This is a genomic window from Streptomyces sp. NPDC006529, assembly GCF_040611795.1.
Lineage (GTDB): Bacteria > Actinomycetota > Actinomycetes > Streptomycetales > Streptomycetaceae > Streptomyces.
The window spans coordinates 1-55,198 of record NZ_JBEXPB010000025.1; the positions used below are offsets into that span (position 1 = coordinate 1).

Annotated in this window: 54 protein-coding genes and 1 pseudogene (1 of these 55 cut by a window edge); 26 read left to right on the forward strand and 29 right to left on the reverse strand. The window is 72.7% G+C overall.

The window, feature by feature from the left end; genetic code table 11:
- Positions 1-345 (reverse strand): annotated as a pseudogene (locus ABZY31_RS18550) (arginine--tRNA ligase); the annotation flags it as partial.
- A gap of 180 nt (positions 346-525) precedes the next feature.
- Here ABZY31_RS18550 and lysS point away from each other — a divergent pair.
- Positions 526-2,256: a lysine--tRNA ligase gene (gene lysS / locus ABZY31_RS18555; protein ID WP_356411524.1), complete on the forward strand. Its 1,731-nt coding sequence runs from the start codon at positions 526-528 to the stop codon at positions 2,254-2,256.
- An 81-nt stretch (positions 2,257-2,337) separates the two neighbouring features.
- Here lysS and ABZY31_RS18560 read toward each other — a convergent pair whose 3' ends face one another.
- The 3 genes from ABZY31_RS18560 to ABZY31_RS18570 all read right to left on the reverse strand — a co-directional run bounded on the left by ABZY31_RS18560 (position 2,338) and on the right by ABZY31_RS18570 (position 5,624).
- Positions 2,338-3,675: a DUF2637 domain-containing protein gene (locus ABZY31_RS18560; RefSeq protein ID WP_356411527.1), complete on the reverse strand. Its 1,338-nt coding sequence runs from the start codon at positions 3,673-3,675 to the stop codon at positions 2,338-2,340.
- 104 nt (positions 3,676-3,779) lie between these two features.
- Positions 3,780-4,574, reverse strand: a complete 795-nt coding sequence (locus tag ABZY31_RS18565) for a DUF3558 family protein (protein WP_356411529.1) — start codon at positions 4,572-4,574, stop codon at positions 3,780-3,782.
- Between the two features lie 156 nt (positions 4,575-4,730).
- On the reverse strand, positions 4,731-5,624 hold the full coding sequence (locus ABZY31_RS18570) for a DUF3558 domain-containing protein (protein ID WP_356411532.1): 894 nt from the start codon (positions 5,622-5,624) through the stop codon (positions 4,731-4,733).
- A gap of 174 nt (positions 5,625-5,798) precedes the next feature.
- Here ABZY31_RS18570 and ABZY31_RS18575 point away from each other — a divergent pair, with 174 nt between their 5' ends.
- Positions 5,799-6,992, forward strand: a complete 1,194-nt coding sequence (locus ABZY31_RS18575; protein WP_356411535.1) for an RtcB family protein — start codon at positions 5,799-5,801, stop codon at positions 6,990-6,992.
- Between the two features lie 103 nt (positions 6,993-7,095).
- On the opposite strand, the gene ABZY31_RS18580 is transcribed toward ABZY31_RS18575, so the two are convergent.
- Positions 7,096-7,716, reverse strand: coding sequence for a Uma2 family endonuclease (locus ABZY31_RS18580; protein ID WP_356411538.1), 621 nt, complete (start codon positions 7,714-7,716; stop codon positions 7,096-7,098).
- Between the two features lie 135 nt (positions 7,717-7,851).
- Between ABZY31_RS18580 and ABZY31_RS18585 the strand changes: the two genes are divergently transcribed.
- Complete coding sequence (locus tag ABZY31_RS18585; RefSeq protein WP_356411541.1) at positions 7,852-8,562, forward strand: polysaccharide deacetylase family protein; 711 nt, start codon at positions 7,852-7,854, stop codon at positions 8,560-8,562.
- An 85-nt stretch (positions 8,563-8,647) separates the two neighbouring features.
- On the opposite strand, the gene ABZY31_RS18590 is transcribed toward ABZY31_RS18585, so the two are convergent.
- Together ABZY31_RS18590 and ABZY31_RS18595 are read right to left on the reverse strand one after the other, a co-directional pair.
- Positions 8,648-9,403, reverse strand: coding sequence for an SDR family oxidoreductase (locus tag ABZY31_RS18590; RefSeq protein WP_356411544.1), 756 nt, complete (start codon positions 9,401-9,403; stop codon positions 8,648-8,650).
- 81 nt (positions 9,404-9,484) lie between these two features.
- Entirely contained in the window at positions 9,485-9,820 is a 336-nt protein-coding gene (locus tag ABZY31_RS18595) for a YnfA family protein (RefSeq protein ID WP_356411547.1), read from the reverse strand.
- A 192-nt stretch (positions 9,821-10,012) separates the two neighbouring features.
- Between ABZY31_RS18595 and ABZY31_RS18600 the strand changes: the two genes are divergently transcribed.
- A complete protein-coding gene (locus ABZY31_RS18600) occupies positions 10,013-10,543 on the forward strand; it encodes a hypothetical protein (protein ID WP_356411550.1) in 531 nt (176 codons plus the stop codon).
- Between the two features lie 50 nt (positions 10,544-10,593).
- Here the strand turns inward: ABZY31_RS18600 and ABZY31_RS18605 are convergent, their stop codons facing one another.
- From ABZY31_RS18605 to ABZY31_RS18640, 8 genes are all read right to left on the reverse strand, one after another.
- Entirely contained in the window at positions 10,594-12,273 is a 1,680-nt protein-coding gene (locus tag ABZY31_RS18605) for an FAD-dependent oxidoreductase (RefSeq protein ID WP_356411555.1), read from the reverse strand.
- Positions 12,274-12,304: 31 nt separating this feature from the next.
- On the reverse strand, positions 12,305-13,042 hold the full coding sequence (locus ABZY31_RS18610; protein WP_356411558.1) for a Mut7-C RNAse domain-containing protein: 738 nt from the start codon (positions 13,040-13,042) through the stop codon (positions 12,305-12,307).
- Positions 13,043-13,467: 425 nt separating this feature from the next.
- Positions 13,468-13,887, reverse strand: coding sequence for a nuclear transport factor 2 family protein (locus ABZY31_RS18615; RefSeq protein ID WP_356411559.1), 420 nt, complete (start codon positions 13,885-13,887; stop codon positions 13,468-13,470).
- 144 nt (positions 13,888-14,031) lie between these two features.
- The gene (locus ABZY31_RS18620) at positions 14,032-14,841 is read right to left on the reverse strand and encodes an MBL fold metallo-hydrolase (protein WP_356411562.1); all 810 of its coding nucleotides are present in this window, start codon (positions 14,839-14,841) and stop codon (positions 14,032-14,034) included.
- Positions 14,842-14,902: 61 nt separating this feature from the next.
- Positions 14,903-15,523, reverse strand: a complete 621-nt coding sequence (locus ABZY31_RS18625) for a DsbA family protein (RefSeq protein WP_356411565.1) — start codon at positions 15,521-15,523, stop codon at positions 14,903-14,905.
- Positions 15,524-15,659: 136 nt separating this feature from the next.
- A complete protein-coding gene (locus ABZY31_RS18630) occupies positions 15,660-16,196 on the reverse strand; it encodes a MarR family transcriptional regulator (protein WP_356411750.1) in 537 nt (178 codons plus the stop codon).
- 78 nt (positions 16,197-16,274) lie between these two features.
- The gene (locus ABZY31_RS18635; protein WP_356411568.1) at positions 16,275-16,787 is read right to left on the reverse strand and encodes a GNAT family N-acetyltransferase; all 513 of its coding nucleotides are present in this window, start codon (positions 16,785-16,787) and stop codon (positions 16,275-16,277) included.
- A 175-nt stretch (positions 16,788-16,962) separates the two neighbouring features.
- Entirely contained in the window at positions 16,963-17,574 is a 612-nt protein-coding gene (locus tag ABZY31_RS18640) for a hypothetical protein (protein ID WP_356411571.1), read from the reverse strand.
- 133 nt (positions 17,575-17,707) lie between these two features.
- Between ABZY31_RS18640 and hemL the strand changes: the two genes are divergently transcribed.
- The 7 genes from hemL (at position 17,708) to ccsB (ending at position 26,352) form a co-directional block, all read left to right on the forward strand.
- Positions 17,708-19,042: a glutamate-1-semialdehyde 2,1-aminomutase gene (hemL, locus tag ABZY31_RS18645; RefSeq protein WP_356411574.1), complete on the forward strand. Its 1,335-nt coding sequence runs from the start codon at positions 17,708-17,710 to the stop codon at positions 19,040-19,042.
- Positions 19,039-19,719: a histidine phosphatase family protein gene (locus ABZY31_RS18650; protein WP_356411577.1), complete on the forward strand. Its 681-nt coding sequence runs from the start codon at positions 19,039-19,041 to the stop codon at positions 19,717-19,719. The genes hemL and ABZY31_RS18650 overlap by 4 nt, the downstream gene beginning before the upstream one ends.
- A gap of 1,058 nt (positions 19,720-20,777) precedes the next feature.
- On the forward strand, positions 20,778-22,031 hold the full coding sequence (locus ABZY31_RS18655; RefSeq protein WP_356411579.1) for a hypothetical protein: 1,254 nt from the start codon (positions 20,778-20,780) through the stop codon (positions 22,029-22,031).
- A gap of 98 nt (positions 22,032-22,129) precedes the next feature.
- On the forward strand, positions 22,130-22,774 hold the full coding sequence (locus tag ABZY31_RS18660) for a TlpA disulfide reductase family protein (protein WP_356411581.1): 645 nt from the start codon (positions 22,130-22,132) through the stop codon (positions 22,772-22,774).
- A complete protein-coding gene (locus ABZY31_RS18665; RefSeq protein ID WP_356411584.1) occupies positions 22,771-23,517 on the forward strand; it encodes a cytochrome c biogenesis protein CcdA in 747 nt (248 codons plus the stop codon). Before ABZY31_RS18660 ends, ABZY31_RS18665 begins: the two co-directional genes overlap by 4 nt.
- Before the next feature lie 13 nt (positions 23,518-23,530).
- Positions 23,531-25,273: a cytochrome c biogenesis protein ResB gene (locus ABZY31_RS18670; RefSeq protein WP_356411587.1), complete on the forward strand. Its 1,743-nt coding sequence runs from the start codon at positions 23,531-23,533 to the stop codon at positions 25,271-25,273.
- A gap of 2 nt (positions 25,274-25,275) precedes the next feature.
- Positions 25,276-26,352, forward strand: coding sequence for a c-type cytochrome biogenesis protein CcsB (ccsB, locus tag ABZY31_RS18675; protein ID WP_356411753.1), 1,077 nt, complete (start codon positions 25,276-25,278; stop codon positions 26,350-26,352).
- Between the two features lie 86 nt (positions 26,353-26,438).
- Here ccsB and ABZY31_RS18680 read toward each other — a convergent pair whose 3' ends face one another.
- Positions 26,439-26,741, reverse strand: a complete 303-nt coding sequence (locus ABZY31_RS18680; protein ID WP_356411590.1) for a PLD nuclease N-terminal domain-containing protein — start codon at positions 26,739-26,741, stop codon at positions 26,439-26,441.
- Between the two features lie 88 nt (positions 26,742-26,829).
- Between ABZY31_RS18680 and ABZY31_RS18685 the strand changes: the two genes are divergently transcribed.
- The 4 genes from ABZY31_RS18685 (at position 26,830) to ABZY31_RS18700 (ending at position 30,550) form a co-directional block, all read left to right on the forward strand.
- Positions 26,830-28,287 carry a menaquinone biosynthesis decarboxylase gene (locus ABZY31_RS18685; protein WP_356411593.1) on the forward strand — a complete coding sequence of 486 codons (1,458 nt, stop codon included), beginning with the start codon at positions 26,830-26,832 and terminating at the stop codon, positions 28,285-28,287.
- Positions 28,284-28,757: a hypothetical protein gene (locus ABZY31_RS18690; RefSeq protein ID WP_356411596.1), complete on the forward strand. Its 474-nt coding sequence runs from the start codon at positions 28,284-28,286 to the stop codon at positions 28,755-28,757. The genes ABZY31_RS18685 and ABZY31_RS18690 overlap by 4 nt, the downstream gene beginning before the upstream one ends.
- Positions 28,757-29,677, forward strand: a complete 921-nt coding sequence (gene mqnP, locus ABZY31_RS18695; RefSeq protein ID WP_356411598.1) for a menaquinone biosynthesis prenyltransferase MqnP — start codon at positions 28,757-28,759, stop codon at positions 29,675-29,677. The genes ABZY31_RS18690 and mqnP overlap by 1 nt, the downstream gene beginning before the upstream one ends.
- Positions 29,678-29,860: 183 nt before the next feature.
- Positions 29,861-30,550 carry a UbiX family flavin prenyltransferase gene (locus ABZY31_RS18700; protein ID WP_356411601.1) on the forward strand — a complete coding sequence of 230 codons (690 nt, stop codon included), beginning with the start codon at positions 29,861-29,863 and terminating at the stop codon, positions 30,548-30,550.
- A 17-nt stretch (positions 30,551-30,567) separates the two neighbouring features.
- Here the strand turns inward: ABZY31_RS18700 and ABZY31_RS18705 are convergent, their stop codons facing one another.
- On the reverse strand, positions 30,568-30,702 hold the full coding sequence (locus ABZY31_RS18705; RefSeq protein ID WP_356411773.1) for a hypothetical protein: 135 nt from the start codon (positions 30,700-30,702) through the stop codon (positions 30,568-30,570).
- A 130-nt stretch (positions 30,703-30,832) separates the two neighbouring features.
- Between ABZY31_RS18705 and ABZY31_RS18710 the strand changes: the two genes are divergently transcribed.
- From ABZY31_RS18710 to ABZY31_RS18735, 6 genes are all read left to right on the forward strand, one after another.
- Positions 30,833-31,288, forward strand: coding sequence for an Lrp/AsnC family transcriptional regulator (locus ABZY31_RS18710; protein WP_330331057.1), 456 nt, complete (start codon positions 30,833-30,835; stop codon positions 31,286-31,288).
- A gap of 72 nt (positions 31,289-31,360) precedes the next feature.
- Positions 31,361-32,524 carry an aminofutalosine synthase MqnE gene (mqnE, locus tag ABZY31_RS18715; RefSeq protein WP_356411604.1) on the forward strand — a complete coding sequence of 388 codons (1,164 nt, stop codon included), beginning with the start codon at positions 31,361-31,363 and terminating at the stop codon, positions 32,522-32,524.
- A 119-nt stretch (positions 32,525-32,643) separates the two neighbouring features.
- Complete coding sequence (locus ABZY31_RS18720; protein WP_356411607.1) at positions 32,644-33,186, forward strand: GNAT family N-acetyltransferase; 543 nt, start codon at positions 32,644-32,646, stop codon at positions 33,184-33,186.
- Positions 33,187-33,301: 115 nt separating this feature from the next.
- Positions 33,302-33,610 carry a DUF4229 domain-containing protein gene (locus ABZY31_RS18725; RefSeq protein ID WP_356411610.1) on the forward strand — a complete coding sequence of 103 codons (309 nt, stop codon included), beginning with the start codon at positions 33,302-33,304 and terminating at the stop codon, positions 33,608-33,610.
- Positions 33,611-33,802: 192 nt separating this feature from the next.
- Positions 33,803-33,880 carry a putative leader peptide gene (locus ABZY31_RS18730; protein ID WP_330335068.1) on the forward strand — a complete coding sequence of 26 codons (78 nt, stop codon included), beginning with the start codon at positions 33,803-33,805 and terminating at the stop codon, positions 33,878-33,880.
- A gap of 76 nt (positions 33,881-33,956) precedes the next feature.
- On the forward strand, positions 33,957-35,318 hold the full coding sequence (locus ABZY31_RS18735; protein WP_356411613.1) for a dicarboxylate/amino acid:cation symporter: 1,362 nt from the start codon (positions 33,957-33,959) through the stop codon (positions 35,316-35,318).
- 77 nt (positions 35,319-35,395) lie between these two features.
- Here ABZY31_RS18735 and ABZY31_RS18740 read toward each other — a convergent pair whose 3' ends face one another.
- Both ABZY31_RS18740 and ABZY31_RS18745 read right to left on the reverse strand, forming a co-directional pair.
- Positions 35,396-35,557: a hypothetical protein gene (locus ABZY31_RS18740; RefSeq protein WP_356411616.1), complete on the reverse strand. Its 162-nt coding sequence runs from the start codon at positions 35,555-35,557 to the stop codon at positions 35,396-35,398.
- On the reverse strand, positions 35,554-35,784 hold the full coding sequence (locus ABZY31_RS18745; RefSeq protein WP_356411619.1) for a hypothetical protein: 231 nt from the start codon (positions 35,782-35,784) through the stop codon (positions 35,554-35,556). Before ABZY31_RS18745 ends, ABZY31_RS18740 begins: the two co-directional genes overlap by 4 nt.
- Positions 35,785-35,931: 147 nt before the next feature.
- On the opposite strand from ABZY31_RS18745, the gene ABZY31_RS18750 reads away from it, so the two are divergent.
- The 4 genes from ABZY31_RS18750 (at position 35,932) to ABZY31_RS18765 (ending at position 42,134) form a co-directional block, all read left to right on the forward strand.
- Positions 35,932-37,155, forward strand: coding sequence for a helix-turn-helix domain-containing protein (locus ABZY31_RS18750; protein ID WP_356411622.1), 1,224 nt, complete (start codon positions 35,932-35,934; stop codon positions 37,153-37,155).
- A 442-nt stretch (positions 37,156-37,597) separates the two neighbouring features.
- Complete coding sequence (locus ABZY31_RS18755; RefSeq protein WP_356411625.1) at positions 37,598-38,422, forward strand: helix-turn-helix domain-containing protein; 825 nt, start codon at positions 37,598-37,600, stop codon at positions 38,420-38,422.
- 121 nt (positions 38,423-38,543) lie between these two features.
- Positions 38,544-40,409 carry an AMP-dependent synthetase/ligase gene (locus ABZY31_RS18760; RefSeq protein WP_356411628.1) on the forward strand — a complete coding sequence of 622 codons (1,866 nt, stop codon included), beginning with the start codon at positions 38,544-38,546 and terminating at the stop codon, positions 40,407-40,409.
- A 75-nt stretch (positions 40,410-40,484) separates the two neighbouring features.
- The gene (locus tag ABZY31_RS18765; RefSeq protein ID WP_356411631.1) at positions 40,485-42,134 is read left to right on the forward strand and encodes an alpha/beta hydrolase; all 1,650 of its coding nucleotides are present in this window, start codon (positions 40,485-40,487) and stop codon (positions 42,132-42,134) included.
- A gap of 30 nt (positions 42,135-42,164) precedes the next feature.
- Here ABZY31_RS18765 and ABZY31_RS18770 read toward each other — a convergent pair whose 3' ends face one another.
- Both ABZY31_RS18770 and ABZY31_RS18775 read right to left on the reverse strand, forming a co-directional pair.
- Entirely contained in the window at positions 42,165-43,337 is a 1,173-nt protein-coding gene (locus ABZY31_RS18770; RefSeq protein WP_356411634.1) for a lipase family protein, read from the reverse strand.
- A gap of 166 nt (positions 43,338-43,503) precedes the next feature.
- Positions 43,504-44,574, reverse strand: coding sequence for an AraC family transcriptional regulator (locus tag ABZY31_RS18775; RefSeq protein WP_356411637.1), 1,071 nt, complete (start codon positions 44,572-44,574; stop codon positions 43,504-43,506).
- A gap of 172 nt (positions 44,575-44,746) precedes the next feature.
- Between ABZY31_RS18775 and ABZY31_RS18780 the strand changes: the two genes are divergently transcribed.
- Positions 44,747-46,546 (forward strand): long-chain fatty acid--CoA ligase, encoded by a 1,800-nt coding sequence (locus ABZY31_RS18780; RefSeq protein ID WP_356411640.1) that lies wholly within the window; start codon positions 44,747-44,749, stop codon positions 46,544-46,546.
- Between the two features lie 56 nt (positions 46,547-46,602).
- Here ABZY31_RS18780 and ABZY31_RS18785 read toward each other — a convergent pair whose 3' ends face one another.
- From ABZY31_RS18785 to ABZY31_RS18820, 8 genes are all read right to left on the reverse strand, one after another.
- Positions 46,603-47,517: a hypothetical protein gene (locus ABZY31_RS18785; protein WP_356411642.1), complete on the reverse strand. Its 915-nt coding sequence runs from the start codon at positions 47,515-47,517 to the stop codon at positions 46,603-46,605.
- 35 nt (positions 47,518-47,552) lie between these two features.
- Positions 47,553-48,425: a hypothetical protein gene (locus tag ABZY31_RS18790; RefSeq protein ID WP_356411645.1), complete on the reverse strand. Its 873-nt coding sequence runs from the start codon at positions 48,423-48,425 to the stop codon at positions 47,553-47,555.
- Between the two features lie 38 nt (positions 48,426-48,463).
- Positions 48,464-49,351 (reverse strand): hypothetical protein, encoded by an 888-nt coding sequence (locus ABZY31_RS18795; protein ID WP_356411648.1) that lies wholly within the window; start codon positions 49,349-49,351, stop codon positions 48,464-48,466.
- A 166-nt stretch (positions 49,352-49,517) separates the two neighbouring features.
- Positions 49,518-50,138, reverse strand: a complete 621-nt coding sequence (locus ABZY31_RS18800; RefSeq protein ID WP_356411651.1) for a hypothetical protein — start codon at positions 50,136-50,138, stop codon at positions 49,518-49,520.
- A 41-nt stretch (positions 50,139-50,179) separates the two neighbouring features.
- The gene (locus ABZY31_RS18805) at positions 50,180-51,040 is read right to left on the reverse strand and encodes a TIGR03619 family F420-dependent LLM class oxidoreductase (RefSeq protein WP_356411756.1); all 861 of its coding nucleotides are present in this window, start codon (positions 51,038-51,040) and stop codon (positions 50,180-50,182) included.
- A gap of 130 nt (positions 51,041-51,170) precedes the next feature.
- Positions 51,171-52,298 carry an ADP-ribosylglycohydrolase family protein gene (locus ABZY31_RS18810; protein ID WP_356411654.1) on the reverse strand — a complete coding sequence of 376 codons (1,128 nt, stop codon included), beginning with the start codon at positions 52,296-52,298 and terminating at the stop codon, positions 51,171-51,173.
- A 180-nt stretch (positions 52,299-52,478) separates the two neighbouring features.
- On the reverse strand, positions 52,479-55,091 hold the full coding sequence (locus ABZY31_RS18815) for a bifunctional FO biosynthesis protein CofGH (RefSeq protein WP_356411657.1): 2,613 nt from the start codon (positions 55,089-55,091) through the stop codon (positions 52,479-52,481).
- A 52-nt stretch (positions 55,092-55,143) separates the two neighbouring features.
- A protein-coding gene (locus ABZY31_RS18820) for an SDR family oxidoreductase (RefSeq protein ID WP_356411660.1) crosses the window boundary here: on the reverse strand, positions 55,144-55,198 show its end. It continues 728 nt past the right edge of the window; the window shows 55 of its 783 coding nt (coding positions 729-783); its start codon lies beyond the right edge, outside the window; the stop codon is at positions 55,144-55,146.

Here is a 55,198-nt window from a genome sequence, read left to right on the forward strand (position 1 = left end):
CGAGAGCGGCACGCCGAGGCGCGCGTCGGCGGCGCGGGCCGCCAGGGTCTCGACGATCGCCCGGTCGGTGACCGTGATGTTGAGGAAGCCGGGTCCGGAGACCTCGATCTCCTTGATCAGGTCGTCCTCACCGCCGGCGGGGATCCCGCCGACCACGGTGGTCGCCAGCTCGCGCGGGTTGGCCTTGGCCTTCTTCGCGAGCGCCAGGATGCCGTTGGCCTGGAAGTCGGCCCGGTCGCTTCGTCGCAGCAGCGGGTCCGCGCCACCGGCCTCCGGCAGGGCGGAGGCGAGGGCGTCGGCGACGCGCTGGTTGACGGACGAAGCGAGGGAAGGGACCGAGGCCATGAGCTGCCGTTCCTGTGAGGATGTACTTGAGCGCGCGGCGGGGCGCGCACTTGGGTGTTCCGACAAGTGCCGAGTATCCCACGCGGGCGCCTTCGGTTTCACGGGAGAAAACAACCGCGGAGCCCTCTCTTCCGTCTGGGAGAATGGCAGCAGCCAGCATTCGAGATAGAAGGACGTGTCGTGGCTCAGAGCAGCACCGAGACCGACTGGGTCTCCCGTTTCGCGGACGAGGTCATCGCCGAGGCGGAGCGCCGAGCACCCGGCAAACCTGTCGTCGTCGCGTCCGGACTCTCCCCGTCGGGGCCGATCCACCTGGGCAACCTCCGCGAGGTAATGACCCCGCACCTGGTCGCGGACGAGATCCGCCGCCGGGGCATCGAGGTGCGGCACGTCCTGTCCTGGGACGACTACGACCGCTACCGCAAGGTGCCGGCCGGCATCCCGGGCGTGGACCCCGAGACCTATGGCCAGTACATCGGCACGCCGCTGACCGCGGTCCCCGCGCCGGCCGGCTCCGCGTACGCGACGTGGGCCGAGCACTTCAAGGCCGCCATGGTGGAGGCGCTGGCCGAGCTGGGCGTCGAGTACGACCCGATCAGCCAGACCGAGCAGTACACGACGGGCGTCTACCGCGAGCAGGTGCTGTTCGCGATGAAGCACCGCGGCGACATCGACGCGATCCTCGACCAGTACCGCACCAAGCAGAAGCCGGGTGGCAAGAAGCCCCAGCAGAAGCAGGTCGACGAGGCCGAGCTGGAGGCCGCCGAGGGTTCGGGCGCCGCCGCCGAGGACGACGGCAGCGTGGGCGAGGGCGGGTACTTCCCGTACAAGCCCTACTGCGGTCAGTGCGGCAAGGACTTCACCAAGGTGACGTCCTACGACGACGAGAGCACCGAGCTGACCTACGTCTGCACCGAGGACGCGTTCACCGAGACGGTCAAGCTCAGCGAGTTCAACCGCGGCAAGCTGGTCTGGAAGGTCGACTGGCCGATGCGCTGGGCCTACGAGGGCGTGATCTTCGAGCCCTCCGGCGTCGACCACTCCTCGCCCGGCTCGTCGTTCCAGGTCGGCGGCCAGATCGTGCACATCTTCGGCGGTGAGCAGCCGATCGGCCCGATGTACGCGTTCGTCGGCATCAGCGGCATGGCGAAGATGTCCTCCAGCAAGGGCGGGGTCCCGACCCCGGCCGACGCGCTGAAGATCATGGAGCCGCAGCTGCTGCGCTGGCTGTACGCCCGCCGCAAGCCGAACCAGTCCTTCAAGATCGCCTTCGACCAGGAGATCCAGCGGCTCTACGACGAGTGGGACAAGCTGGAGGCCAAGGTCGCGGACGGCAGCGTGCTGCCCGCCGACGCCGCCGCGCACGCGCGCGCCGTGCGCACCGCCGCCGGTGAGCTGCCGCGCACCCCGCGGCCGCTGCCGTACCGCACGCTCGCCTCGGTCGTGGACATCACGGCCGGGCACGACGAGCAGACGGTCCGCATCCTCAACGACCTTGACCCCGCGAACCCGCTGGGGTCGCTGGACGAGGTACGCCCGCGGCTGGACCGCGCCGAGAACTGGATCACCACTCAGGTCCCGGCCGACCAGCGCACGCTGGTGCGAGAGGAGCCCGACACGGAGCTGCTGGCCTCGCTGGACGACGAGGGCCGCGAGTCGCTGCGCCGGCTCCTGGACGGCCTGGACGCGCACTGGTCGCTCGACGGGCTGACCACGCTCGTCTACGGCGTGCCGAAGGTGATGGCGGGCCTGGAGCCGGACGCCAAGCCGACGCCGGAGCTGAAGGTCGCGCAGCGGACGTTCTTCGCGCTGCTCTACCGGCTGCTGGTGACCCGGGAGACCGGGCCGCGCCTGCCCACGCTGCTGCTCGCGGTCGGGGCGGACCGGGTGCGCAAGCTGCTCGCCGTCTGAGTCCGGTGCGAGAAGGGCCCGAACCCCGCGGGGGTTCGGGCCCTTCTCCATGCCATCCGGTCGGCCGGTCGCCGGGGGGCGTCAGGCGATGTGTTCGTTCTCCAGGTCCGTCTGGTAGCGCTGCTTCAGCTCGGGCATCAGCCGCTTGAGCGTGGTGGAGCTGCGCGGGTGGACGATGCCGTGGCCGTCGGAGAGGTGTATGTCGAGCTGCTCGGGGCTCGGCCAGTTGCCGTGCTCGTCGACGTAGGTGCGGAACACCTCGTACGCCGCCTCGGCGAACTTCACCTCGTCGACCGGGGTGAGGTCCTGGCCGTCGGCCGGGCCGTCGGCCGGGACCGCGCCGGGGGCCGCCGCCACCGGGCCGGGGGCCTGCTGCGCCGCTTCCTGCTGCTGGGCGTCCGGGCCGGTCGGGGGAAGCACCGGGGTGGGCTCCAGGCCCTCGACGTACTGCGGGTTGTAGCCGCCCTCGTACGCCGCCTGCGGGGCCAGCGGGGCCGCGAACCACGCGCTGTTGTGGGCCGCGGGCATCGCGGTCGGGTCGACGGCGAAGGGCGGCGGGGCGGCGCTGTGGACGGGCCCCGGCGCGGGCGCGGGCCCGCTCGCCTGGGCCGGCAGTACGGGCTGCGCCTGCGCCGTGGCGGCCTGCGGCAGTCCGGCCACGTCCGGCTGCCCGGCCGACTGGCGCGCCTCCAGGGCCGTCGGCGCCGCCTGGGCGTCCGCGAGCGGGGGCAGCAGCGCGGGTTCGATGCCCGCGGCCGCGAGCCCCTCGGGCACCGTCTGGGACAGCGGTACGCCGATCCGGGCGAGGCGCAGCGGCATCAGCGCCTCGACGGGGGCCTTGCGGCGCCACGCGCGGCCGTAGCGGGCCTGGAGGCGGGCCTGGTAGATCAGCCGGTCCTGCTCCATGCCGACCGCCTGCTCGTAGGAGCGCAGCTCCCACAGCTTCATCCGGCGCCACAGCTTGAAGGTGGGGATCGGCGAGAGCAGCCAGCGGGTGATCCGCACGCCCTCCATGTGCCGGTCCGCGGTGATGTCGGCGATCCGCCCCACCGCGTGCCGGGCGGCCTCGACCGTCACCACGAACAGGATCGGGATGACGGCGTGCATGCCCACGCCCAGCGGGTCCGGCCAGGCCGCCGCGCCGTTGAAGGCGATGGTGGCGGCGGTCAGCAGCCACGCCGTCTGGCGCAGCAGCGGGAAGGGGATGCGGATCCACGTCAGCAGCAGGTCGAGCGCGAGCAGCACGCAGATGCCCATGTCGATGCCGATCGGGAACACCAGCGAGAAGCTGCCGAACCCCTTCTGCAGCGCCAGCGCGCGCACCGCGGCGTAGGAACCGGCGAAGCCGATTCCCGCGATGACGACGGCGCCGGCGACGACGACGCCGATGAGTATCCGGTGCGTTCGAGTCAGCTGCATCGCGGCCACCCGCGATCCCCTCCCACTATCGAGCTACGGCAGGCACAGCGTACGGGTGAGGTGATCTCACCTGGTCCGCGGGCCCGTTCGGCCGGGCGAGCAGGTCAGGCGGCGGACGCGGGAGCGGAGGCCGAGGCGGAGGCGGGGGCGGACGGTGCGCCCGAGGCCGCCGGCTGCGCGTTGGCGGCGGCGACCGCGTTCACGGCTTCGCGGCTCGCGGCGACCGCGCCCTCCAGCAGCTTCGCCGGGTCGGGGGCGGCTGCGCCCTCGTAGGCGGCGCCGTTGTAGTCCAGGGAGACCACGACGTTCTGGGTGCGCACGATGACCGTGGTGTTGAAGAAGTCGGCGCCGTCCTTCTTCGTGGTGTAGGTGACGGAGGTGCCCTGGTCGCCGACGCCGCCCACCTGGTCGTTCTTCGCGTTCTGGGCGCCCTGGACGGTCTTGGCCGTCTGGAGCTGCTTGTTGTACTGCTCCTCGGCGCGCTTGTTGCCGCTGCCGAGGGACTCGTGGGAGTCGTAGCGGACCAGGGAGACCGCGAGCCAGTGGTAGTCCGAGCCCTTGAGACCGTTCTCGTCCAGGCCGTTCCAGGAGCAGCTGGCGCGACTGGTCAGGTCGTTCGACTTGGTGGCCGTGCCGTTCTTGTCCTTCGCCTCGGGGACCAGCGCGTCGATGGTCTTCTCCTGGACCGTCTTGCACGGGTCGGGCAGCGTGGCGAAGGCGGCCTTCTCCAGAGGGGCGGACGGCTTCTTGCTCGGAGCCTTGGACGCGGCGGACGAATCGGACTTCTTGCCCGTGTCGGTGCTCTTGCCCGAGTCGGACGAGCAGCCGGAGACGGCGAGGATCACCGGGACGGCTGCGCAGGCGATGACACGGGTGAGGCGCGAGGCTGATCGGTGCATGATTCCTTCGTACGTTGGTGGTCGGTGGGCACGGGGACCCGGGCAACGGTAGCCCGACCGGGCGCCGGCCTGCTGTGCCCGCCGTCACGCGGGGCTGTGGCCGGGGGCCGGCGGGGCCCGGGCGGGCCGGCCCGTCCGTCGGCTGTCGGTCGGCCGTCAGTCGTTGAAGCGCTCCACCAGGGCCTGTGCCACCTGCCGCGCCTCCTCCTGCGTCTCCGCGCTGGAGGGGACGCCGCCGGGCAGCGCGGGCTGGACGCTGTACTCGACGGTGACGATGACGTTCGCGGTGCGGAAGACGATGCGTACGGTCCGTGCCTGGGCGGCGGACCCGGCCGCGCTGAGCCGGTCCTCGACGAAGGCGGCGTCCCCGAGCCCGTCCAGGACGCGGGAGCCCAGCTCGGGGGGAGTGGGCGTGGCGGAGGGCGCGGGGGCGCCGGTGGCGGGGGTGCCCGGGGCGGGTGCGGTGGCGGGCGGCGCGGTGGCGGGTTGCGCGGTGGTGGCGGGCTGCGCGGCCGTGCCGGGGGCGGGAGCGCCGCTCGGGGCGGTGCCGGGGGCCGGCGTCGTGGCGCTCGCGCCGGGGGTCGGGCCGCTCGGCGGCACGGGGGCCGGCAGGTGGGCGTCGGTGAGGCGGCGCTCGTAGACCTGGCGCGTCTTGGCGTCGTCGCTGCTGGTGGCGCGGTCGTAGGAGACGACCCGCTCGAAGCCGACGGACAGCAGCCGGGTCTCCTCGGGGGTCTGCGCCTTCCAGCGGCAGCCGACGCGGCGGTCGCCGTCGTACGAGGTGTCGGCGGCCCCGGCGTAGAGCTGGTCGCGCTGCGGTGAGGTGAGCGTGGCCGCGGCCGGGAGCATGGCCCGCAGCCGCTTCCCGTCGACCGCCTTGCACGGCGAGGGCAGGCTGCGGTACTTCCCCGGCGGCGCGGCGACGGGCGTGCCGCCGCCCGCCTTGGAGTCGGTGGTGGTCCCGGTCCCGCCGCCGCCGGTGCACCCGGCCAGAAGCGCGGTGAGCATCACGATGCCCGGGAGGACTTGCCGTACCGCGTTGCGCTGCACGTCGTCTGGCTCCGTTCGACAGGCGAAATTGCGTTGCCGCTGCTGGGCCGCGCGTGGACACAATGTCTATCGCACACGCTGGTGCTGACGCCGGTCCCATGTCGTCTTTGGGCCCTGATGCGAGGCTTTTTGCGTATTGAGACTTTTCTGAGGTTGACGGGTGTTGAGGAAGTTATGTCGTATGTAGAGGTGCCCGGGGCGAAGGTCCCGATCCGGATGTGGACCGATCCGAGCGCGGTCGAGGACAGCGCGATGCGGCAGCTGCACAACGTCGCGACGCTGCCCTGGATCAAGGGCCTGGCCGTCATGCCGGACGTGCATTACGGCAAGGGCGCCACCGTCGGCTCGGTCATCGCCATGAAGGACGCGGTCTGCCCGGCCGCGGTGGGCGTGGACATCGGCTGCGGGATGTCGGCCGTACGGACCTCGCTGACCGCGGGCGACCTGCCCGGGGACCTGTCGCGGCTGCGCTCGAAGATCGAGCAGGCGATCCCGGTGGGTACGGGCCTCCACAAGGAGGCGGTGGACCCCGCGCGCCTCTACGACTTCGCGGCGGACGGCTTCGACGACCTCTGGACGCGCTTCGACTACATCGCGGACGCGGTCAAGTTCCGCCGGGAGCGTGCCGCGAAGCAGATCGGGACGCTCGGGGGAGGCAACCACTTCATCGAATTCTGTCTCGACGAGACGGGATCGGTCTGGCTGATGCTGCACTCCGGCTCCCGGAACATCGGCAACGAGCTGGCCGAGCACCACATGGGCGTGGCCCGCGGGCTCGCGCACAACCAGGACCTGGTGGACCGCGACCTCGCGGTGTTCCTGGCGGCCACGCCGCAGATGCAGGACTACCGCAACGACCTCTTCTGGGCGCAGGAGTACGCCAAGTACAACCGCGCCGTGATGATGAGCCTCTTCAAGGAGGTCGTCCGCCGGGAGTTCCGCAAGGCGAAGGTGTCCTTCGACCACGAGATCAGCTGCCACCACAACTACGTGTCCGAGGAGCGCTACGACGGCATGGACCTGCTGGTCACCCGCAAGGGCGCGATCCGTGCGGGCAGCGGCGACTTCGGGATCATCCCGGGGTCGATGGGGACCGGCTCGTACATCGTGAAGGGCCTCGGCAACGAGAAGTCCTTCAACTCGGCCTCGCACGGCGCGGGCCGCAAGATGAGCCGTACGGCCGCGAAGAAGCGCTTCTCCACGCGGGACCTGGCGGAGCAGACCAAGGGCGTGGAGTGCCGCAAGGACTCCGGCGTGGTGGACGAGATCCCGGGCGCGTACAAGCCGATCGAGCAGGTCATCGACCAGCAGACCGACCTCGTCGAGGTCGTGGCCAAGCTGAAGCAGCTCATCTGCGTCAAGGGCTGAACCGGGCCCGGGACGCAGTTGTCGGGGGAGCGGAGGGACCCGGACCCAGGGTGGTCCGGGTCCCTCCGCGTGCGTGCGGGGGTGCGCTGCGGGGGCCGGTGCGTCAGGCGATGGGTTCGCCGGGTTCGCCGTCGAGGAGTCGGTCGACGGCGAGTTCGAGGGCGACGCCGGTCACCTCCGGCAGCGGGACGTTCATGCCGCGCTTGAAAGGCGTGCGCGAGCGGTAACCGCCGCCCCGCGGATCGGTGTACAGGACGACCTCGTCGTGGCGGCGGTCCGCGACGAGGTACACCGGGATGCCGGCCTGGGCGTAGCAGTCGACCTTGGGGCCGATGTCGTCGGACCAGTTGGAAGACGTCACTTCCAGGACCATGCGGAAGACGTGGGGGGCGAAGCAGTTCTGCCGGACGTGGGCGTCCTTGTAGTCGTCCTCGACCAGGGAGAAGTCCGGGATGGCGTGGTCCTCCGGACCCGACGGCAGTACGACGCCGATGGCCTGTAGGTATCTGAGGCCTGCGCGCTTCGCCCCGGCCTCGTAGAACTGCTCGATGAGCCACGTCAGGGCCTCGGCATGCGGTCCGTCGGCGGGCGGTGTCACGGTGAGCCTCCCCTGGAGAATCTCCACTCGGTGCCCGGGCAGCTGGCTGGACAGACGGTCGGCGATCCCGGCGAGCGTCGTCTCCTGCGCTATTACGGCCATGGCTTCCTCCTTATGGGGGCTCATGCTTCTGGAGCGTAGCGGCGGCCGGGGACAATCCGGGTGTGTTCACCCGTACGGGCGCAAGAGGTGTGGCGGGACCAACTTGCCTGTCGTGCACGGGGGTTGACGGTCGGAGTTGGTCTAGACCAGGGTGGCGGCATGAGGAGATCTCGGGTCGTTCTCGGTGTGTTCGCTTCGCTGTCGCTCACCTTCGGGGTGGCCGGGTCGGCCGTGGCGGGGGTGGGGGCCGGGGAGCCGGTCGTGGCTGCCGTCGAGGGGGTGGGGCTGCCGCCCGTCGTGTCGCGGGTGCCGACCGACGACCAGGTCGTCTTCCTGACCATCGACGACGGGTGGTACCACGACCCCGCCGCCGCGCGGACGCTCATCGGCAAGCGGGTGCCGGTGACGCTGTTCCTGCTGCCCGGAGCCACCTCGTACGACACGGCGTACTTCACGGACCTCGTCGAGCAGGGGCGGGCGACCGTCGAGAACCACACCGTCGACCACCCGGACCTGACCACGCTCGACGCGGCGGGCAAGGACGCGCAGGTCTGCGGGGCGCGGGCGCGGCTCAAGGGGACGTTCGGGCGGGCGCCGCAGCTGCTGCGGCCGCCGTACGGGGCCGTCGACGACGACGTGCGGCTCGCGGCGAAGGCGTGCGGCGTGAAGACGCTGGTCACCTGGACCCACGACTTCACCACCTGGAACGAGACGCCGCCGACCCCGCGGCTGCGGGCGGGCGACATCGTGCTGCTGCACTTCACGCCCACGCTCGAAGCCGACCTGGAGCGGGCGCTGGCCGCGGCGAAGGCCGCGGGGCTCAAGCCCGCGGCCCTCCCGCCCCGGCTCAGGGACGCCGGGCCGGCGTAGGCGGGAGCCCGGGGCGGGAGCGGGGCGGGGCGTGGCGTCGTACCGGACGGGCCGGCCCCGTCGGGCGGCCGCGTGCCCCGACCGGCTACAGCTCGCGGTGGACCTTCGCGTTCGAGGCCTGGGCGCGCGGGCGGACCACCAGCAGGTCGATGTTGACGTGACTGGGGCGGGTCACCGCCCAGGTGATGGTGTCGGCCACGTCGTCGGCGGAGAGCGGGTGGGCGACGCCCGCATACACCTTGGCCGCCTTGTCCGTGTCCCCGCGGAAGCGCGTCGTGGCGAACTCCTCCGTCTTGACCATGCCCGGGGCGATCTCGATCACCCGGACCGGCTGGCCGACGATCTCCAGGCGCAGGGTCTCCGCCAGCACGCGGGCGCCGTTCTTGGCGGCGACGTACCCGGCGCCGCCCTCGTACGTCGAGTGCCCGGCGGTCGAGGAGAGGACCACGACGGTGCCGTCTCCGGACGCGGTCAGGGCCGGCAGCAGGGCCTGGGTGACGTGGAGCGTGCCGATGACGTTGACCTCGTACATCGTGCGCCAGTCGGCCGGGTCGCCGGTGGCGACCGGCTCGGCGCCGAGCGCTCCGCCCGCGTTGTTGACCAGCACGTCGCACCGCTCCAGGGACGCGGCGAACGCGTCGACGGCCGCGCGGTCCGTCACGTCGAGTGCGTGGGCGGTGGCCAACTGCCCGGCCGCGGTGATCTCCGCGGCCAGCTGCTCGATGCGGTCCTTGCGGCGGGCGGTCAGCACGACGTGGTAGCCCGCGCCGGCGAGCTGCCGCGCGGTGGCCGCGCCGATTCCGCTGCTCGCCCCGGTGACGACTGCGATGCGGGGGGTCATGGGAGCGCTCCTCGTTCGGGTGATCGATACCCGGCCAGCATAGGCATGCGCCCGCACGCCCGGTCGGCGGTCCGCGGCGGGTCAGCGACCGCGCGGTGCGTACATGATGAGGGCCATCCCGGCCAGGCAGACCAGGGCCCCGGCGATGTCCCAGCGGTCGGGGCGGTAGCCGTCGGCGACCATGCCCCAGGCGAGGGATCCGGCCACGAAGACCCCGCCGTAGGCGGCCAGCACCCGGGCGAAGTCACCCTCGGGCTGGAGGGTGGCGACGAAGCCGTAAAGGCCGAGGGCGATGACTCCGGCGCCGATCCAGACCCACCCCTTGTGCTCGCGCACGCCTTGCCAGACGAGCCAGGCGCCGCCGATTTCGAGGACGGCGGCGAGGGCGAAGAGGGGCACGGAGCGGAGGAGCGGCATGGGGTCAGCCTGGCACGGGGTCAGCCTGGCATGCGGGTCGGGGCGGGGGGTGCTGGGCGGGGGTTGGGGGCCGGTTCGCGGACCGGGGCACGGGTCCGGTGCCGACCGTGGGCGTCGCAGATGGCGGGGAGGCGCGCCCTCGTTCGTGTGATGGTCCGACCGGTGCGCGGCGCGGGTCGTTAGCGTCCGCGCGTGGAGGTGGTGACGGTGACCGTGCGCCGTGGTGTCGTCCGAATCGTGGTGCCCGTGGGGCTGGTCCTGGGGCTGGTGCTGGCCGGGGCCGCGGCCCCGGCGGGAGCCGCGCAGGCGGCCGGGGCGGTGGCCCCCGGGGCGGGGGCGCCTGAGGCTGATGTGGCCTACCACGGGCGGGTGAGCCTGTCCGGCGGCCGGCTCGCCGTCTGGGTGGTCCCGGAGAACGAGGGGCCGGCCGCGCTCGCGAACACCACCCTGCGGCTACGGCTCTCCGCGGACCTCGCCCCCGGCCAGGAACTGGCGCAGGGCTGCGCCCGGGCCGGTCAGCGCGAGGTGATCTGCGAGACGGGAACCCTGCCCGCGCACGGGCAGGGCCGCCACATCGGCCTGCGGCTGCGCCTCAAGGAGTGGCCGCCGGAGGTGGTGGTGCGGCTGGACACGTGGTGGAACGGCGGCGCGACCGACCGCAACCACGCCAACGACGAGCGCGCGGTACTGGCCCTCGACACGGGTGACGCCTACTCCTTCTGACCCCGTGGGGTGGTCTCCAGCCGTTCCTTTCAGGGGCTGGCTCGACCGCGCTACTCCTTGCGAGCCCGCAGGATCCAGCCCGCGAGCGCCCGGTCGACCTCGGCCGCGGTGGGCGCGGGCGCGGACCAGGCGACGTAGCCGTCCGGCCGTACCAGTACACAGGCGGTACGTCCGTACGTGCGCCAGGAGGCGTGGGTGAGCCCGGGCTCCGGCGCGGCCGGAGCGGGGGCGCCGTCCGGCCCGAGCGTCATGCCGGGCGGGGTGATCAGGACGAAGCCGCCCGCCCGCAGCAGCTCGTAGAGCCTGCCCTCGCGCAGGACGGCGTCGGGCGCACGGCGGCCCGCGGGCCGGGCGGCACCGGGCGGCGGCGGGTAGGAGATCCCGATCCCGGAGACCATGCCGAGCGCACGGTCGCGGGCGGGCCGGACCTGGGCCAGGAGTGCGGCGCCGGCATCGCGCAGCGCGCGGCGGGCGGGCGTGGCGGCCATGGTGATCCGGGTCAGGGCGCCGCTCCCGCGGAGCACGAGGCGGCCGACGGGGTGGCGTTCGCGCTCGTAGCTGTCCAGCAGCGCCTCGGGGTCGGGGGCGCGGCCGAGGAGAACCGCGGCGAGCTTCCAGGAGAGGTTGGCGGCGTCCTGGAGGCCGGTGTTCATGCCCTGGCCGCCCGCGGGGGAGTGGACGTGCGCGGCGTCCCCGGCGAGGAAGACGCGGCCCACGCGGTAGTGCGGGACCTGGCGCTCGTCGGCGTGGAAGCGGGAGATCCAGCGGGCGTCGTGCATGCCGTGGTCGGTGCCGAGGGCGGCGCGGGTGGTGGCGCGCAGTTCGTCGAGGCCGACGGGGTCGTCGTCGTGGGCCCGGCTGTCGCGGTGCCAGGCGATGGCCCGGTACCAGCCGTCGCCGAAGGGGACGAGGAAGGCGAAGGCCCGGCCGTTGCTGTCGACGGCGAGCTGGTCCGGGGGCTCCTCGGTCAGGCGCACGTCGGCCAGCACCATCGAGCTGACGACGGCGCGGCCCGGGAAGGGCAGGCCGAGTTCGCGGCGGACGGTGGAGCGGACGCCGTCGGCGCCGACGACGTGCCGGGCGTACAGGGTGGTGGTGCGGTCGGTGGTGGGGGTGCGGAGGTCGAGGGCGACGGTGTCGGGGTCTTGGTGGGGGTGGGGGTGTTTCTGGTGGGGGTGCGGTTGCTGGTCCTGGTCCTGGTACGGGTCCGGGCTTTGGCGCAGTGCGATCAGCTCATGGTCGTACCGGATGTCCACACCTGTGGACAACGCGCGACGCTCCAGCAGGTGTTCGGTCTTGAATTGGGGGGTGATGAGAACGAACGGGAAGCGGGTGGGGAGCATGTCGAGGGAGAGGCTGAGCGAGCCGAAGAGGTTCAGTCGCCGGATCGGGCTGCCGGTGGCCACGAGTTCGTCGGCGAGGCCGCGCGCGTCCAGGAGTTCGAGGGTGCGGGCGTGGACGGCGAAGGCCCGCGTGAGGTTCGCGGCGGTCTGCGGACGGCGCTCGATCAGGGTGACGGTCAGACCGGCGGAGGCTAGGTCCCCGGCGATCAGCAGACCGGTCGGGCCGGCGCCGATGACCGCGACGTCCACGATGTCCACGACGTTCGCCGGGCCCGGGGTGTTCGCCGCGTCCGTCGGGTCCGGGGTGTTTGCTGCGTCCGCCAGGTCCGGGGTGGGTTGCGGCCGGGGCGCGGGCTCGGGCTCGGTGGCGGGAGCGGGGGTTGTCATGGTGGGAAGGTCTGCCCACCGCAGCCGGGCCCTACGCGGTGACGCCGCCGCCGAATTCCGCCAGCGCCTCGCTGACGATGACTTCCAGCCGGGCGTGGTGCGCGCCCCGCCAGTACACGCGCTCGCAGGCGACGCACTGGGCGAAGACGTCGTAGGAGCGCTGGGTGCCGCCCTCCAGTAGATCGCCGACGCTGTCCTTGTCGGCGGCGCGCAGCGTGCCGTTGCAGGCGGTGCAGCGGGTCCAGGGGTCAAGGCGCGGTGCGAACCGGCCCAGGATGTCGCGCAGTTGCTCGTCCGGCTGGTCGCTGTACACGTAGGCGCCCGCCCAGATCTCGCGGCGGCGCAGCAGCCCCCGGTCGCGGGAGAGCAGGACGCGCTGTTCGGCGGCGGAACGGGTGGCGAGCGCGGGGTCGCCGATGTCCTCGTTCTCGTACGCCGCGTCGATGCCGAGCAGGCGCATCCGCCGGGCGAGCGTGCCGAGGTGGACGTCCAGGAGGAAGCGGAGCGGGGCGCCGGGGACCTGCTGGGGCCGGGTGACGCCGCACGCCTCGACGGACTCGCCGCCCCGGGGCACGTACGAGACGGGTGCCTCGTGGCCGTCCACGAGCAGCCGGCCGACCTCGGTGAGCGGGACGCCGACCGATTCGACGACGTGGCCGAGGCTGGACGTGCCGTCGACGGGCGTGGGCACGCGCTCGGCCCGCCGGCTGGGCGCGGCGAAGAGGCGCAGCTCGGGGGCGAGGGTGAGGCTGATCTCCGGTCCGTTCACGCGTCCCAGCATGCCAGCCCGGCGCGGGGCGACGAAGGGGAATTTACCGCCGGGGGAGGCCGGGCGGGCACGGGTCGGGGGTAGGGGTCGGGGGTGGGGGTCGGGGCCCTGCCCGGGTCGGCCCGGGGGCGGTGGTGACGGTGCGGTGGTGACCGGGCGGGGGCGCGGTGTGGCCGGGTGGTCGGCCCGGCGCTCAGCTTGAGCTGCAACCTCGCCGTGCCGTGAGGACTGAGGTTGATCTCCAGCTCAGACCCGGTGCGAGGCCTCGCGGGGTGCGGGACGGCGGCGCTTGGTCCCGGGCGGCCGTTCGGGACCGGCGCCGCGACGTTGGAGAACACTGGTGACGTCGTAGCCGACGTCCATGACGATCTTGTGACGGCGGCGGGTCTGCTGGGAAGCGTCGTCGCCGGCGTCAGGCGTCAGGCTCAGGCGGGCATGGCGTCGCGGACCTTGGCGGTGTCCACGAACTGTTCGAAGCGGACGATCTTTCCGCCGCGGACGATGAAGTGGTGGGCGACGCGGACGTTGATGTCCTTCCCGGTAGCCTTGTTGGTGGCGGTGTAGCGGGCCAGGACCACGACGTTCTCGCCGTCGACGACGTAGGTGTCGTCGTGGGCGGTCCAGTCGTCCCACTCCTTCCCGAGCTGCTCCATCACGGCGGAGGTGACGCCGGTGGGGGTGCGGTAGGTGCCGGCCAGGGGGAAGCCGGCCATCTCGGTCCACTCCACGTCGTCGGCCAGGGTGGCCCGCAGCGCTTCGAGGTCGCCGTGGGCGGAGGCGAGGTACTGGCGCCGCACAACGTCGGCGGGGGCGGCGGAGGTGCGGAAGTCGGCGTTCTCACTCATGGTGGCGTCCTTTCTCGGGGAGGGGGAGCGAGCGGGGCGGGGGAATGCCCCCCCGGGTCGCGCACCGCCGCGCACGGTCGATGCCGGTGCCGGTGCCGGTGCCGGGTGGCGCGGGGTGTCCGGCAGCGGCTGCCGAGGGGCGGGTCAGCCCCAGGTCATCTCGCCCTTGGCGACCTTGGCCCCGAGCTGGGCGGCGATGAGCATCCCGGAGTTCGGGTAGCGGGCGACCAGGGCGTTGGTCAGTGCCTCGCCGCTGTCGGCCTTCTCCAGTTCGGCCTCGAACGCGACGAGGTAGTCGCGGGTGTAGGCGATCGGGCCGGCGTCCGGGGCGGCCGTGGTGGGCAGGCGGTGGCCGGGGACGGCGAAGGCGGGGTCCAGGGCCGTCATCTCGTCGAGTACGGCGATCCAGGCGGCGCGGTCCTCGGGCTTGCCGGTGTCGGCGACCCAGACGTGCTCGTTCTGGAACAGCAGCACGCCGGCGACGATGGCCCGGTGCTCGGCCTGCCACAGGTAGTGCCGGTCCGGCAGGCCGGGCTGGCCGCCCTTGAGCTGGAACAGGTGTCCCTCGAAGGTGAGGTCTCCGGTCAGTTCGGTCAGCTCGACCAGACGGGTGGGGCGGTTGGCGCCGACCTGCTCCCAGGCCTTGAGCTTGCCCTCGTAGGCGGCCTTGATGTGCTCGATCACCAGCGGCGTCGCGACGAGTTCCGCCTCGGGGAAGGCGTCGGCGATGACCTCGGCGCCCCAGTAGTAGTCGGGGTCGGCGTGGCTGATGAAGACCTTGGTCAGGGTCTTCCCGGAGTCCAGGACCTCGGCGGCCAGGCGGTGGCCATCGGCGCGGGTGAAGCCGGTGTCGATCAGGAACGCCTCCTCCGCGCCGGTGATCAGGGTGGCGGTCTTGTTCTTCGAGCCGACGGGGAAGTCCAGGTCGATGACCTTGAAGTCGAGGGTGCTCATGGCCGTCTCTTTCGGGGGGAGGGGAGCGGGGAGGGCTCGGGGAGCGGCGGGGAAGGAGGTGTCAGGACGCCGTGCTGAGGGCGGTCAGGCGCTGCTCGATCTCCTCGACGGTGGCGTGGCCGGTCGCCAGCGGCACGACCCGCTCGCCCTCGACGGCCAGCAGGGTGGGGAAGCCCCGTACGCCCAGTTCGGCGGTGCGGGTGAAGTCGCCCTGCGCGGCGGCGGCCGCTTCCGGCGAGGCGAACGCCGTCGCGAGGGCGTCGGCGTCCAGGCCGTGTGCCCCGGCGAGCGCGCGGTAGGTGTCCGGGTCGGACAGGCTCAGGCCGTCCGCGTAGAACGCGTGCTGGAGCGCGGCAGCCAGCTCCACGATGCGGTCGGGAGCGGCCTGCCGCAACGCGGCCGTGCCCCGGGCGGCGGCCTCGGAGTCCATCACGAACGAGCCGTCCGCGATCAGCCGCGCGTACCCGGCCCCGAACCGCACCCCGGTCAGTTCGCTGATCTCGGCGTTGGCGCCCTGGACGTATCCGAACTCCCCGATGGGTACCCGGCGCGTACCGGTGAACAGGCCGCCGGAGACCACCTCGACGTCCAGATCGGGGTGACGGCGTACGAGCTCGGCAAGGGTCGGCGCGAAACCGTAGGACCAGCCGCAGTAGGCGTCGAAGACGTAGACGAGCTTCATGAGGGTGTGCCTCCCGGTTGCGGGCCCGCTGTCCGCGAGCCATTCACCTGACACAACAGTAACTGACCCGTCAGATATTTCCCTGCGGGAGCACCGCTTCAACCGCTCCCCCTGCCGCTCGTCCCGCCAGGGACACTCAGCGCAGGCGGGGCAGCGCGTCGCGCGCCGCCAGGCTCACCGTCCGCAGGTCGGCCGCGAACCGTTCGCGGTGCTCCGCGGGCAGCGGGTCCAGCAGCAGCCGTCGTACGTTCTCCGCGTGCAGGCGGGCGGCCCGCACCACGGTCTCCTCCCCGAGCGGCGTCAGGGTGAGCAGTCGGCCCCGGCGGTCCTGCGGGTTGTCCTGCCGGTCCACCAGGCCGGCCGCCTCCATCCGGTCCACCAGCCGGGTCACTCCACCGGTGGTCAGGACCCGCTCCTGCGCCACGTCCCGCATCGACATCCCCGGCGCTCCGGCCCGGCCCAGGATCAGCAGCACCTCGAACATCAGGTGGCTGATCCCGCACTCCTCCTCAAGGGCGCGCCCCAGGATGTACTCCAGCCGGTTCGCGGCCCCCTGAAGCCGGCCGAACGCCAGCACCAGCGGGTCGTTCGCCGCCTCCCCGGCCGTCGTGATCTGCCCGTCCCCGGCCACCCGGTCACCCTTCTCCCGCGGCGCGGACGCGCCGCTGCCCATCATCGCGCGCCATCGGCGATCACGGAGCCGGCGCCCCGGGCGGCCCTACGGCACCATGGGCTCCCGGGGCGCCGCCCGTCAGGCGGGCAGGGTGTAGCGCCAGTCGTGGCTCGGGTGGAAGATGCCCGGCGGGTATTCGAAGTTCACGTCACCGAGCGACTCGAAGCCCGCGCGGCGGCATACCGCGTGGGAGGCGGCGTGGTCGGTGCTCGGGAAGGCGTGCACGAAGCGGTGGGAGCCGTGCCGGCCGACGTACGCGAGGAGTTCGGTGACCGCCGCCACCGCGAGGCCGCGGCCCTGGTGCTCGGGGAAGACGGCCCAGCCGGTCTCGTACACGTCCTCGTCCCGCCATTCGCGGGGCCAGAAGCCCACGGAACCGACGGTTTCGCCGTTTTCCGTCAGGCTGACCCGGAACATCCGCCCGGCGGCGGGCTCCCGGTCGCTCAGGGCGACGTAACGGCGCTGGCGGTCGGCCAGTTGCTCCTCGGACTCGGGTCCCCCCAAGTACTTGGTCATCTCGGGCTCGTTGGCCCGCAGCAGTAACCCGAAGTCCTCCTGGGACCAGGGGGTCAGACGCAGCGATATTTCCATGTAGAGGAGGGTAAAAGGAATTCCTCCCCGCTGTCCGGGACTCGGACCTATGGCATGGCCGGAACCGGCCGGAACCGGAAGGAAGCGCACCGGCGGCACACGGGCCGCACAGCGACAGCACACAAACCGCACACCAACCGCACACCGGCCACACATCGGCCGCAAGGCAGTACGGTCAGGGCCAGACCAGGCAGTACGGCTGGTGGCCCGCTTCGTGGAGGCGGTGGGAGAAGTCCTGCCACTCGTGCAGGAGCTGGTAGACGTTGAACGCGTCGCGCGGGCCGCCGCGGTCGGGGACCGTGGACCAGATGAAGGCCGCCGCGCCGACGGACTCCTCGCCGATGCCGCGCAGCGGGTCGACCACCGTCATCGGCAGTTTGACCACCGCGTAGTCGGGGTGCAGGACCACCAGCTCCAGCGGCGGGACCTTGTGCAGGGGTATGCCCTCGATGCCGGTCAGGACCATCGCGGCCACCGTCTCCGGTTTGATCTTGCTGAACAGGCCGCCCATGCCGAGTTCGTCGCCGCCCAGCTCCTCGGGCCGCATCGAGATCGGGACCCGGGCCGCCGTGGCGCCGTCCGGGGCGCCGAAGTACTTGTAGGTCACGCCCATGCCGCGACCTCCCGGTACCGCGCTCGGGGCGAACGGTACGCCGTCCACCGCATCCGCGCCGCGGCGGCGGTGCCTGCCCCGGCGCCGGGCCTCACGGGAAGCGTCGCGGGCTTCGCGGGCACGCTCGGGCCCCAGGCCGTCCGTACCCTCGCCCGGTCCGCCACCGCGTTGCATATCTCCACCCGACTGGTCTTGCCTGCCCCGGCCCCGTGACCCCCGCCACGCGGCCTGATCATCATGGCAGTGACCTCCCCCGCGGCGGCGCGGTGAAACGCCCGCCCGCAAGTCAGTCGCGGCCTCTGAGACCATGGCTGGTGTGAGCTACCCGTATCCGTATGAAGCCCCAGTCTCGCAGAACCTGTTTGACCGCGCGTCCCTCGTGACCCCCGGCGGCGTGAACTCTCCCGTGCGTGCGTTCCGCGCCGTGGGGGGAACGCCCCGGTTCATGGTGTCCGGTACCGGTCCGTACCTCACCGATGCCGATGGCCGCGAGTACGTCGACCTGGTCTGCTCGTGGGGGCCGATGATCCTCGGCCATTCCCACCCCGCCGTGATCGAGGCCGTGCAGGCCGCGGTCGCCCGCGGCACGTCCTTCGGCACCCCCGGCGAGGGCGAGGTCGCGCTCGCCGAGGAGATCGTCGGGCGGATCGCGCCCGTCGAGCAGGTGCGCCTGGTGTCCTCCGGTACGGAGGCCACCATGTCCGCGATCCGGCTGGCCCGCGGTTTCACCGGCCGGGCCAAGATCGTGAAGTTCGCGGGCTGCTACCACGGCCACGTGGACGCGCTCCTGGCCGCCGCCGGATCGGGCCTCGCGACCTTCGCGCTGCCCGACACCCCCGGTGTGACGGGCGCGCAGGCCGGCGACACGATCGTCCTGCCCTACAACGACCTCGAAGCGGTACGTGCCGCCTTCGCCGCGCACCCCGGTGAGATCGCCTGCGTGATCACCGAGGCCGCGCCCGGCAACATGGGCGTGGTGACGCCCGGCGAGGGGTTCAACCAGGGCCTGGCGGACCTGTGCCGCGCGAACGGCGCGCTGTACATCTCCGACGAGGTCATGACCGGTTTCCGTACCTCCCGTGCCGGCTGGTTCGGCGTGGACGGGGTCGCGCCCGACCTGATGACCTTCGGCAAGGTCATGGGTGGCGGCTTCCCGGCCGCGGCCTTCGGCGGGCGCGCCGACGTGATGGGGCACCTGGCCCCGGTCGGCCCCGTCTACCAGGCGGGCACCCTGTCGGGGAACCCGATCGCGACGGCCGCGGGTCTCGCGCAGCTGCGCCTGCTGGACGACGCGGCGTACGCGAAGGTCGACGCCGTGTCGGCCGAGATCCAGGGGCTGGTGACGGGCGCGCTCCGCAAGGAGGGCGTGGCGCACCGGCTGCAGACCGCGTCCAACATGTTCTCCGTCTTCTTCACCGAGGACGAGGTCAGGAACTACGACGACGCCAAGAAGCAGGAGAGCTTCCGCTTCACCGGCTTCTTCCACTCGATGCTGGAGCAGGGCGTCTACCTGCCGCCCTCGTCCTTCGAGTCCTGGTTCGTCTCCACCGCCCACGACGAGCGCGCGATCGAGCGCATCGCGGCCGCGCTGCCCGCCGCCGCCCGCGCCGCCGCCGAGGCCACCCCGGAGGGCACCGCATGAGCAGCAGCGACATCACCGTCGTCCACCTGATGCGCCACGGAGAGGTGCACAATCCGGACGGGGTCCTCTACGGGCGCCGCGCCGGCTACCACCTCTCCGAGCTGGGCCGGCAGATGGCCGAGCGGGTCGCCGAACACCTGGAGAACCGCGACATCACCCATGTCGTGTCCTCCCCGCTGGAGCGCGCGCAGGAGACGGCCGCCCCGATCGCCAAGGCGCACAGCCTGGACCTGGCGACCGACGACCGGCTGATCGAGGCGGCGAACGTCTTCGAGGGCAAGACCTTCGGCGTCGGCGACGGTGCGCTGCGCAAGCCGGCGAACTGGAAGCACCTGACGAACCCGTTCCAGCCGTCCTGGGGCGAGCCGTACGTCGAGCAGGTCGTCCGGATGATGAGCGCGCTGGACGCGGCGCGCGACGCGGCGCGTGGTCACGAGGCGGTGTGCGTGAGCCACCAGCTGCCGATCTGGATCGTGCGCAGCTTCGCCGAGAAGCGCAGGCTGTGGCACGACCCGCGGCGCCGGCAGTGCACGCTGGCCTCGCTGACGTCGTTCACGTACCAGGGGGACAAGATCGTGTCGGTGGGCTACAGCGAGCCGGCCCGCGACCTGGTCCCGGCGCATCTGCTGGCGGGCGCAAAGCCGGTGAAGGGCGGGTCCAAGGCCTTCGGGGCCTGACCCTGCCCCTCCCTTGCCGGGCGGGTGCCGGTCCCTGCCGGGTGGGTGCCGGTCCCCGGCCGGGTGGGTGCCTGTCCCTTGGCGGGAGGTGCCGGTCCCCCTGCCGGTGGGTGCCCGTCCCCCTGCCGGGTGGGCCTGTCGCCCTGCCAGTGGGTGCTTCCCCTCCGATCTGCCGGGTGGTACTCGGCTCCCGCTGAGCGGGAGGCCCGACCAGCGCTGCTGGGGCAAGTGCCCGACACCCGCTGGGCGGGTGCCCGTTCCGGCGTATGCCTGCCCCCCAGCCCAGGTGCCGGATCCCGGCCCGGGTGGGACGGATCCCCGTCAGGCGGGGCCCGACCCGTGCCGCGCGGGTGCGGGTGCCCGGTCCCGCGGTGGCGCCTGACCCAGGGCGTGTGTGCCTGCCCCGGCCGGGCACCCGCGCCCGCCGGTCGGGCGTGCGCCGACCTCCGCCCGGGGCGCACATCGGCCCCCGCCGGGCGGCCAGCCCCGCCGGGCGCTCGCCCCGGCCCACGGCACCACCGGCGCACCCCGCCACCGGCCCACGCCGGCCGGGCGGTGCCGACCTGACGGCCGGGTACCCGACCGCATCCCGGCGCCCGCGGCGGCACGGCGAACGCCCGCCGCGCCCCGGCACCTGTGTGGCCCGCCCCCGGCGCACGCCGCCCCCAGCGCACCCCCGCCCCCGCCGGGAGGGCGCCGCCCCCGCCGCACGCCGCGCACCGCCGCCCCCAGCGCACCTCCGCCCATGCGCACCCCTGCCCCCGGCTCAGGTCCGGGCCCGGGCGGACGCAGCCCCCGCCGCGCACGCTCGGGCCGGGTAGGCGTCGGCCTCCGCCCGACCCCCGGCCCCCGGCCCGTCCGGCCGACGCCCGGGCCGGGCCGGCGCCGCCCGCGCCGCCCGCTCCCGGCGACCAGGCGGCCCCCCGCCCCCCGTGATCGTCAAGATTGGCCATGGGTTGGGCTAATTTCATACAAGTCGACGCGCCGTCGCCGTGCTCGGGATCAGGCTCCGGTGGAATGTCCGTTTATACGACATTCCATCAGCGAGGTGAGCGGACATGCGTGAGGTCAGCCGAAGGAGCGCGCTCGGGCTCGGACTTGGGGCCGGGCTCGGGGCGGCGGCCCTGGTGGGGGTCGCGGGGTGTAGCGGGGGTGCCGGGTCCGGGGACGCCCGGATGGGGGCCGGGCCCGGTGAGGCCGGGCCCGCCCCGAGCGGCGGCGCGGCGCATCCGGTCAGGCCGATCGGCGACGGGTCCACCGCCGATACCGGGCCGCAGCCCCACCAGCCCCCGAAGCCCGTCCCGCTTCAGCCCGGCGAGACCCCGCCGCAGTTCGTCGTCTTCAGCTGGGACGGCGCGGGCGAGATCGGCAACGGCCTCTTCCCGCGCTTCCTCAAGCTCGCCAAGGACCATCACGCGGCCATGACCTTCTTCCTCTCCGGGATCTACCTGCTCCCCGAGTCGAAGCGGGACCTCTACCGGCCGCCCAACAATCCCGTCGGCGCCTCGGACATCGGCTACCTCAAGGACGAGAACGTCCGCAACACCCTGAAGTACGTCCGCCAGGCCTGGCTCGACGGCCACGAGATCGGCACCCACTTCAACGGGCACTTCTGCGGCGGCTCCGGCTCGGTCGCCCACTGGAGCGCGCAGGACTGGCAGAGCGAGATCGACCAGGCCGTGTCCTTCGTCACGAAGTGGCGCACCCACACCGGCTTCACCGACCTCGAACCGCTGCCCTTCGACTACGCGAAGGAGCTGGTCGGCGCGCGTACGCCGTGCCTGCTCGGCCAGGACCGGCTGCTGCCCACCGCCGAGAAGCTCGGCTGGCGCTACGACGCCAGCTCGCCCGGCGGCCTCCAGCAGTGGCCGGAGAAGAAGGGGAGCGTGTGGGACCTGCCGCTGCAGTCCATGCCCTTCCCCGGGCACTCCTTCGAGGTGCTCTCGATGGACTACAACATCCTCGCCAACCAGTCGAAGAGCAGCACCCGGGGCGTCCCGTCCAACTACCCGGCCTGGCGCAGCCAGGCGACGGCCGCCTATCAGGGCGGCTTCCGGCGGGGCTACGAGACCAACCGCGCGCCGCTCTTCATCGGCAACCACTTCGAGGACTGGAACGGCGGCATCTACATGGACGCCGTCGAGGAAGCGCTCAAGTCGATGGCGGACAAAAGTGATGTACGTCTCGTATCGTTCCGTCAGTTCACGGACTGGCTCGACGTCCAGGACCCCAAGGTGTTGGCGAAACTGCGCGGCCTCGCCCCCGGGCAGCCCCCGACCGGCGGCTGGAAGACCTTCCTGACCGCCGCCTGACCGCGTCCCGGCCACGCCCTGACCGTTCCCTCCCCGAGCCCGCCCGGCCCGCCGGGGGGCGCGCAAGATCCACAATTCACCCATGCGAAACTTTTCACATGAGCCTTAGCCGCGCGCGTGTCCGTCGTAGTCGCCGCCGCTCGACCAGCGGTCGCGCCGCCCTGCTGACCGCCGTGGCCGTCGCGGGCGCCCTCACCCTGAGCGCCTGCGGGGACGGGGCTGGCGGCGGCAAGTCCACCGGTTCCGCCGGGGGCAACTACGTCACCGGCCCGGGCGGCATCTCCACCGTCGCCCAGGGCGAGCGCGACGACGCCCCCAAGCTCGACGGCGAGACGGTCGACGGCAAGACGCTCGACACGACCACCCTCAAGGGGAAGGTCGTCGTCCTCAACGTCTGGGGCTCCTGGTGCCCGCCCTGCCGCGCCGAGGCACCCTACTTCGCCAAGGTCTCCAAGGAGCTGGCCGACGCGGGCAAGGACGTCGCCTTCGTCGGGATCAACACCCGCGACAACAGCAAGCAGAACGCGGCCTCCTTCGAGCAGAACTTCGGCATCGGCTACCCGAGCCTCTACGACCCCGACGGGAAGCTGATGCTCCGCTTCCCCAAGGGCACGCTCAACGCGCAGTCGATCCCCTCCACGATCGTCCTCGACAAGCAGGGCAGGATCGCCGCCCGCACCCTGGTCGCGGTCAACGAGGACCAGCTGCGCAAGATGATCGACCCGCTCCTCGCGGAGAAGTGAGCGCCGTGAACGAGACCGTTCTCGGCGGAGCCCTGCTGCTGGCGCTGCCCATCGCCGTACTCGCCGGGCTCGTCTCCTTCTTCTCCCCGTGCGTGCTGCCGCTCGTCCCCGGCTACCTTTCCTACGTCACCGGCGTCACCGGCGCCGACATGGCGGAGGCCCGGCGCGGCCGGATGCTGGCCGGGGCGAGCCTGTTCATCCTCGGCTTCACCGCCGTCTTCGTCTCCACCGGCGCCCTCTTCGGCTACTTCGGCGACGTCCTCCAGGACCACCGGGCCGTGATCTCGCGGGTGCTGGGCGGTGTGGTCATCCTCATGGGGCTCTTCTTCATGGGCCTGATCCCGGGTCTGACGATGCGGGAGTTCCGCTTCCACAAGAAGCCCACCGGCGGCCTGATCGGCGCGCCCGTCCTCGGTGTCCTGTTCGGCATCGGCTGGACGCCCTGCATGGGCCCGACCCTCGCCGCCGTGAACACGCTCTCCCTGAACGAGGCGAGCGCCGGGCGCGGAGCACTGCTGACCACCGCGTACTGTCTGGGCCTCGGCGTGCCCTTCATCCTGGCCGCGATCGCCTTCCGCAAGGCGCTCGGCGCGTTCGGCTGGGTGCAGCGGCACTACGCCTGGGTGATGCGCATCGGCGGCGGCATGCTGATCCTGACCGGTCTGCTGCTCGTCACAGGTTGGTGGGACACCATCGTCAGCGACATGCAGAGCTGGACACAGGGCTTCACGGTGGGGATCTGAGGACTACACGCACATGAGTACGACCGACAAGGCGCCCACCGAGGCGCCGGACCCCGACCACGCCGCCGCGGAAGCCGCCGCCGAGGTCACCGACGCCGCCGCGGCAGCCCAGCTGTCCACGGCGCCGCTGGAGGACCCGCCGGCCGGCGGTCCCGCCGTCGGCATCGGCGTGCTCGGCTGGGCCCGCTGGTTCTGGCGCCAGCTCACCTCCATGCGGGTCGCGCTGATCCTGCTCTTCCTGCTGTCCCTCGGCTCGATCCCCGGCTCCCTGATCCCGCAGAACCGGGTCGACCCGATGAAGGTCGAGATCTGGAAGGGCAAGCACGGGTTCTGGGTGCCGGCCGCCGAGAAGCTCCAGCTCTTCGACGTCTACAGCTCGGTGTGGTTCTCCGCGATCTACATCCTGCTGTTCGTGTCGCTGATCGGCTGCATCGTCCCGCGCACCTGGCAGTTCGTCGGCCAGCTCCGCGGCCGCCCGCCGCGCGCCCCCCGGCGCCTGGACCGGCTCCCCGCCTACACGACCTGGCGCACCGAGGCGGCCCCGGAGGAGGTCCTCTCGTACGCGAAGGAGGTCCTCGGCGGGCGCCGTTTCCGTACGGACGCCAACACCGCCGGGAGCGCGGTCGCCGCCGAGAAGGGCTATCTGCGCGAGGCCGGGAACCTGGCCTTCCACATCGCCCTGATCGTGATGCTGGTGGCCTTCGCCACGGGCCAGCTGCTCAAGTCCGAGGGCGGCAAGCTCGTCCTGCGCGGCAAGGGCTTCTCGAACACCCTCACCCAGTACGACGACTTCAAGTCCGGCAGCCTCTTCAGCTCCGACGACCTGCCGCCCTTCAGCTTCACCCTGGACCAGTTCGACGCCGAGTACGAGAAGAGCGGCCCGCAGAAGGGCACCCCGCGCGAGTTCAAGGCGTACGTCACCTACAGCAAGGGCGCGCACGGCACCCCGACGAAGACCGAGATCGAGGTCAACAAGCCGCTCGACGTCGAGGGCTCCAAGGTCTACCTGCTGGGCCACGGCTACGCGCCGGTCCTCTCGGTGACCGACCCCTCGGGCAAGGTCGTCTTCCGGGACGCCGTGCCGATGCTGCCGCAGGACGCGAACCTGACTTCCGCCGGAGCCGTCAAGGTCACCGACGGCTACCAGGACAAGAACGGCAAGAAGGAGCAGCTGGGCTTCAACGCCCGCTTCGTGCCGACCTTCGCGGGCAAGGGCCAGGGCACGATGGCCTCGCAGTTCCCCGCCGCCGACTTCCCGGTCCTGGCGCTGAACGCCTGGCACGGCAGCCTGGGCGTGGACTCGGGGCTGCCGCAGAACGTGTACCAGCTGGACACGGCCAAGATGCAGCAGTTCAAGAAGGAGAACGGCGATCCGTTCTCCCAGCTGATGCTGCCCGGCGAGACGATGACGCTCCCCGACGGCGCGGGCACCGTGAAGTTCGAGGGCATCGAGCGCTGGGCGACCTTCCAGATCTCCCAGGAGCCCGGCACCGGCTACGCGCTGGCGGGCGCGGTGACGGCCATCCTCGGCCTGGCCGCGTCCCTGTTCATCCAGCGCCGCCGGATCTGGGTCCGCGCGGTGACCGGCGAGGACGGCGTGACCGTCGTCGAGATGGCGGGCCTCGGCCGCAGCGAGTCCGCCAGGCTTCCCGAGGAGCTGGCCGACCTCGCCGCCACGCTGAACGAGCGTGCGCCCACCGCCGCCGACCCCGCCCCCACCCCTGTCGAAGCAACCGTTGAAGGAGAACGCGGATGACGCTGCTCGCAGCAGCCGCGACCAACACGAGCCTGGCCCACGCCAGCAACGTGCTGATCTATTCGTCGATGGCGGTCTACACGCTCGCCTTCTTCGCCCACATCGCCGAGTGGACCTTCGGCAGCCGCAGCAAGGTGGCCCGTACGGCCAACGCGCTGACGGCCGGCGCCGCCCAGGCCCCCGCCGTCCAGGTCCGCTCCAAGGCGGGCGGCACCGCCGTCCTCGACAAGCCGCAGGTCGTCACCCGCTCGGCCACCGGCACGCGCGACGTGCCGGACGGCCCGGGCGCGGCCGGCGGCACCGTCCAGGGCGACCTGTACGGCCGGATCGCGATCTCGCTGACCGCCCTCGGCTTCCTGCTCGCGGCGGGCGGCGTGGTCGCCCGCGCCCTGTCGGTGCAGCGGGCCCCCTGGGGCAACATGTACGAGTTCTCGATCACCTTCTCCACGGTGGCCGCGGGCGCGTACCTGCTGCTGCTGGCGCTGGGCAAGAACGTCCGCTGGATGGGCCTGATCCTGGTCACCACGGTCCTGCTGGACCTCGGCGTGGCCACGACCTGGCTCTACACCGACAGCGCGGCGCTGGTCCCGGCCCTGCACTCGTACTGGCTGTGGATCCACGTCTCCACCGCGATCATCTGCGGCGCGGTCTTCTACATCGGCGCGGCCGGCACGGTCCTCTACCTGTTCCGCGAGGGCTACGAGAGCCACCTCGCCGCGGGCCGTACGCCCGGCGCGCTGCGCACCTCGGTGCTGGAGCGGCTGCCCTCGGCGGCCTCGCTCGACAAGTTCTCGTACCGGATCAACGCGGCGGTCTTCCCGCTGTGGACCTTCACGATCATCGCTGGCGCGATCTGGGCGAACGACGCCTGGGGCCGGTACTGGGGCTGGGACCCCAAGGAGGTCTGGTCCTTCATCACCTGGGTCGCCTACGCCTGCTACCTGCACGCGCGCGCCACGGCCGGCTGGAAGGGCCGCAAGGCCGCCTACCTGGCGCTCTTCGCCTTCGCGTGCTGGATCTGGAACTACTACGGCGTGAACATCCTGCTCAACGGCAAGCACTCCTACGGCGGCGTGTAGCCACCGGGAGCACGGACGGCGAAGGGCCGGGCCCCCTCGGGGGGCCCGGCCCTCGTGCGTGCGGCCAGGGGGGCGGAGCGCCGGGATCAGCCCTTGTCGGGGTCGCCCCGGTCCTGCTTGTCCTGCTCATCGCGCAGGGACTTCAGGAACTCCGGGTTGTCGTCCGGCGCGACCCACTGCGCGCGCCGCGCGCGGCCGCCGCCGATCGCGGAGCGCTTCTTCCCGGCGAACAGCCACACGACGGGGCCGACGATGGAGAACAGCAGGATGATGATCACCCAGACCACCTTCGGGAGGTGCTTGACCTCTTCCTCGGGCGTGTTCAGGCAGTCGATGAAGGCATAGATGGTCAGCGCGATGATCAGCAGGAACGGCAGATAGCGCAGCACGGTGAGAGCCAGACCCCCAAGACGGTGGCGGGGCCGCGTCGGCCCCCGGTGACCCTCCCAGGGTAGTCCGTGGCCGATACTGGGTCGCATGGCTTACGACGATCTCCGCTCGCTGCTCCGGGCTCTGGAGCGGGAGGGCGACCTCAAGCGCATCAAGGCCGAAGTGGACCCGTATTTGGAGGTCGGGGAGATCGTCGACAGAGTGAACAAGGCGGGCGGTCCCGCGCTGCTCTTCGAGAACGTCAAGGGCTCGGCGATGCCGCTGGCCATGAACGTCTTCGGCACCGACCGCCGCCTGCTCAAGGCGCTGGGCCTGAAGTCCTACGCCGAGATCAGCGAGAAGATCGGCGGTCTGCTCAAGCCCGAGCTGCCGCAGGGCTTCATCGGTGTCCGCGAGGCCTTCGGCAAGCTCGGTTCGATGGTGCACGTGCCGCCGAAGAAGGTGAAGGGCGAGTCCGCGCCCGTCCAGGAGGTCGTCCTGACCGGCGACGACGTGGACCTGGACCGGCTCCCGGCCCTCTTCACCTGGCCCAAGGACGGCGGCTCCTTCTTCAACCTGGGGCTCACGCACACCAAGCACCCCGAGACGGGCGTGCGCAACCTCGGCCTCTACCGCCTCCAGCGCCACGACAAGCGCACCATCGGCATGCACTGGCAGATCCACAAGGACAGCCGCAACCACTACGCCGTCGCCGCCAAGAAGGGCGAGCGGCTCCCGGTCGCGATCGCCTTCGGCTGCCCGCCGGCCGTGACGTACGCCTCCACCGCGCCGCTGCCGGGCGACATCGACGAGTACCTCTTCGCCGGGTTCGTCGCGGGCAAGCGGATCGAAATGGTGGACTGCAAGACGGTCCCGCTCCAGGTCCCGGCGCACGCCGAGGTCGTCATCGAGGGCTGGCTGGAGCCGGGGGAGACGCTCCCGGAGGGCCCGTTCGGCGACCACACCGGTTTCTACACCCCGCAGGAGCCCTTCCCGGCCCTGACGATCGACTGCGTGACGATGCGCAAGCGCCCGCTGATCCAGTCGATCGTGGTGGGCAGGCCGCCGACCGAGGACGGTCCGCTGGGCCGCGCGACGGAACGCTTCTTCCTGCCGCTGCTCAAGATCATCATCCCGGACATCGTGGACTACCACCTGCCGGAATCGGGCGGCTTCCACAACTGCGCGATCGTCTCGATCGACAAGAAGTACCCGAAGCACGCGCAGAAGGTCATGCACGCCATCTGGGGTGCGCACATGATGTCGCTGACCAAGCTGATCATCGTGGTGGACGCCGACTGCGACGTGCACGACCTGCACGAGGTCTCCTGGCGGGCGCTGGGCAACACGGACTACGCCCGCGACCTCACCGTCGTCGAGGGCCCGGTGGACCACCTGGACCACGCCTCCTACCAGCAGTTCTGGGGCGGCAAGGCGGGCATCGACGCGACGAAGAAACTCCCCGAGGAGGGGTACACGCGGGACGGGGGCTGGCCCGACATGGTCGAGTCCGACCCCGCGACCGCCGCCCTCGTGGACCGCCGCTGGAAGGAGTACGGCCTGTGAGCCAGACCGCTGGGGGCCCCGCCCTCTTCATCGGTGACGACACGGCGTACGTCGCCCTCGTGCGCCCCGAACTGGACCCGGCCGACCCGGACATCCGCGCGGCCGCCGCCGCGGCGGGCGTCACCCCGGAGGAGTTCGTGGGCCCGGGCACCATCTGGGCCCTGATGAGCGAGGACGCGAGCGGCGAGGGCGACGGCTTCGAGCTGCCCGGTCTGCGCGACATCGAGGCCGACGACTTCGCCGGGCAGCTGGCCGCCGGGCTGGCGGGCAGCGAGGCGTTCACCCTGGAGGCCGGTTCGGTACTGCGCCTGGACGCCCGTCCCGCCGACGGCGACAGCTGGGCGGTGACCGCCGAGGTCACCCCGCCCGAGGGCCACGACGGCCAGGGACCGCAGACGCTGGACCTGGGGCGGCTGGTCTCGGCCGCGCTCCTGAGCGACCTCGAAGACTTCCGGAGCAGCCTCGCATGATGACCACCGCCGACGGAGTGGTCGGACCCGGCCCCGCGACCCAGCCCACCGGCAAGGTGAAGGCGTTCCTGCGCTTGGTGATGATCGAGCACTCGGTCTTCGCGCTGCCCTTCGCCTACATCGCCGCGCTCACCGCGATGTTCCAGCTGGACCGGCAGGTCCACTGGGTCACGCTGCTGCTGGTCACCGTCGCCATGGTGGGCCTGCGCACCTTCGCGATGGCCGCGAACCGGATCATCGACCGCGAGATCGACGCCCGCAACCCCCGCACCGCCGGGCGCGAACTCGTCACGGGCGCCGTCTCGGTGCGCTCCGCGTGGACCGGCGCGGGGATCGCGCTGGCCGTCTTCCTCGGGGCGGCGGCGCTGCTGAACCCGCTGTGCCTGGCGCTGGCGCCCGTCGCGGTGGTCCCGATGGTGGTGTACCCGTACGGCAAGCGGTTCACGAATTTCCCGCACGCCATCCTGGGCCTGGCCCAGGCGATGGGTCCGGTCGGGGCCTGGCTGGCGGTGACCGGCGAGTGGTCCTGGGACGCGGTCGTCCTCGGGCTCGCGGTCGGGGTGTGGATCGGCGGCTTCGACCTGATCTTCGGCTGCCAGGACGTGGCGGCCGACCGGGCGGAGGGCGTCAAGTCCGTCCCGGCGCGCTTCGGCATCCCGGCGGCGCTGTGGGGGGCGCGGGTCTGCCACGTCGTGACCACCGGGCTGCTCGTCTGGTACGCGCTCGCCACCGGCGCGGGGGCCTTCTTCTGGGCCGGGATGGTCGTCGTGGTGGCCGCCTTCGGCTACGAGCACACGATCGTGACCCCCAAGGACCTGTCGCGGCTGAACCGGGCCTTCTTCACCGTCAACGGCTTCATCGGGATCGCGCTGTTCGTGTGCGCGCTGGGCGACCTGATGGTGCGGGGGCTGGCGCTGTAGGGGGTGTCTTGTGGATCAGGCCGGATCAGGGAGCGGCGCCTGGCGCCGTGCATCGCAAGGCGGAGGAGGGAGTCAATGCGGAGCATTGGCGACCGACGACAACGCGGCGAGGCGCGGTGCCAGGCGCCGCGAGCCCGGCATGATCCACAAGACACCCCCTAAGTCCCGGATAGGCTCGGACGCATGAGTGACGGCAAGCGCACCCCCTGGGTGGTCGGGGTTTCGGGGGCGTCCGGTACGCCGTACGCGGCGTCCGTGCTGCGGGGGCTGCTCGCGGCGGGGGAGAGCGTGGACCTGGTGGTCAGCCGGTCCGCGCGGCTCACGCTGCTGGACGAGACCGGGATCGCCTTCCGCGACGCGCACTGGCGCGCGGACCTTCAGCAGTGGCTGGAGCGGGGGGCCGACGGGAAACCGGGCACCTTCGCGGGCTTCGGCCTGGACGCGGTGCGGTACTGGAACGCCGGGGACCTGGCGGCCGGGCCGTCGTCCGGCTCGTACCCGGTCAAGGGGATGCTGATCGTGCCCGCGTCCACGGCGTGCGTGGCGGGGGTGTCGCTGGGGCTGTCGAAGGACCTGCTCCAGCGGGTGGCGAGCGTCACGCTCAAGGAGCGGCGCCGGCTGGTGGTCGTGGTGCGGGAGACCCCGCTGAGCGGTCAGACGCTGAAGGCCCTAGTGGCGCTGGACGAGGCGGGCGCAGTGGTGCTGCCCGCCTCTCCGGCGTTCTACGCGGGTGCGACGCACGTCCAGGATCTGGCCGACTTCGTCGCGGGGCGGGTCCTGGACGCGGCAGGGGTGCCGCACCGGCTGTACCGCCGTTGGGACGGGGAGCTGGGCGCGGCCCGTGCTCCCGGTCCCGGTGCTGGTGAGGACTAGCCCCGGCTGGACCGGTACTAGCGCTTCTTGGCGCCGAACGCCTTGCGGGTCTTGTCGACACGCCGGGCGGCGGCGGGCTGGTGGGCACGGGATCGGTTGGCCAGCTCCTGAAGCTGTCGCATCTGCGCGTAGGCCATCTCGATCGTGTACACGGTGAACCACTCCTGAAGATTGTCAGATCATCGTTGATCTGTTGAAAGATTCACAGGGCGTCGACCCTGTGTGCCTTAGATTCTATACGTAAACTTGCGGGATCGCCGAATAATGGAAGGCTCCAGGTATATGGACACCGTGGACAGGCAGCTCATCCAGGCCCTGCGGGAGAACGGGCGTGCCTCCTACGCGGAGCTGGGCCGGCTCGTGGGCCTCTCCGGCCCCAGCGTCACCGACCGGATCAACCGGCTGGAGACGGCCGGTGTGATCACCGGCTACCGCGCGACCGTCGACGCCGCCTCGCTCGGCCTCGGCGTCACCGCGCTGATCGGCATCTCCCTCTCCGACGCCGCCGACCACGAGGACGTGGCCCGGCGGCTGCGCGACCTCGCGGAGATCGAGGACTGCTGGTTCATCGCGGGCGACGACTCCTTCATGCTCAAGGTGCGCGCGAACGACGTGGACGGCCTGGAGAAGATCATCCGCAGGCTGTCCGGCACCAAGGGCGTCTCCCGGACCCGCACCACCATCGTGCTCTCCACCAAGTGGGAGAACCGGGTCGGGGAACTGCCGGAGGAGCACTGAGAGTACGGTGGGTCGGGGTTTCGCAGCACAGGTACGCACGTAAGCAGGACAGACACAGGAGGCGACCGGCACATGGACGCTGGGCTCAAGCGCGAGCTGGAGGAGAAGGTCCGCTCCGGCGAGCGGCTGACGCGTGAGGACGGCATCGCCCTCTACGAGTCGGACGATCTGGCCTGGCTCGGTGGCCTCGCCCACGAGGTGCGCACCCGTAAGAACGGTGACGTGGTGCACTTCAACGTGAACCGTCACCTCAACATGACGAACGTCTGCACCGCCTCCTGTGCCTACTGCTCGTTCCAGCGCAAGCCGGGCGAGAAGGACGCGTACACGATGCGCATCGAGGAAGCCGTTCGCCTGGCCAAGACCATGGAGAACGAGAACCTCACCGAGCTGCACATCGTCAACGGCCTGCACCCCAACCTGCCGTGGCGCTACTACCCGCGCTCGCTGAGCGAGCTGAAGAAGGCGCTGCCGAACGTCTCGCTGAAGGCGTTCACGGCGACGGAGATCCACCACTTCGAGACGATCTCCGGTCTCACGGCGTCCGAGATCCTGGACGAGCTGATCGAGGCCGGCCTGGAGTCGCTCACCGGCGGCGGCGCGGAGATCTTCGACTGGGAGGTCCGCCAGCACATCGTCGACCACCGCACCCACTGGGAGGACTGGTCGCGCATCCACCGCCTCGCGCACGAGAAGGGTCTCAAGACCCCGTGCACGATGCTCTACGGGCACATCGAGGAGCCGCGCCACCGCGTGGACCACGTGCTGCGGCTGCGCGAACTCCAGGACGAGACCGGCGGCTTCCAGGTCTTCATCCCGCTGCGCTACCAGCACGACTTCGTGGACATGAAGGACGGCAAGGTCCGCAACAGGCTCCAGGCGCGCACGACGATGGCGACCGGCGCCGAGGCGCTCAAGACCTTCGCGGTCTCGCGGCTGCTCTTCGACAACGTCCCGCACGTCAAGGTCTTCTGGGTGATGCACGGCGTGCAGACCGCCCAGCTGGCGCTCCAGCACGGCGCGGACGACATGGACGGGTCGGTCGTCGAGTACAAGATCACGCACGACGCGGACAACTACGGCACGCCGAACAAGCTGGGCCGCGATGACCTGCTGGAGCTGATCCGGGACGCGGGCTTCCGCCCGGTCGAGCGCAACACGCGCTACGAGATCATCCGTGAGTACCCGGGCCCGGAGGCGGGGCTGCGCGACGAGCCGCAGGCGATGCGGCTCTGAGGTCCGGCGCGAGGCGCTGACGGGATCCGCCGCGACGCGCTGACAGGAAGGCCCTGGTCCCCTCGGACCGGGGCCTTCCGGCGTTGCCGGACGGTATGGGTAATGGCTAGTCTGCGCTCGTGACTCTTACAACCCCCGCTTCCCTCACCTTCGCCGCCGACCCGGCCGTCGATGCCGACCTGCACGCGCAGATCCTCGACCTGTGGGTCGAGGTGTCCAACGCCGGGGGCGCCGTGGGCTTCGTGGCGCCCGTCACCCGCGAGACGGTCCGCCCCGCGCTGCTGGGGCACCTCGCCGCGATGGCGGAGGGCCGGACCCGGCTGGTCGTCGGGTACGACGAGGAGGGCCGGGTGGCGGCGACCGCGTTCCTCGCCCTGAACTCGCACGCCCTGATGCGGCACTGGCTCTGGGTGTACACGGTGATGGTCGCGCCGGGCCTCCAGGGCCGGGGCGCCGGACGCGCGCTGATGGCGGCCGTCGCCGACGCGGCCCGCGCCATCGACGGCATCGACGCGATCCGGCTCGGCTGCCGCGGCGGGCTCGGCCTGGAGCGGTTCTACGCCTCCTGCGGATACCGCGAGGTCGGCCGCGTGCCCGGCGCGATCCGGGTCGCCCCGGGCGACGACCGCGACGACGTCACGATGCTGCTGCCCCTGCGCTGAAGGGCCCCGGCGGGCGGGGGGCGGGGCCGGGCGTGCTTCACTGGACGGGCAAGTCGGGGCGTACCCGACGTTCACAGGCGACGTAGACCGACGTAGACAGAGAGAAGGGGTCACCGTGTCCCTCAAGCCGAGCGCAACGATCCGCTACACCACGATGCGGCTGGCCATCTTCGTGGGCTGCTTCGTCGCCGTCCTCGCCCTGGTCAAGGTGGGCCTGGTGCCGTCCGCGCTCGGTGATGCCAACCTCGCCTGGGTCGCGCTGCTCGCGCTGGTGCTCTCCGCGCCGCTCTCCTTCGTGCTGCTGCGCAAGCAGCGCGACGTGATGTCCGAGCAGATCGCCGGACGGGTGGCCGGAGCGAAGGAGCGGCTCGCCGAGAACCGTGCGCAGGAGGACGCGGCGGACGACGCCGCCCGCGCGCACTGACCCTCCCCCTCCCCTCACTTTTTCGCGTCGAAGCGCCCCACCGGGATCGACCCCGGGCGGGGCGCTTTTGCGCATCGTGGGGCGGCCCTACGGGGTTCCGGCTGATGGGTGCTCAAAGCAGTCCTTTGAGATTCTCAAAGGATAAGTGTTAGCGTGTTCAACATGTTGACGTCAGTTGCGCCCTTCGAAGCCATGAGCACCCTGCTCGTGGCGCGCCTGCACGTAGACCTCTGCCGCCGCGCGTCCGCGGCCTGTTGCTGCTGTCGCTGACCCAGCCCCGCATGCAGCAGCGGTCCCGGCCGGCCACCTTCGGCTGCCGTACCGCATCACCACCATCCTCCGGAGAGTGTCCGTGTCCGCGACCCCCGAGGCCCCCGTCAAGGCCTCCCGCTCGTTCAAGTTCCCCTTCTGGGCCCAGATCGTCACCGGTCTCGTGCTCGGCGTCCTGTTCGGCTGGCTCTCGCGCAGCCAGGACATCGGCTGGCTGGCCACCACCCTGGAGAAGGTCGGCGACATCTTCGTCCAGCTCCTCAAGCTGGCCGTGGCCCCGCTCGTCTTCTTCGCCATCCTGGTGTCGGTCACCAACCTGCGGAAGGTGAACAACGCCGCCCGCCTCGCCTCGCGCACGCTGCTCTGGTTCATGATCACCTCGCTGATCGCGGTCGCCATCGGCCTCGCGATCGGCCTGCTGACCAACCCCGGCTCGGGCACCGGTCTCACCGCCGCCGACGGCAAGGAGCCCAAGCGGCACGGCTCGTGGATCGACTTCCTGACCGGCATCGTGCCGAACGACATCATCACGCCGTTCACCGAGCTGAACGTCCTGCAGATCGTCTTCCTCGCCGCCGTCGCCGGTATCGCCGCCCTCCAGCTCGGCGCGAAGGCGCAGCCGGTGCTGACGCTCGCCGAGTCCGTGCTGGAGCTGCTGCAGAAGGCCCTGTGGTGGGTCATCCGGCTCGCCCCGATCGGTACGGTCGGCCTCATCGGCACCGCCATCGCCAGCTACGGCTGGGACCTGATCGGCAAGTACGCCGTCTTCACCGCGGACGTCTACATCGGTTGCGCGCTCGTGCTGTTCGGCGTGTACCCGCTGCTGCTGGCCACGGTCGCCAAGGTCAACCCGCTCCAGTTTTTCAAGGGCGCCTGGCCCGCGATCCAGCTGGCCTTCGTCTCGCGCTCCTCGGTCGGCACGATGCCGGTCACCCAGAAGGTCACCGAGCGCCTCGGCGTCCCGAAGAACTACGCGTCCTTCGCCGTCCCGTTCGGCGCGACCACGAAGATGGACGGCTGCGCCGCGATCTACCCGGCGCTCGCCGCGATCTTCATCGCGCAGATCTTCGACGTGCCGCTGGGCGTCGGTGACTACCTGCTGATCGCGTTCGTCTCCGTGGTCGGTTCCGCCGCCACCGCCGGTCTGACCGGGGCGACCGTGATGCTGACGCTGACCCTCTCCACGCTGGGCCTGCCGCTGGCCGGCGTCGGCCTGCTGATGGCGATCGACCCGATCCTGGACATGATGCGGACCGCCACCAACGTGGCCGGTCAGGCCGTGGTCCCGGTCATCGTCGCCGCCCGCGAGGGCATCCTGGACCGCACGGCCTACGCCGCCGCCTCGTCCTCCCCGCTGGACGAGGTCCCCGCGGCCGAGCCCGCCGTGTCCGCCGAAGCGGCGGCCGCGTCCGAGGAGAAGGTCCCGGTCAGCGTCTGACCGTACGCCGCCGGCCCCGCGCCGGTACGCACACCCACCGCAGCCCCCGCCCCCGTCCGGGCGGGGGCTGCGGTGCGTCAGCGGGCGGCCGGGCGGGCGGGTTTGCAGCCCGGGTCGCGGATGGCGTGGGCCCAGTCCGAGGGGCGGGCACCGGACGTGGAGTGGCGGATGAACTCGACCCCGCCGGTCCGGATGGGGCGGTCGCAGACGGCGCAGATCCTGCCGGCGGCGGCGCTCACAGCCGCACCAGGGTGTCGGGGGCCGCGGTGAACTCGACGCCGGTCGCGTCGCGGACGTACGCGGTCCGGGCGTGCCGGGGGGTTCCGGCGACCGTGCCGACGCACTCCTCGACGACGGCCATCAACTCGCCCTCGCGCCCCGACCGCGGGTCACGGACCCGTGCGTGCAGCAGCGGGTGGCCGACGTGCCCGAATCCCTCGGCCGGCCCGGTCTCGCGTACGTCCATGGTGGTGCTCCTGCCGTTGTCAGCGGGTGGTTCCGCCGGGGCGGTGGCCGACCACCTTCTTCGGTCGTCCCGGCGCCGACCACGATGGCGGGCGGAACCCCGGGCAATCCACTGCCGCGTCCTATAGGGCCGTCCTATATTTCGGGCATGGAGCCTGAGCTGGACGCGTGGGTGCACCCGGAACTCCGGGCCGCCGCGGTGGCCGAGGACTGGGCGGCGTTGCTCACGGCGTGGCGCAAGGTGACGCGCACCAGCCAGAGCCGGCTCGGCGCCCTCATCGGTCTGGCGCAGCCCGACGTCTCCGCGATCGAGAACCGGCGGCGCGCGGTGACCTCCGTCGAGGTCCGCCGGCGCATCATCAGCGGCCTGGGCATCCCGGCCGAGCTCCTCTGCGGCGGGGCCGGGTCGGAGATGCCCCTGCCGTCGCTGGTGCTGCCCCGGCTGGTGGCCGAGCCGGAGACCGAGCGGCTGCGACGGATCACCGCGTCGGGAATGCGGCTGGACGCGCCCTCGCTCGCGGCGATGGAACGGCTGCTGGCGGAGCACCGGCGGGCCGAGGACACGCTGGGTTCGCGCGTCATGAACTCCGTCGTGGCCGCGCAGTTCCAGGCTGTTGCCGGGCTTTACGACCGGGCCCGGGGGCCCCTCGCGGACAAGCTCGTGCGGCTCATGGCCGAGTACGCGCAGTTCCTCGCCTGGATGGCGCAGGACCAGGACAACGCCGCCGTGGCGCTGGGCTGGTTCGACCGGTCCTACGACTGGGCGCTGGAATCCGGATACGGCGACATGGCGGCCACCACCATGAGCATGAAGGCCCACCTGGCCTGGTCCCAGGGCAAGGGTCGCCGCTGCGTCCGGCTCGGCGAGGCCGCCGCGTCCACGGCCGGAGCGAGCGAGACCACGCGCGCCATGGCCGTACAGATGGCCGGCCGGGGCCACGCCCTGGAGGGTGACGGGGCCGAGGCCCACCGCAGGCTCGATGAGGCGCAGGCGATCATCGCCAACGCCACGGACGCTCCGCCCTGGCTGTACTTCTACGGCGAATCCTGGTTCGCGGCCCAGCGCGGCATGGCCGACCTGCACCTGAGGGACTGGAGCGGCGCGGTCGCCCAGCTGACGCTGGGGCTGGCGGGTTTCGCGCCGGAGTTCCGGCGGGACCGGGCCTGGTACGGGGCGTGCCTGGCCCATGCCCACGCGGGCGCCGGAGAGGCGGACGCCGCGCTGACGACGGCGCTCGGCGTGATCGGCGACGCTTCTGAGATCGGTCGGCCCCACGCGTGGGGCGAGTTGCACACGGTAGGCGCGCTCCTGCTGCGACAGGGGGCGCGGGAGGGCCGGGTGCTGGTGGACCGGCTCGCCGAACTCGACTGAGCCGCAGCGGAATGCGCAGGTGGGACCGGGTCCTGTGGCGGCGCGACCCGGGGGGCGGCGAGTGGGCGGGGTGCCGGGTCGTGGGGTTTCGCGATGCGGTGGGGGGCGACGTCAAAGCTTTAAGTACCGGGGTGAGAACCAACCGACCCACCCCTCCCGCTCCCCGCCGGGGCTCGCTCACTCGCATGGGTGAACTCTGCCAACTGGGCTGGATTTCGAGGGGGTTGGCAGGCATATGCTCCGCACACCATCAGACATGAGACGGCCCCCGCCGGGACTGGCATCCCGAACGAGGGCCTGACCAACGCAGGAAGACAGCACCTTCCCCATGGCTTCAAAGCACCTTAGCGCGCCCCCGTGCGCCTCGCCCCGCGTTCGCGCCGGGTCCGTCCGATCCGGTGTCGTCCACGTGAACGTGCGGCTCACCGGACACTTCGTCATCGTGAGCAACCACCTCGCCCAGCACGGGCGGATGTCGCTGACCGCGATCGGGCTCGCCACCTACATCCAGTCGATGCCCGAGGGCACGCCCGTCGGCGTCAAGGCGCTGGCCGGGCGCTTCCCCGAGGGGGAGATCCGGATCGCCTCGGCCCTCCGGGAGTTGGTGGAGCACGGCTACCTGGAGCGGGTGCGCGTCCGGCTGGAGACCGGGCGGATCGTCACCCGCACGCTGTCCTACAACCAGCCGCGCGGCCTGACCCCCGCCGGCCCGAAGCCCGCACCGCTCCCGCCCCGGGACGACGGACCAGGGCCGGAGCCGACTCCGGCGCCGACTCCCGTGCCCCGCCCCACCCCGGCCCCCGCGCCCGCCCCCACCCCCGAACCCCGCCCCGTACGTCCGCCCCGCGCCGAGGAGCCCGTAGAACCCGTAGAGCCCGACGAGCCCGCCGGGCCGGTGCGGCAGGAGGCCCTCGAACTGCTGGCGCGGCTGCGGCTCGACGACCCCCGGCTGCTGCTCTCGCAGCGCGCCGTCCAGCGGCTCGCGCCGGGCGTCTCGCAGTGGCTGGAGCGCGGCGTCGAGCCGGACGCCGTGGGCCGCATGCTCGCCGCCGACCTGCCCGCCGACCTGCGGTACCCGGCCGGCCTCCTCGGGCACCGTCTCCGGGAGCAGATCCCGCCCCCGCTGCCGCCCGCCCGGGTCGCCCTGCCCGTCGCGCGGCCGGCCCCCTTCCAGACGTGCGACGGCTGCGAACGGGCCTTCCGGGCCCCGGCCCCGGGCCGCTGCCGGGGCTGCTCCGACGTCCCCTCGGCGGCGGCAGCGGCCTGACGCGGCTCGTGTCGACGGCGTGGAGCCTCGGTGAAAAAGGGGTCCAGGGGCTGGTCGGACGGGGTTACCGGTGCGTAGATTACCGGCGGTAACACTCGTGCCGGGTCAAGGAGCGTGCACCGTGGAAGCCGAGCTGGAACAGCCTCCGCAGCTGGTGGAACCCGTCAAGACGGTGATCGACGGGGTGGTCCGGGAGGTGTCGGTGCCCGCGCTGGTCGGCGCCTCGGCCCACGGGACGCTGGGGGACATCCCCTTCGACAACGCCCGTCAGGCCCCCGCCGAGCCCGTGCTCGCCCGCAAGGACGCGAACGGCGTCTGGCACGACGTGAGCGCCGCCGCCTTCGCCGCCGAGGTGCTCGCCGTAGCCAAGGGCCTGATCGCCGAGGGGCTGCGGCCCGGCGACCGGCTCGCCATCATGGCCCGCACCACCTACGAGTGGACCCTGCTCGACTTCGCGGGCTGGGCGGCCGGGCTGGTCACCGTACCGATCTACCCCACATCCTCCGCCCACCAGGCCCGCTGGATCATCGAGGACTCCGGCGCCGTCGCCTGCGCGGTCGAGGACACCGCGCAGGCCCGGGTGATCAGCGGCGAACGGGTCGCGCTGCCCGGCCTCGCGCACCTGTGGGAGTTCGACACCGGCGCCATCGCCCGCCTGGTCAAGGCCGGGGAGCGGATCCCGGACGCCCTCGTGCACGAGCGCCGCGAGCGCTGCGAGCCCGGCTCCGTCGCCAGCCTCCTCTACACCTCGGGCACCACCGGGCGTCCCAAGGGCTGCGTGCTGACCCACGGCAACTTCCTTGCCGAGGCCGACAATTCGGTCGCCCTGCTGCACCCCGTCTTCCGGTCCGTGAGCAAGGACCCCGCCTCGACGCTCCTCTTCCTGCCGCTCTCCCACGTCTTCGGCCGCACGGTCGCCATCGGCTGCATGCGTGCCCGCGTCAAGCTGGGCCACGCCCCGAGCATCCAGACCGACGACCTGCTCGCCGACCTGGCCGGTTTCCGCCCGACCTTCCTGCTGGCCATCCCCTACGTGCTGGAAAAGGTCTACAACACCGCCCGCGCCACCGCCGAGTCGATGGGCCGCGCCGCCTCCTTCGACCGGGCCGCCCGCATCGCGCAGCGCTGGGGCGAAGTGGCCGAGGGTGCGTCCCCGGGGATGGGGCTGCGCGCCGCCCGGGCGCTCTACGATCCGCTGGTCTACCGCCGGATCCGGGCCGCCCTCGGCGGCCGGGTGCGCTACGTCCTGAGCGGCGGCTCCCCGCTCGGCCGCCGCCTCGCCGCCTTCTACACGGGCGCGGGCATCGAGGTGTTCGAGGGGTACGGGCTCACGGAAACGACCGGGGCCAGCACGGTGACGCCGCCGCTGCGGCCCCGCCTCGGCACCGTCGGCTGGCCGCTGCCCGGCACCGCCGTGCGGATCGCGGACGACGGCGAGGTGCTGCTGTGGGGCCGCCACGTCTTCGCCGGGTACTGGAACAGCGGCGAGGGCCTGCCACCGGGCAGCTGGTTCGCCACCGGCGACATCGGCGAACTCGACGCCGACGGGTACCTGACCATCACCGGCCGCAAGAAGGACGTCATCATCACCTCGGGCGGCAAGAACGTCGCCCCCGCGCCCCTGGAGGACTGGCTCCGCGCCCACCCGCTCGTCAGCCAGTGCATGGTCCTGGGCGACAACCGGCCGTACGTCACCGCGCTCGTCACCCTGGAGCCGGAGGGGCTGACGCACTGGCGGCAGATGCACAAGAAGCAGCGGATGCCGCTGCCCGAACTGGTCCGCGACCCGGAGCTGCACGCGGAGATCCAGAAGGCGGTGGACGAGGCGAACAAGCTGGTCTCGCGTGCGGAATCGATTCGCCGCTTCGCGGTGCTGCCCACGGACTTCACCGAAGCGCGCGGCCACCTCACCCCCTCGATGAAGATCCGGCGGGCGGCGGTGGCCCGCGACCACGCCCGGGAGATCGAGGAGCTGTACCGGCGGTAGGGGGTTCCGCGTGCGCGGGCGGGACCGGAGCGGCCCGTTTATGGTGGTCCGGGGGCAGCCGCCGAGGAGGGCGCCGTGCACCGGTACCGTTCCCGTCGTTCCCACCCGTCCCGCCGCCCCCGCAGCGGCCCCGGCCCCCGTCGCGGCGCCGCCGTGTGCCTCGCCCTGGCGGCCCTGGCCGCCCTCGGCACCGGCCCGGGCGCCGCACCGGCCGTACGCACGGGCGCCCCACCTGCCACGCGTACGGGCCCGGGCGCCGCACCGGTCACGGGCCCCCGCACCGGCCCCGACCCGCTCGCCCGCTTCGCCGGGCAGCGGCTGCGCTGGGGCGGCTGCCCGGACCAGCCCGGCGCGCCAGCCGCGATGCGCTGCGCCACCCTCACCGTGCCCGTCGACCACGCCGACCCGGCCAAGGGGACGCTCGGGGTGGCCATGGCCAGGATCCCCGCCACCGGCCGCAAACGGCTCGGCTCGCTGGTGCTGAACTTCGGCGGCCCCGGCGCCCCCGGCATCGAAGCCCTGGCCGCCGACCCCAAGAGCTTCGCCGACCTCGGCGAGTCCTACGACCTGGTCGCCTTCGACCCGCGCGGGGTCGGCCACAGCGCCCCGGTCAGCTGCGGCGGCTCCCTCGACCCGGACCCCGGGACCGGGGACGACCCCGCCGCGCAGCTCGCGGCCCTGCGCGCGGTGGCCGCGCGCTGCGCCCGGCACTCCGGGCCCGTGCTCCCGTACATCGGGACCGTCCACGTGGCGCGCGACCTGGAGGTGATGCGCCGGGTGCTCGGCGAGGAGAAGCTGCACTACCTCGGCTTCTCCTACGGGACCCGGCTCGGCGCGGCGTACGCCGCCCAGTTCCCGCACCGCGTCGGGCGGATGGTCCTCGACGGGGTCGACACGCTGACCGAACCGCTGGACCAGCAGGCGCTCGCCACCGCCGAGGGGCAGCAGCGGGCGCTGGAGGACTTCCTGCGCTGGTGCACCCGCCGGGCGGGCTGCGCGGCCGGGACCAACACGCGCAGCGCCAAGGAGCACCTCAACGCCCTCGTCGCACGGCTCGACGCGGAGCCGCTGACCGGCGGCGACGGCTCGCCCTTCACGGGGAAGGACCTCGTCGCGGCCATCGCCGGGGCGCTGTACTCCGAGGAGTCCTGGCCCGCGCTCGCCGACGGGCTGGCGACGGCCGAACGCGACGGCGACCCGACGGGCCTGCTGGTGCTGGGCGGCCCGGCCGGCCCGCCGCCCCCGCAGACGGGCCCGGCCACCGGGCACCAGGTGCCCGCCGACAACCCGGCCGCCGCGCTGGTCGCCGTGAACTGCGCCGACGATCCCGACCGGGGCGCGGACAAGGCGTCCCCGGCCGCGATCGAGAAGGAGATCGAGTCCCGGGCCGCCGAGTTCCGCGCCGCCTCGCCACTCTTCGGGCCGCACCAGCTGAAGACGGTGCTGTCCTGCTACGGCCGCCCCGCGGGCAGCGGCTACCTGCGTGCCATCGACCGGCCGGGCGCCCCGCCGATGCTGCTGGTCGGCACGCGCGGGGACCCGGCGACCCCGTACCGCTGGACCGAGGAGACCGCGGCGCGGCTCGGCTCGGCGGTGGTGCTGGACTACAAGGGCGGCGGGCACGCCGCCTACTTCCACTCCGGGTGCGTGCGCGAGCGGGTGAACGCCTTCCTCGTCGACGGGGAGCTGGCGCGCGGGACGCGCGCGTGCCCCGCCGGTGAATGACCGGCGGGGCGGTGAAAGGCCTTGCACAGGTCAGCAGTTGCCGTGCGCGGGGCGCCCGGCGAAGCGGTCGGCGAGCCAGTTGCCCGCCGCGACGGCCTCGGTGATGACCCCGGTGACGTGGCCGCCGACCCGGATCGGGTTCCAGTCGACGTCGGCGCCCTTGGCGCACCAGTCGGCGCGCAGCTGCTTGCCGACCGCGTAGGGGATCAGCTCGTCGCCCACCGCGTGGTACTGGTACACCGGCGCGGCCGGCGCCGTCCGGCCGAGCTTCGACTGGTGCAGCCGGGCCTGCCAGTCGGGCTGGGCCAGCGGGTCCCTCGTCGTCATGTCGGCGATCCGCTTGAAGGAGCCGACGGCCGCGTCGATGGCGACGCAGTGGGTCTTGAGGTGGTCGACGAGGAGCTTGCCCGCCGGGTTGAGGTAGGAGTCCAGCTTCAGCTCGGGGAAGGCCGCGTCCTGGCCCGCCGCGGCCATGAAGACGAGGCCGGAGCCGTAGGAGCCGTCGTTGAACGCGGCGACCTTGAGCAGGTCCGCCGGGACCCCGCCGGTCGCGGTCCCCTTGACCTGGAGTTCGGGGGCGTAGGCGCCCTGCAGCTCGGCGGCCCAGCTGGAGGCCTGGCCGCCCTGCGAGTACCCCATGATGCCGACCGGTCCCGCGGCAGAGAGGCCCGCCTCGGGCAGGCGCTGGGCCGCGCGCGCCGCGTCCAGGACGGCGTACCCGGCCGACTGCCCGACGGTGTAGGTGTGCAGGCCGGGGGTGCCGAGGCCCTCGTAGTCGGTGACGACCACGGCCCAGCCGCGCAGGGTGAGCTGCTGGATGAGGTTGGCCTCCAGGCCGGTGCCCTTCGGGAAGTTCTCGCTCGGCGCGCAGGAGTCGTCGAGGCCGACCGTGCCGACGGCGTAGGTGATCAGGGGGCGGGGGCCGGTGCGGCCGTCCTGCGGGACGATCACGGTGCCGGACACGACGTCGGGGGCGCCGGCGGCGGTGGTCGAGCGGTAGTGGATCTTCCAGGCCCGGGTGTTCGTGGGCTGGCCCGGCAGCGGGTGGAAGGAGGAGGGGGCGCTGGCGACGATGTCACCGGGCCGGGCGGCGGCGTCCGCCGGGGCGGCCGGATCGGCCCAGGCGTGCGCGGTGGTGGCGGGGATCCCGGCCGCCAGGGCCAGGGCGGCCACGGCGGCGAGCGCGGTGCTTCGGATACGCATGGGGCGGCTCTCCCAAGGGGTCCGTGTGGGGGTGGTGGTGAGGAGACCGTAGTGACCGACCGGTCGGAAGGTCGCTGACCGGGCAGCTCACCTTTGCTGACCCGACCCCTCACACCCGGCTCACCCGCCGCCGCACACCCGGCTCACCCGCCGCCGGACACCCGGCTCACCCGCCGCCGGACGCGCCGGGCACGTCATCCGAAAGGGGACACCGCTCGGCGGGATCCACCCCGCCGGAGTGCGCGCGGTAGGCGCCCGGCGTGGTGCCCGTCCAGCGGCGGAACGCCCGGTGGAAGGCGGTGTCCTCGGAGAACCCCAGCCGCGCCGCCAGCTCCGCGATCGGCTCCGCGCTCTCCGCCAGCCCGGCGATCGCCGCGTCCCGCCGCACGTGGTCCTTGAGCTGCTGGAAGGAGGTCCCGTCCGCCCGCAGCCGGCGCCGCAGCGTCGCCGGGGACACCGCGAGGCGCGCCGCGACCTCGCCCAGCTCCGGCAGCCGCGGGGAGACCCGGAGCTGCCGGCTCAGCGCCCGGCGCACCTGCTCGGCGACCGTGGTCCCGTACTCCGGGCGCGACAGCAGGTCGAAGGGCGCGCGGCGCAGCATCGCGTCGAGCGCGGCCTCGTCCCGGACGAGCGGCGCGCCCAGCCAGCGCGCGTCGAAGGCGGCACCGGTCCGCGGCTGCCCGAACCGGACCGGGCAGTCGAAGAGCAGGTCGTACTCCTGCGCGTGCGGCGGCGGAGGGTAGGCGAACGCCGTGTGCGCGAGCGGGATCCGGCGGCCGATCAGCCAGCTGCACAGCCGGTGGAAGATGGCGAGCAGGCACTCGGTGAGGAACCGCTCCTCGTCGCGCCCGAAGTCGTTGTGGACGGTGAACAGGGCCTGGCCGCCCGCCACTTCGAGGTGCAGCTCCGGGCCGCCGGGGAAGAGCCGGTAGAAGGCGGCGCCGCGCTCGACGGCCGCCCCCAGGTCCCGGCAGCCCAGCGCGGCGTGACACATCATGGCGAAGGTGCCGGGACGGCTCGGGGCCGCGGCGAGGCCGAGGAACTCGTCCTGGGTGCTGCGGTACAGGGCGCGGAAGAGCCGCGCGAACTGCGCGGGCGTGACGCGCGCCCGGTCGTCGCCGAGCAGCAGCGGCGGTATCTGCGCCTCCTGCAACAGCGGCACGACGTCCGTGCCCGCGGCGCGCGCACCCGCGAGCACGGCGCGCACGTGGTGCACGGTGACCGTCCGCCTCCCCATGACCGCGACGGTAGCCGCACATGAGCGATGCGGTCAGCGGGGGTGACGCTTCCGGTCATGCCGCCGGGGGCGAACAGCTGCCTAGCGTCGTCCGTACGCACCCCGCACATCCACCCGCACGCCCGCACACCCACCCGTCCCGTTCGCGCGGGCAGCTCTGGAGGCGATACCGATGGACGCTGTGCGACCGGACACGCTGGCGGTGTTCACCCGCTGGACCGCGCGGCGGTACGGGCCCCGGACCGCCCTGCGCTACCGGCGGGAGGGCGCCTGGCGGACCCGGACGTACGCCGAACTCGACGCCGCGGCCGACGGGGCGGGCCGGGCGCTGCTGGCCCTCGGGGTGGCGCCGGGGGAGCGGGTCGCCGTACTCGCCGAGACGCGGCCGGAGTGGACCTGCACCCACTTCGGGGTGCTGGCGGCGGGCGCGGTCATCGTGCCGGTGTACCCGACGGCGGGTGCGGAGGAGCTGGCCTGGGTGCTCGCGGACTCGGGTGCGGTGGTCGCCGTCTGCGACGACGAGACGCAGGCGGCGCGGGTGACGGCCCTGCGGGGCGGGCTGCCGCAGCTGCGCGCGGTGGTGCTGATGGACCCGGCGGGGGCGGCGGCGGACGGGGCGCGGAGCGGCACGCCGTTCCTGTCGTCGTTCGCGGCGGTCGACGACGGGGACGGGGAAGGGGACGAGGCCGGGGCGGACGCACTCGGGCGCCGGGCGGCGGCGGTCCGGCCGCAGGACGACGCGTCCCTCGTCTACACCTCCGGCACCACCGGCCTGCCGAAGGGCTGCCGCCTCACCCACGGCAACCTCGGCGCCATCCAGGACGCCACCCTCCCGCTGGTCAACGGCGGGCCGGGCGACTCGACGTACCTCTACCTGCCGCTGGCCCACCTGCTGGCCCAGCTGATCCAGTTCACCACCCTGCTGGAGGGCGGGGAACTGTGCTACTTCGGCGGCCGGATCGAGGACGTCATCGCCGAACTCGCCGAGGCGCGCCCGACCCACCTGCCGTCCGTGCCGCGCCTGTTCGAGAAGCTGCACTCGGTCGTCCTCTCCCTCGCCGAAGGCCGGGAGGGCGGCCGGGAGCGCTTCGAGGAGGCGGTCCGGCTCGGCCTCCTGGCGGCGGACGGCGCACTGCCGGACGCCGAGCGGGACGCGTACGAGGCGGCGGAGAAGTCCCTCCACTCCCTGGTCCGGGAGGCGCTCGGCGGGCGGCTGCGCTGGGCGCTGACGGGCGGCGCGCCCATCGCGCCCGCGACCCTGGACTTCCTGCGGGCCTGCGGGATCGCGGTCTTCGAGGGGTACGGAATGACCGAGTCGGCCGGGGTCATCAGCCTCAACCACCCGGGGGCGGTCCGTCACGGGACGGTCGGGCGGCCCATCGCGGGCTGCGAGGTGCGGATCGCGGACGACGGCGAGGTGCTGGCCCGGGGCCCGATGGTCTTCCCGGGCTACCACGCGAACCCGCGGGCCACGGCGGAGGCCGTCGACCCCGGAGGGTGGTTGCACACGGGGGACCTGGGCGCCCTGGACGAGGACGGGTTCCTGCGGATCACCGGCCGGAAGAAGGAACTGATCATCACCTCGTCGGGCAAGAACATCACCCCGACGGAGGTGGAGTTCGCCGTCCAGCGCTCGCGCTTCGTCTCCCGGGCGGTGATGATCGGCGACCACCGCCCCCACCCGGTCGCCCTGATCACCCTGGACACCGAGGAGATCACCGCCTGGGCCGCCCGGGAGGGGCACGACCTGGCCGGCGCACCGTCCGCGCATCCGGCGGTGCGCGCGCTGGTGGAGGCGGCGGTGGCCGAGGCCAACGCCACCGTCTCCCGACCGGCCCGCATCCGCGCCTTCCACATCCTGGACACGGAATTCACCGTGGAGTCGGGCGCCCTGACCCCGACCCTGAAACTCCGCCGCGCGGCGGTGGCGAAACGCTACGCGGCGGAGATCGACGCCTTGTACGGGTCGTGAGGGGGCGGGTCGGGTGCCCGAGGGCGGGTGCGGGGCCCGTAACCGGTCCGGAAGGATCAGACCTTGTTCCAGGTGCCGGACTGCCAGAGGGCGCCGCCCTTGCCGGGGCCGCCGTCCGCCGTGTAGACGACGAAGTTGCCGTCGTCCTGGAGGAGGGCGTAGGCGCCGGGGTTGTTGGTGGTGCCGGCGCTCCAGACGACCTTCTTCCCGCCCATCCAGTCGCGCATGAACAGGTCACCGTCGGTGCCCATGCGCAGTTCCAGCACCTGGAAGCCCGTGCCGTACGTGCCGGTGTTCCAGATGGCCTTGCCGTCGCTCTTGCGGTACATCACGAGGTTGTTGTCGGGCTGGATGACCAGCCAGACGGACGCGGACTGGGCCCAGTCGCCCGTGAACCAGTAGCGGTACTCGTGCTGCGCGTCCTCGGCGCACACCTTCGTGGTGTTCTCCGACCGCAGGGTTGTCCAGTGCAGCCCCCACTTGTCGTCCTTGCGGCCGATGACCTTGAAGTTGCCGTCCGCCTCCAGCTTCGCCACGGGCGTGTTCTCCGCGTGGTCGCCGTAGGTGGCGGTGTGCCAGATGCCGCCGCCGGTCTCGGCGCTGCCGCCCTGCTTGTAGATGACGAAGTTGCCGTCCTGCTGCATGGTGGCGTACGCGCCGGGGTTGCCGTAGGTGGCGCTGTTCCACAGCGGGAGCTTGTAGCCGCCCGGATTGCCGAGCGCGTACAGCACCAGGTTCCCGTCGCCCTGCATGACCAGCTCGGTCGACCCGGTCGGGCTGGTCATCTTCTCGCCCGGTGCGAGCCGCTGGCCGGCGTTCAGGAGGGTCTCGCGGCGGTCGTAGGGCTCGTCGCACTCGGCCATCCCGGGCAGGGGCCCGGGCGCGGCGTGCGCCGTGGCCGGGACCAGCGAGGCCAGGGCGGTGGCGGCGAGTGCGGATATGAACGTGGTGCGGACGAAGCGGTGGCGCATGGTTTTTCCCCCGTGGTGCATAAGGTGCTGCTCGGTCAGATCTTGTTGTACGTACCGGTGTTCCACAGGCCCCCGCCCTTGCCGGGGCCGCCGCTCTGCTTGTAGACGACGAAGTTGCCGTCGTCCTGGAGGAGCGCGTAGGCGCCGTCGTTGCCGCCGGTCCCGGTGTGCCAGCGGACCGTTCCGTTGCGGTCCCCCTCGCGCAGGACCAGGTCGCCGTGGTCCCCGATCTCCAGGTTCAGGGCGCTCCGGCTGCCGTAGGTGCCGCTGCCCCAGATGGCCTTGCCGTCGCTCTTGCGGTACATGACGAGGTTGTCGTCCCGCTGGAGCACCAGCCACACGGACGCGGACTGGGCCCAGAAGCCGCGGCCCCAGGCCATGTCGGAGGAGCACACCCTGACGTGCTGCTCGGGGGTGTTGGACCAGAACGAGTTCTGGGCGTGGCCGGACACCACGAGCTGGCCGTCGTCCCGCATGGAGGCGGCCGGGTAGCTGTTGGCCCGGTCGCCGTAGGTGGCGGTGTGCCAGATCCCGCCGCCGGTCTGTGCGCTGCCGCCCTGCTTGTAGATGACGAAGTTGCCGTCTTCCTGCATGGTGGCGTAGGCGCCGGGGTTGCCGTAGGTGCCGCTTTGCCACAGCGGAAGCTTGTAGCCGCCCGGAGTGCCGAGCGCGTAGATGACGAGGTTCCCGTCGCTCTGCATGACAAGTTCCGTCTTGCCGGGCGTCGGTACGAGGCTCGCGCCCGATGCGAGGCGCTCGCCGGGGCGCAGGTCGGAACTGCGGCCGGTCGCACCGGTCCGGCACTGGCCGGGGTCTTCGGTGGCCGACGCCGTCGCCGGGACCAGGACGGTCGTGGCGCAGGCGGCGAGCAGGGCGCTCAGGGCTCCGCGGAGCAGGTGGTGGCGCATGGTCGGGCTTCCCCCGTGGTGCATAAGGTGCTGTTCGGTCAGATCTTGTTGTACGTGCCGGTGTTCCAGAGGCCGCCGCCCTTGCCGGGGCCGCCGTCCTTCTTGTAGACGACGAAGTTGCCGTCGTCCTGGAGGAGGGCGTAGGCGCCGTCGTTTCCGGCCGTACCGGTGCGCCAGCGCACCGCGGTGCGGTTCTCCTCGACGAGCGTCAGGTCGCCGCGGTCCTTGGGGGCCATCTGCAGGTCCAGCCGGTGGGCGCCCCCGTAGGTGCCGCTGTTCCAGATGGCCTTGCCGTCGCTCTTGCGGTACATGACGAGGTTGTTGTCCCGCTGGAGCACCAGCCACACGGATGCGGACTGGGCCCAGTTCCCGGACCACCACGCCTCGGCGGCCGTCGCGTACTCCGAGCAGAGCCACGCCTCGCGCTCCGCGCTCCCGGTCGACCAGTACGGGCCCGGGTTGCGGCCTTCGACGACGAACGCGCCGCCGAGCAGGGAGGCCCGTACGGTACCGGTCCCGCTGCCGTAGGTGGCGGTGTGCCAGATCCCGCCGCCGGTCTGTGCGCCGCCGCCCTGCTTGTAGATGACGAAGTTTCCGTCTTCCTGCATGGTGGCGTAGGCGCCGGGGTTGCCGTAGGTCCCGCTGTTCCACAGGGGGAGCTTGTAGCCGCCCGGCGTGCCGAGTGCGTACAGCACCAGGTTCCCGTCGCCCTGCATGACCAGCTCGGCCGCGCTGACCAGGTCCGCCAGGCGGGCGCCGGACTCCAGGCGCTGGCCGGGGCGGATCTCCGCGAGCGTGCCGCCCTTGGGGCCGTGGCACTCGGCCGGTGCGGCGGCGGCCGGCGAGGCGGCCGCCGGGATGAGGACGCTCGCGGCGGAGGCGGCGAGCAGGGATACGAGCGCTCTGCGGAACGCGCGGGTGCGCATGGTTGATTTCCCCCCAGGAAATGCGTGCCGGTCGACCGGCCGATCATACGAGGTGCCTTGGGCATCCCTTTGGGGTCCCTTGGGCATCTCTTTCTACACCGGGGGGTGCGGGTCCGTTCAACGGATTACCCGGGCGTTCCGTCCCGGACGCGCCGGGTCGCGGATGTCAGGTCGCGTTGAACGACCAGAAGACGCCCACCTCGCCCGTCTCGGGCGGGGCGGTCACGATCAGGCCGACTTCCTCGGCGTAGTCGGTGAGAGGGGTCCCGCCGCCCTCCAGCCGGGCCCGGAGGAAGTCCGGGGCGGTGGTCGTGCGGGCGAGCCGGGAGGTGGTCCAGTACGACGCCGCCCCGCCCGGGCCGAAGCGCCGCAACAGGGTGCGGGCGTCCTCCCGTACGGCCTCCCGCTCCGCGGGCGCGCGGCCGTACAGCGGGGCCGGCTCGAAGGTCCACTCCTGGGTGAGGGAGGCGAGCAGGTCGACGGCGGCGGCGTGCTCCAGCGGGTGCAGCGCCGCGCGCAGGCCGTCGGGGGTGAGGCCGGCGCGGAAGGGGAACGAGGGTCCGGCCGCGGCTCGTTCCTCGCCGTCCCGGTCCCAGTCGAGGCCGGCCCATTCCCGGGGGTCGGCGTTCTCGCGGCGCAGCACGGCGAGGACGTCCGCGGCCCAGTCCGGGTGCCGGCGCGCCCCCGCCGCGGCGAACACGTACGGGTCGTCCAGGAGCCGCAGCAGGGCGCTCTGCCACTCCTGCGCGTCGCCGCCGGCCGGGGCCGTGCTTGCGGGTGCGTTCACGAGGTCGGGTCCAAGGAGGTGAGGGCCGGGAGGCGGGTCGTTCAGAGGTACGGGGCGTACTCGTCCAGGGTCCGCAGGACCTCGGTCGCGTCCGCCGAGGGCAGTTGCAGGACGACCTCCTCGATGCCCAGCTCGGCGTAGTGGGCGAGTTTGCCGGGGGTCGGCCGGACGGCGTACGGGACCACTTGGAGCGACTTCGGATCGCGTCCCGCCGCCTCCCACACCCCGCGCAGCGCGGGCAGCGACTCGGTGAGGCCGCCGCCGCCGATGGGCATCCAGCCGTCGGCGTGGTCGGCGATCGCGGCGAAGAGCTTGGGTCCGGCGGCGCCGCCGATCAGGGTGCGCGGACCGTACAGCGGTACGCCCGGGGTGAGTTCGCGGGGCGGCTGCACCGGCTTGGGGAAGGCCGAGCTGGCCCGGACGCTGCCGAAGGGGCCGGTGTACGCGGTCGGTTCGGGCGCCCACAGCGCGCGCATCAGCGCCATCCGGTCCCGCACCAGCTCCCGCCGGGCCCGCCACTCCACCCCGTGGTCGGCGGCCTCCTCGACGTTCCAGCCGTAGCCGAGGCCGAGGGTGAACCGGCCCCCGGAGAGGTGGTCGAGGGTGGCGACCTGCTTGGCCAGCCCGATCGGGTCGTGCTGCGCGACCAGGGTGATGCCGGTGCCCAGCCCCAGCCGCTCGGTGACGGCGCCGGCCTGCCCGAGCGCCACGAACGGGTCGAGGGTGCGCCCGTACTCCTCGGGCAGTGCGCCGCCCATCGGGGCCGGGGTGTCGCGGCTGACCGGGATGTGGGTGTGCTCGGGGAGGTAGAGGCCGGAGAAACCCCGCTCTTCGAGCGCGCGGGCGAGCGGCACGGGCGCGATGGTCCGGTCGGTCAGGAAGACGGTGGCGGCGATCCGCAGGGTCGGCGTGCTCGGCATGGGTACTGACACCTCCGTGACGTGGGTGGGGTCACGCTACGGGCTCCCGCGCGCGGTGGGCAGGGTGAACCGGTGGCCAAGTGAGCCGTGCCGCGCGGCTGTTACGGGCGGCTCAGCCCCGCGGGTAGCGGGCCAGCCAGCCCGGGGAGGAGAGCGCCGGGCCGTGGAGGGCGGGGCCCTGGGTCATTTCCAGGGCGAAGTCGTCGCAGAGCTCCAGCAGCGTGGCGCGTCCCTCCAGGTCGGCCAGCCAGGCCGCCGGGAGGGCGGTCTCGCCGTGCAGGGCGCCCAGCAGCGCTCCGCAGAGGGCGCCGCTGGAGGCGGAGTCGCCACCGTGGTTGACCGCGAGGCGCAGCCCGTGGCGCACGTCCTCGGCGACCATTGCGCAGTACACCGCCACCGCGAGGGCGTCCTCGGCGTTGCGGCCGTCGCCCGCGTGGAGCGATTCGATGATCCGGGGAGAGGGGACGCCCTGGGTGACGGCGGCCGTGGCCCGCTGGAGGGCGTCGGTGACGGGCTGCCCGCCGGCCCGGGAGCCGAGCAGGCCCAGGGCCCGCTGGACGGCCGCGTCGAGGCCCTCGCCGCGGGTCAGGCCGTGGACTATGACCGCGAAGGCGCCCGCCGACAGGGAGGCGGCGGGGTGGCCGTGGCTCTGGGCGGCGCACTCGACGGCCAGCTGGAGCACCAGGGCGGGCTCCCAGCCGACCAGCAGGCCGAAGGGGGCCGAGCGGACGGTGGCGCCCGAGTCCCGGGCGGCCGGGTTCTTGGGGTGCTCCAGCGTGCCGAGGACCGCGTCGCCGAAGCCGGTCAGGCAGGCGCGGGCGGGGTCGCGGCGGGCGTAGAGCCACTCCTCCTGGGCGAGCCAGCCGTTGTCCGCGCGCCGCTCGTCCGGGCCCCAGTCGTGCTGGGTGGCCGCCCAGCGCAGGTAGGCGTGGTGGACGTCGGTGGGCGGGTGCCAGGCGCCGGTGTCCCGGCGCACGTGGGCCCGTATCAGGCCGTCCACGGTGAAGAGGGTGAGCTGGGTGGCGGCGGTGACGGCGCCGCGCCGGCCGTGGGCGGGGACGCATTCGGTCAGGCCCTGCGCGCCGTGGGCCTCGCGGATCCCGTCCAGCGAGAGCCCGGCGACCGGCGCGCCGAGGGCGTCCCCGAGGGCGGACCCGAGCAGGACGCCGCGCACCCGGCCGCGGAAGTCCTGCTGTTCGACCCGGCCCCACAGGCCGGTGGCCAGGCTTCCCGTCGTCACGCTTCCCGCCGCCAAGTCCATGAACGCATCCCCCCGCTGGGCTCTGGCGCGCACTGTAGTGGACCGCCCTGTTCGAATCCGGAGGCAGGCCTGCGCGCGGCCCGTTAGTGGGCGGAGAAAGGCCGGAATGAGGGTACTTCCGGCCACCCCGCCGTAGCCCGCACGCTCCCGCGTCCCGGCCTACTCCAGGACGGGCAGCAGCGCGGGCAGGTGCCCGTCCGAGGCCCGTGCCGCCCGCTGCCGCTCCTCGGGGACCTCCCCGTACAGCGTCGTACGGGCGCGCGCCGGACGCCCGGCGGCCTCCGCGATCGCGACGAGGTCCCGGACCGACTTGTACGAGCCGTAACCGGAGCCGGCCATCCGGGAGATGGTCTCCTCCATCAGCGTCCCGCCCAGGTCGTTGGCGCCCGAGCGCAGCATCTCGGCCGCGCCCTCGGCGCCGAGCTTGACCCAGCTGGTCTGGATGTTGGTGATGTGCGGGTGCAGCAGCAGCCGGGCCATCGCCATCACGGCGCGGTTGTCGCGGGCCGTCGGGCCGGGCCGGGCGATGCCCGCCAGGTAGACCGGCGCGTTGGTGTGGATGAAGGGCAGCGTCACGAACTCCGTGAACCCGCCGGTCCGCTGCTGGATCCGGGCCAGGGTGCGGAAGTGGCCGAGCCAGTGCCGCGGCTGGTCCACGTGCCCGTACATCATCGTGGACGAGGAGCGGATGCCCAGCTCGTGCGCGGTGGTGACGACGTCGATCCAGTCGGCGGTGGGCAGCTTGCCCTTGGTGAGCACCCAGCGGACCTCGTCATCCAGGATCTCCGCCGCGGTCCCCGGGATGGAGTCCAGCCCGGCCTCCTTGGCCGCCGTCAGCCAGTCGCGGACCGACATCCCGGTGCGGGCGGCGCCGTTGACGACCTCCATGGGGGAGAAGGCGTGCACGTGCATGCCGGGCACCCGCTCCTTCACCGCGCGCGCGATGTCGAAGTACGCCGTCCCGGGCAGGTCCGGGTGGATGCCGCCCTGCATGCACACCTCGACCGCGCCCACGTCCCAGGCCTGGGCGGCGCGGTCGGCGACCTGGTCCAGGGAGAGGGTGTAGGCGTCGGCGTCGGTGCGGCGCTGGGCGAAGGCGCAGAAGCGGCAGCCGGTGTAGCAGACGTTGGTGAAGTTGATGTTCCGCGTGACGATGTACGTCACGTCGTCGCCGACCACGGACTTGCGCAGGTCGTCGGCGATCCGGCAGAGCGCGTCCAGCGCCGGTCCGTCGGCGTGCAGCAGCGCGAGGGCCTGGTCGTCGGTGAGCTTCGTCGGGTCGTCGGCCGCCCGGGCCAGGGCCGCGCGGACCTCGGCGTCGATGCGTTCGGGGTCCGAGGAGGCCGCGCCGGCGTCCGGCACCATGCCGGGCGCCGCCGCCTCGCGCAGCGCGTCCCAGTCGCCGTAGACGTGGTCGAAGTCCTCGCGCCGGTCACCGGTGCGGCCCTCGGTGTCGATGGTGCTGTGCAGATCGGTGCGCCCGGTGGCGGTGAACCCCTCGTCGGGCTCCTGCCACGGCCGCCCCTCGACCCGCGCGTGCTCATCGGCGAGCCCGTTCGCCGGGTCGGCCAGCGCGCGGACGTGCGGGAGCAGCCGGGGATCGAGCCAGGGCTCGCCGCGCTCCAGGAACTCCGGGTAGATGGTGAGGCGTTCGCGCAGCTCGAAGCCGGCGGCGGCGGTCCGCTCGGCCAGCTCCTCGATGTGCGGCCAGGGGCGCTCGGGGTTCACGTGGTCGGGGGTGAGCGGCGAGACGCCGCCCCAGTCGTCGATGCCCGCGCCGATGAGCAGGGCGTACTCGGCGTCCACCAGGTTCGGCGGGGCCTGGATCCGGGCGGACGGGCCCAGGATGTGCCGGGCGACGGCGATGGCGGCGGCCAGCTCCTCCAGCTCCGCGTCGGGCATCACGCGCATCGCGGTGTCCGGCTTGGCGCGGAAGTTCTGGACGATCACCTCCTGGATGCCGTGGTAGGCGCGCTGGATCCGGCGCAGCTCGAAGAAGGCGTCCGCGCGCTCCTCGTAGGACTCGCCGATCCCGATCAGCACGCCGGTCGTGAAGGGGACGTTCGAGCGGCCCGCGTCCTCCAGGACGCGCAGCCGCACGGCCGGCTCCTTGTCGGGCGAACCGTGGTGCGGGCCGCCCGGCTCGGACCACAGCCGGGTAGCGGTGGTCTCCAGCATCATGCCCATGGAGGGGGCGACGGGCTTCAGGCGCTGGAGGTCGGACCAGGTCAGCACGCCCGGGTTGAGGTGCGGGAGCAGGCCCGTCTCCTCCAGGACCCGGATCGCCATGGCGCGGACGTAGGCGAGCGTGTCGTCGTAGCCGTGCGCGTGGAGCCACTCGCGGGCCTCGGGCCAGCGGTCCTCCGGCCGGTCGCCGAGCGTGAAGAGGGCTTCCTTGCATCCCATCGCCGCGCCCTGGCGGGCGATGTCGAGGACCTCGTCGGGGGAGAGGTACATGCCGTGGCCCGCGCGGCGCAGCTTGCCGGGGACGGTGACGAAGGTGCAGTAGTGGCACGTGTCGCGGCAGAGGCGGGTGAGGGGGATGAAGACCTTGCGGGAGTACGTGATCACCCCCGGGCGGCCCGCGGCGGCGAGCCCGGCGTCCCTGACCCGGGCGGCGGACGCCGCGAGGTCCTCCAGGGCCGCGCCCCGCGCCTGGAGCAGTACGGCCGCCTCGGCCGCGTCGAGCGCGACGCCGTCGCGCGCCCGCTTCAGCGCGCGGCGCATGGAGTTGTCGGTCGGGCCGGCCGGAGCGTTGCTCGGAGTGCTCATGGTGCGAGCATACGATCCGAGGATCCGGCGGCGAGGAGTGTCGCGCCGCCCGTCATCGCATCAGCTCACCGGCGTTGACCAGCAGGGACTGGCCGGTTATCGCCCGG

What these genes read in the sequence shown, in the direction of transcription:
- ABZY31_RS18560 (WP_356411527.1), bottom strand. Translation starts at nt 3,675, where the DNA reads ATGCAGCTGACTCGAACGCACCGGATACTCATCGGCGTCGTCGTCGCC.
- ABZY31_RS18565 (WP_356411529.1), bottom strand. Translation starts at nt 4,574, where the DNA reads ATGCACCGATCAGCCTCGCGCCTCACCCGTGTCATCGCCTGCGCAGCC.
- ABZY31_RS18575 (WP_356411535.1), top strand. Translation starts at nt 5,799, where the DNA reads ATGTCGTATGTAGAGGTGCCCGGGGCGAAGGTCCCGATCCGGATGTGG.
- ABZY31_RS18580 (WP_356411538.1), bottom strand. Translation starts at nt 7,716, where the DNA reads ATGAGCCCCCATAAGGAGGAAGCCATGGCCGTAATAGCGCAGGAGACG.
- ABZY31_RS18585 (WP_356411541.1), top strand. Translation starts at nt 7,852, where the DNA reads ATGAGGAGATCTCGGGTCGTTCTCGGTGTGTTCGCTTCGCTGTCGCTC.
- ABZY31_RS18590 (WP_356411544.1), bottom strand. Translation starts at nt 9,403, where the DNA reads ATGACCCCCCGCATCGCAGTCGTCACCGGGGCGAGCAGCGGAATCGGC.
- ABZY31_RS18595 (WP_356411547.1), bottom strand. Translation starts at nt 9,820, where the DNA reads ATGCCGCTCCTCCGCTCCGTGCCCCTCTTCGCCCTCGCCGCCGTCCTC.
- ABZY31_RS18605 (WP_356411555.1), bottom strand. Translation starts at nt 12,273, where the DNA reads ATGACAACCCCCGCTCCCGCCACCGAGCCCGAGCCCGCGCCCCGGCCG.
- ABZY31_RS18615 (WP_356411559.1), bottom strand. Translation starts at nt 13,887, where the DNA reads ATGAGTGAGAACGCCGACTTCCGCACCTCCGCCGCCCCCGCCGACGTT.
- ABZY31_RS18620 (WP_356411562.1), bottom strand. Translation starts at nt 14,841, where the DNA reads ATGAGCACCCTCGACTTCAAGGTCATCGACCTGGACTTCCCCGTCGGC.
- ABZY31_RS18625 (WP_356411565.1), bottom strand. Translation starts at nt 15,523, where the DNA reads ATGAAGCTCGTCTACGTCTTCGACGCCTACTGCGGCTGGTCCTACGGT.
- ABZY31_RS18630 (WP_356411750.1), bottom strand. Translation starts at nt 16,196, where the DNA reads ATGGGCAGCGGCGCGTCCGCGCCGCGGGAGAAGGGTGACCGGGTGGCC.
- ABZY31_RS18635 (WP_356411568.1), bottom strand. Translation starts at nt 16,787, where the DNA reads ATGGAAATATCGCTGCGTCTGACCCCCTGGTCCCAGGAGGACTTCGGG.
- ABZY31_RS18640 (WP_356411571.1), bottom strand. Translation starts at nt 17,574, where the DNA reads ATGCAACGCGGTGGCGGACCGGGCGAGGGTACGGACGGCCTGGGGCCC.
- hemL (WP_356411574.1), top strand. Translation starts at nt 17,708, where the DNA reads ATGGCTGGTGTGAGCTACCCGTATCCGTATGAAGCCCCAGTCTCGCAG.
- ABZY31_RS18650 (WP_356411577.1), top strand. Translation starts at nt 19,039, where the DNA reads ATGAGCAGCAGCGACATCACCGTCGTCCACCTGATGCGCCACGGAGAG.
- ABZY31_RS18655 (WP_356411579.1), top strand. Translation starts at nt 20,778, where the DNA reads ATGCGTGAGGTCAGCCGAAGGAGCGCGCTCGGGCTCGGACTTGGGGCC.
- ABZY31_RS18660 (WP_356411581.1), top strand. Translation starts at nt 22,130, where the DNA reads ATGAGCCTTAGCCGCGCGCGTGTCCGTCGTAGTCGCCGCCGCTCGACC.
- ABZY31_RS18670 (WP_356411587.1), top strand. Translation starts at nt 23,531, where the DNA reads ATGAGTACGACCGACAAGGCGCCCACCGAGGCGCCGGACCCCGACCAC.
- ABZY31_RS18685 (WP_356411593.1), top strand. Translation starts at nt 26,830, where the DNA reads ATGGCTTACGACGATCTCCGCTCGCTGCTCCGGGCTCTGGAGCGGGAG.
- mqnP (WP_356411598.1), top strand. Translation starts at nt 28,757, where the DNA reads ATGACCACCGCCGACGGAGTGGTCGGACCCGGCCCCGCGACCCAGCCC.
- ABZY31_RS18700 (WP_356411601.1), top strand. Translation starts at nt 29,861, where the DNA reads ATGAGTGACGGCAAGCGCACCCCCTGGGTGGTCGGGGTTTCGGGGGCG.
- ABZY31_RS18710 (WP_330331057.1), top strand. Translation starts at nt 30,833, where the DNA reads ATGGACACCGTGGACAGGCAGCTCATCCAGGCCCTGCGGGAGAACGGG.
- mqnE (WP_356411604.1), top strand. Translation starts at nt 31,361, where the DNA reads ATGGACGCTGGGCTCAAGCGCGAGCTGGAGGAGAAGGTCCGCTCCGGC.
- ABZY31_RS18730 (WP_330335068.1), top strand. Translation starts at nt 33,803, where the DNA reads ATGAGCACCCTGCTCGTGGCGCGCCTGCACGTAGACCTCTGCCGCCGC.
- ABZY31_RS18745 (WP_356411619.1), bottom strand. Translation starts at nt 35,784, where the DNA reads ATGGACGTACGCGAGACCGGGCCGGCCGAGGGATTCGGGCACGTCGGC.
- ABZY31_RS18750 (WP_356411622.1), top strand. Translation starts at nt 35,932, where the DNA reads ATGGAGCCTGAGCTGGACGCGTGGGTGCACCCGGAACTCCGGGCCGCC.
- ABZY31_RS18770 (WP_356411634.1), bottom strand. Translation starts at nt 43,337, where the DNA reads ATGCGTATCCGAAGCACCGCGCTCGCCGCCGTGGCCGCCCTGGCCCTG.
- ABZY31_RS18775 (WP_356411637.1), bottom strand. Translation starts at nt 44,574, where the DNA reads ATGGGGAGGCGGACGGTCACCGTGCACCACGTGCGCGCCGTGCTCGCG.
- ABZY31_RS18780 (WP_356411640.1), top strand. Translation starts at nt 44,747, where the DNA reads ATGGACGCTGTGCGACCGGACACGCTGGCGGTGTTCACCCGCTGGACC.
- ABZY31_RS18785 (WP_356411642.1), bottom strand. Translation starts at nt 47,517, where the DNA reads ATGCGCCACCGCTTCGTCCGCACCACGTTCATATCCGCACTCGCCGCC.
- ABZY31_RS18790 (WP_356411645.1), bottom strand. Translation starts at nt 48,425, where the DNA reads ATGCGCCACCACCTGCTCCGCGGAGCCCTGAGCGCCCTGCTCGCCGCC.
- ABZY31_RS18795 (WP_356411648.1), bottom strand. Translation starts at nt 49,351, where the DNA reads ATGCGCACCCGCGCGTTCCGCAGAGCGCTCGTATCCCTGCTCGCCGCC.
- ABZY31_RS18815 (WP_356411657.1), bottom strand. Translation starts at nt 55,091, where the DNA reads ATGAGCACTCCGAGCAACGCTCCGGCCGGCCCGACCGACAACTCCATG.